Source organism: Janthinobacterium sp. BJB446 (assembly GCF_002735655.1).
In the GTDB taxonomy this organism is placed as follows: domain Bacteria; phylum Pseudomonadota; class Gammaproteobacteria; order Burkholderiales; family Burkholderiaceae_D; genus Janthinobacterium; species Janthinobacterium lividum.
In genome coordinates this window covers 855,140-909,556 of sequence record NZ_PDZK01000001.1, presented here as the reverse complement: position 1 = coordinate 909,556, position 54,417 = coordinate 855,140, and the positions used below count along the sequence as shown (strand labels likewise).

At 62.9% G+C, this 54,417-nt stretch carries 62 protein-coding genes (1 of these 62 running past the window's edge); 41 read left to right on the top strand and 21 right to left on the bottom strand.

The window, feature by feature from the left end:
• The 4 genes from CSQ92_RS04165 to CSQ92_RS04150 all read left to right on the top strand — a co-directional run.
• Nucleotides 1-372, top strand: the 3' portion of a protein-coding gene (locus CSQ92_RS04165; RefSeq protein WP_070253616.1) for a flagellin N-terminal helical domain-containing protein. The gene continues 504 nt to the left of window position 1, outside the view; the window shows 372 of its 876 coding nt (coding positions 505-876); its start codon lies off the left edge, out of view; it ends in the stop codon at nucleotides 370-372.
• Between the two features lie 242 nt (nucleotides 373-614).
• Nucleotides 615-1,487 (top strand): flagellin N-terminal helical domain-containing protein, encoded by an 873-nt coding sequence (locus CSQ92_RS04160; protein ID WP_070253617.1) that lies wholly within the window; start codon nucleotides 615-617, stop codon nucleotides 1,485-1,487.
• 181 nt (nucleotides 1,488-1,668) lie between these two features.
• Nucleotides 1,669-2,544: a flagellin N-terminal helical domain-containing protein gene (locus tag CSQ92_RS04155; protein ID WP_099393303.1), complete on the top strand. Its 876-nt coding sequence runs from the start codon at nucleotides 1,669-1,671 to the stop codon at nucleotides 2,542-2,544.
• A 57-nt stretch (nucleotides 2,545-2,601) separates the two neighbouring features.
• On the top strand, nucleotides 2,602-3,708 hold the full coding sequence (locus CSQ92_RS04150; RefSeq protein ID WP_176375379.1) for a hypothetical protein: 1,107 nt from the start codon (nucleotides 2,602-2,604) through the stop codon (nucleotides 3,706-3,708).
• Nucleotides 3,709-3,774: 66 nt separating this feature from the next.
• Here the strand turns inward: CSQ92_RS04150 and CSQ92_RS04145 are convergent, their stop codons facing one another.
• The 8 genes from CSQ92_RS04145 to CSQ92_RS28565 all read right to left on the bottom strand — a co-directional run bounded on the left by CSQ92_RS04145 (nucleotide 3,775) and on the right by CSQ92_RS28565 (nucleotide 10,609).
• Nucleotides 3,775-5,862: a flagellar biosynthesis protein FlhA gene (locus CSQ92_RS04145; RefSeq protein WP_070253620.1), complete on the bottom strand. Its 2,088-nt coding sequence runs from the start codon at nucleotides 5,860-5,862 to the stop codon at nucleotides 3,775-3,777.
• On the bottom strand, nucleotides 5,859-6,998 hold the full coding sequence (flhB, locus tag CSQ92_RS04140; RefSeq protein WP_034787883.1) for a flagellar type III secretion system protein FlhB: 1,140 nt from the start codon (nucleotides 6,996-6,998) through the stop codon (nucleotides 5,859-5,861). The genes CSQ92_RS04145 and flhB overlap by 4 nt, the downstream gene beginning before the upstream one ends.
• Nucleotides 6,988-7,788, bottom strand: coding sequence for a flagellar biosynthetic protein FliR (locus CSQ92_RS04135; protein WP_070279214.1), 801 nt, complete (start codon nucleotides 7,786-7,788; stop codon nucleotides 6,988-6,990). Before CSQ92_RS04135 ends, flhB begins: the two co-directional genes overlap by 11 nt.
• Before the next feature lie 11 nt (nucleotides 7,789-7,799).
• Nucleotides 7,800-8,072, bottom strand: coding sequence for a flagellar biosynthetic protein FliQ (locus CSQ92_RS04130; RefSeq protein ID WP_034757874.1), 273 nt, complete (start codon nucleotides 8,070-8,072; stop codon nucleotides 7,800-7,802).
• Nucleotides 8,073-8,075: 3 nt separating this feature from the next.
• Nucleotides 8,076-8,846 (bottom strand): flagellar type III secretion system pore protein FliP, encoded by a 771-nt coding sequence (fliP, locus tag CSQ92_RS04125; protein WP_034787879.1) that lies wholly within the window; start codon nucleotides 8,844-8,846, stop codon nucleotides 8,076-8,078.
• Nucleotides 8,843-9,208, bottom strand: a complete 366-nt coding sequence (locus tag CSQ92_RS04120; protein WP_034787877.1) for a FliM/FliN family flagellar motor switch protein — start codon at nucleotides 9,206-9,208, stop codon at nucleotides 8,843-8,845. The genes fliP and CSQ92_RS04120 overlap by 4 nt, the downstream gene beginning before the upstream one ends.
• A 1-nt stretch (nucleotide 9,209) precedes the next feature.
• Nucleotides 9,210-10,010 carry a FliM/FliN family flagellar motor switch protein gene (locus tag CSQ92_RS04115; protein ID WP_034787875.1) on the bottom strand — a complete coding sequence of 267 codons (801 nt, stop codon included), beginning with the start codon at nucleotides 10,008-10,010 and terminating at the stop codon, nucleotides 9,210-9,212.
• 359 nt (nucleotides 10,011-10,369) lie between these two features.
• Nucleotides 10,370-10,609: a hypothetical protein gene (locus tag CSQ92_RS28565; protein ID WP_139144441.1), complete on the bottom strand. Its 240-nt coding sequence runs from the start codon at nucleotides 10,607-10,609 to the stop codon at nucleotides 10,370-10,372.
• Between the two features lie 24 nt (nucleotides 10,610-10,633).
• Between CSQ92_RS28565 and CSQ92_RS04105 the strand changes: the two genes are divergently transcribed.
• From CSQ92_RS04105 to CSQ92_RS04025, 17 genes are all read left to right on the top strand, one after another.
• A complete protein-coding gene (locus tag CSQ92_RS04105; protein ID WP_034787870.1) occupies nucleotides 10,634-10,972 on the top strand; it encodes a flagellar hook-basal body complex protein FliE in 339 nt (112 codons plus the stop codon).
• 60 nt (nucleotides 10,973-11,032) lie between these two features.
• Complete coding sequence (fliF, locus tag CSQ92_RS04100) at nucleotides 11,033-12,763, top strand: flagellar basal-body MS-ring/collar protein FliF (RefSeq protein WP_099393302.1); 1,731 nt, start codon at nucleotides 11,033-11,035, stop codon at nucleotides 12,761-12,763.
• Complete coding sequence (locus CSQ92_RS04095; protein WP_034787864.1) at nucleotides 12,741-13,781, top strand: flagellar motor switch protein FliG; 1,041 nt, start codon at nucleotides 12,741-12,743, stop codon at nucleotides 13,779-13,781. The genes fliF and CSQ92_RS04095 overlap by 23 nt, the downstream gene beginning before the upstream one ends.
• Nucleotides 13,778-14,467, top strand: a complete 690-nt coding sequence (gene fliH / locus CSQ92_RS04090; RefSeq protein WP_034787861.1) for a flagellar assembly protein FliH — start codon at nucleotides 13,778-13,780, stop codon at nucleotides 14,465-14,467. Before CSQ92_RS04095 ends, fliH begins: the two co-directional genes overlap by 4 nt.
• Nucleotides 14,464-15,774, top strand: a complete 1,311-nt coding sequence (gene fliI / locus CSQ92_RS04085; RefSeq protein ID WP_099393301.1) for a flagellar protein export ATPase FliI — start codon at nucleotides 14,464-14,466, stop codon at nucleotides 15,772-15,774. The genes fliH and fliI overlap by 4 nt, the downstream gene beginning before the upstream one ends.
• Before the next feature lie 8 nt (nucleotides 15,775-15,782).
• Entirely contained in the window at nucleotides 15,783-16,220 is a 438-nt protein-coding gene (locus tag CSQ92_RS04080) for a flagellar export protein FliJ (protein WP_046684908.1), read from the top strand.
• A gap of 89 nt (nucleotides 16,221-16,309) precedes the next feature.
• Nucleotides 16,310-17,722, top strand: a complete 1,413-nt coding sequence (gene fliD / locus CSQ92_RS04075) for a flagellar filament capping protein FliD (protein WP_034787851.1) — start codon at nucleotides 16,310-16,312, stop codon at nucleotides 17,720-17,722.
• A 50-nt stretch (nucleotides 17,723-17,772) separates the two neighbouring features.
• Nucleotides 17,773-18,162: a flagellar export chaperone FliS gene (gene fliS / locus CSQ92_RS04070; protein ID WP_034757830.1), complete on the top strand. Its 390-nt coding sequence runs from the start codon at nucleotides 17,773-17,775 to the stop codon at nucleotides 18,160-18,162.
• Complete coding sequence (locus CSQ92_RS04065) at nucleotides 18,155-18,472, top strand: hypothetical protein (RefSeq protein ID WP_034787848.1); 318 nt, start codon at nucleotides 18,155-18,157, stop codon at nucleotides 18,470-18,472. Before fliS ends, CSQ92_RS04065 begins: the two co-directional genes overlap by 8 nt.
• On the top strand, nucleotides 18,469-19,614 hold the full coding sequence (locus CSQ92_RS04060; RefSeq protein ID WP_099393300.1) for a flagellar hook-length control protein FliK: 1,146 nt from the start codon (nucleotides 18,469-18,471) through the stop codon (nucleotides 19,612-19,614). The genes CSQ92_RS04065 and CSQ92_RS04060 overlap by 4 nt, the downstream gene beginning before the upstream one ends.
• The gene (locus CSQ92_RS04055) at nucleotides 19,614-20,090 is read left to right on the top strand and encodes a flagellar basal body-associated FliL family protein (RefSeq protein ID WP_081345405.1); all 477 of its coding nucleotides are present in this window, start codon (nucleotides 19,614-19,616) and stop codon (nucleotides 20,088-20,090) included. Before CSQ92_RS04060 ends, CSQ92_RS04055 begins: the two co-directional genes overlap by 1 nt.
• A 33-nt stretch (nucleotides 20,091-20,123) precedes the next feature.
• Nucleotides 20,124-20,867, top strand: coding sequence for a FliA/WhiG family RNA polymerase sigma factor (locus CSQ92_RS04050; RefSeq protein ID WP_034787845.1), 744 nt, complete (start codon nucleotides 20,124-20,126; stop codon nucleotides 20,865-20,867).
• Between the two features lie 56 nt (nucleotides 20,868-20,923).
• The gene (motA, locus tag CSQ92_RS04045) at nucleotides 20,924-21,838 is read left to right on the top strand and encodes a flagellar motor stator protein MotA (protein WP_034757817.1); all 915 of its coding nucleotides are present in this window, start codon (nucleotides 20,924-20,926) and stop codon (nucleotides 21,836-21,838) included.
• Nucleotides 21,822-22,826: a flagellar motor protein MotB gene (locus CSQ92_RS04040; protein WP_034787914.1), complete on the top strand. Its 1,005-nt coding sequence runs from the start codon at nucleotides 21,822-21,824 to the stop codon at nucleotides 22,824-22,826. The genes motA and CSQ92_RS04040 overlap by 17 nt, the downstream gene beginning before the upstream one ends.
• A gap of 16 nt (nucleotides 22,827-22,842) precedes the next feature.
• Complete coding sequence (gene flgM / locus CSQ92_RS04035) at nucleotides 22,843-23,133, top strand: flagellar biosynthesis anti-sigma factor FlgM (RefSeq protein ID WP_034757812.1); 291 nt, start codon at nucleotides 22,843-22,845, stop codon at nucleotides 23,131-23,133.
• Entirely contained in the window at nucleotides 23,130-23,570 is a 441-nt protein-coding gene (flgN, locus tag CSQ92_RS04030) for a flagellar export chaperone FlgN (protein ID WP_099393299.1), read from the top strand. The genes flgM and flgN overlap by 4 nt, the downstream gene beginning before the upstream one ends.
• Nucleotides 23,557-24,309: a glycoside hydrolase family 73 protein gene (locus tag CSQ92_RS04025; protein WP_070253630.1), complete on the top strand. Its 753-nt coding sequence runs from the start codon at nucleotides 23,557-23,559 to the stop codon at nucleotides 24,307-24,309. The genes flgN and CSQ92_RS04025 overlap by 14 nt, the downstream gene beginning before the upstream one ends.
• Nucleotides 24,310-24,315: 6 nt before the next feature.
• Here the strand turns inward: CSQ92_RS04025 and flgA are convergent, their stop codons facing one another.
• Nucleotides 24,316-24,963, bottom strand: coding sequence for a flagellar basal body P-ring formation chaperone FlgA (gene flgA, locus CSQ92_RS04020; protein WP_052140608.1), 648 nt, complete (start codon nucleotides 24,961-24,963; stop codon nucleotides 24,316-24,318).
• Between the two features lie 254 nt (nucleotides 24,964-25,217).
• On the opposite strand from flgA, the gene flgB reads away from it, so the two are divergent.
• The 13 genes from flgB to CSQ92_RS03955 all read left to right on the top strand — a co-directional run bounded on the left by flgB (nucleotide 25,218) and on the right by CSQ92_RS03955 (nucleotide 36,440).
• Nucleotides 25,218-25,580 (top strand): flagellar basal body rod protein FlgB, encoded by a 363-nt coding sequence (flgB, locus tag CSQ92_RS04015; protein ID WP_034758109.1) that lies wholly within the window; start codon nucleotides 25,218-25,220, stop codon nucleotides 25,578-25,580.
• 8 nt (nucleotides 25,581-25,588) lie between these two features.
• Nucleotides 25,589-26,005 (top strand): flagellar basal body rod protein FlgC, encoded by a 417-nt coding sequence (flgC, locus tag CSQ92_RS04010; protein ID WP_034757795.1) that lies wholly within the window; start codon nucleotides 25,589-25,591, stop codon nucleotides 26,003-26,005.
• A gap of 3 nt (nucleotides 26,006-26,008) precedes the next feature.
• Entirely contained in the window at nucleotides 26,009-26,662 is a 654-nt protein-coding gene (locus CSQ92_RS04005) for a flagellar hook capping FlgD N-terminal domain-containing protein (protein WP_070253631.1), read from the top strand.
• A 58-nt stretch (nucleotides 26,663-26,720) separates the two neighbouring features.
• Nucleotides 26,721-27,899, top strand: coding sequence for a flagellar hook protein FlgE (locus CSQ92_RS04000; protein ID WP_034787837.1), 1,179 nt, complete (start codon nucleotides 26,721-26,723; stop codon nucleotides 27,897-27,899).
• 26 nt (nucleotides 27,900-27,925) lie between these two features.
• The gene (locus tag CSQ92_RS03995; RefSeq protein WP_034787834.1) at nucleotides 27,926-28,654 is read left to right on the top strand and encodes a flagellar basal body rod protein FlgF; all 729 of its coding nucleotides are present in this window, start codon (nucleotides 27,926-27,928) and stop codon (nucleotides 28,652-28,654) included.
• A 32-nt stretch (nucleotides 28,655-28,686) separates the two neighbouring features.
• Nucleotides 28,687-29,475 (top strand): flagellar basal-body rod protein FlgG, encoded by a 789-nt coding sequence (gene flgG, locus CSQ92_RS03990; protein WP_170846442.1) that lies wholly within the window; start codon nucleotides 28,687-28,689, stop codon nucleotides 29,473-29,475.
• A complete protein-coding gene (flgH, locus tag CSQ92_RS03985; protein WP_034787828.1) occupies nucleotides 29,475-30,149 on the top strand; it encodes a flagellar basal body L-ring protein FlgH in 675 nt (224 codons plus the stop codon). Before flgG ends, flgH begins: the two co-directional genes overlap by 1 nt.
• Nucleotides 30,150-30,158: 9 nt before the next feature.
• Entirely contained in the window at nucleotides 30,159-31,271 is a 1,113-nt protein-coding gene (locus CSQ92_RS03980; RefSeq protein ID WP_034787825.1) for a flagellar basal body P-ring protein FlgI, read from the top strand.
• A gap of 108 nt (nucleotides 31,272-31,379) precedes the next feature.
• Nucleotides 31,380-31,775 (top strand): flagellar biosynthesis protein FlgJ, encoded by a 396-nt coding sequence (locus CSQ92_RS03975; RefSeq protein WP_373606014.1) that lies wholly within the window; start codon nucleotides 31,380-31,382, stop codon nucleotides 31,773-31,775.
• A gap of 81 nt (nucleotides 31,776-31,856) precedes the next feature.
• Complete coding sequence (gene flgK / locus CSQ92_RS03970; RefSeq protein WP_070253634.1) at nucleotides 31,857-33,218, top strand: flagellar hook-associated protein FlgK; 1,362 nt, start codon at nucleotides 31,857-31,859, stop codon at nucleotides 33,216-33,218.
• A gap of 10 nt (nucleotides 33,219-33,228) precedes the next feature.
• Nucleotides 33,229-34,140 carry a flagellar hook-associated protein FlgL gene (gene flgL / locus CSQ92_RS03965; protein WP_034787818.1) on the top strand — a complete coding sequence of 304 codons (912 nt, stop codon included), beginning with the start codon at nucleotides 33,229-33,231 and terminating at the stop codon, nucleotides 34,138-34,140.
• Nucleotides 34,141-34,145: 5 nt separating this feature from the next.
• Complete coding sequence (locus tag CSQ92_RS03960; protein WP_257219119.1) at nucleotides 34,146-35,192, top strand: hypothetical protein; 1,047 nt, start codon at nucleotides 34,146-34,148, stop codon at nucleotides 35,190-35,192.
• Between the two features lie 147 nt (nucleotides 35,193-35,339).
• On the top strand, nucleotides 35,340-36,440 hold the full coding sequence (locus tag CSQ92_RS03955; protein ID WP_180276926.1) for a glycosyltransferase family 9 protein: 1,101 nt from the start codon (nucleotides 35,340-35,342) through the stop codon (nucleotides 36,438-36,440).
• On the opposite strand, the gene CSQ92_RS03950 is transcribed toward CSQ92_RS03955, so the two are convergent.
• Both CSQ92_RS03950 and CSQ92_RS03945 read right to left on the bottom strand, forming a co-directional pair.
• Nucleotides 36,425-38,590: a putative bifunctional diguanylate cyclase/phosphodiesterase gene (locus CSQ92_RS03950; protein WP_170846440.1), complete on the bottom strand. Its 2,166-nt coding sequence runs from the start codon at nucleotides 38,588-38,590 to the stop codon at nucleotides 36,425-36,427. The two genes, CSQ92_RS03955 and CSQ92_RS03950, sit on opposite strands and share 16 nt — an antisense overlap.
• A gap of 117 nt (nucleotides 38,591-38,707) precedes the next feature.
• Nucleotides 38,708-39,160 (bottom strand): hypothetical protein, encoded by a 453-nt coding sequence (locus CSQ92_RS03945; protein WP_034787797.1) that lies wholly within the window; start codon nucleotides 39,158-39,160, stop codon nucleotides 38,708-38,710.
• A 182-nt stretch (nucleotides 39,161-39,342) separates the two neighbouring features.
• Between CSQ92_RS03945 and CSQ92_RS03940 the strand changes: the two genes are divergently transcribed.
• Nucleotides 39,343-39,810 carry a PACE efflux transporter gene (locus CSQ92_RS03940; protein WP_070253636.1) on the top strand — a complete coding sequence of 156 codons (468 nt, stop codon included), beginning with the start codon at nucleotides 39,343-39,345 and terminating at the stop codon, nucleotides 39,808-39,810.
• Here CSQ92_RS03940 and CSQ92_RS03935 read toward each other — a convergent pair.
• A complete protein-coding gene (locus CSQ92_RS03935; protein WP_092610827.1) occupies nucleotides 39,786-40,667 on the bottom strand; it encodes a LysR family transcriptional regulator in 882 nt (293 codons plus the stop codon). The genes CSQ92_RS03940 and CSQ92_RS03935 overlap by 25 nt on opposite strands.
• A 77-nt stretch (nucleotides 40,668-40,744) precedes the next feature.
• On the opposite strand from CSQ92_RS03935, the gene CSQ92_RS03930 reads away from it, so the two are divergent.
• Nucleotides 40,745-40,948 (top strand): DUF3460 family protein, encoded by a 204-nt coding sequence (locus tag CSQ92_RS03930; protein WP_034787227.1) that lies wholly within the window; start codon nucleotides 40,745-40,747, stop codon nucleotides 40,946-40,948.
• Nucleotides 40,949-40,954: 6 nt separating this feature from the next.
• Here CSQ92_RS03930 and CSQ92_RS03925 read toward each other — a convergent pair whose 3' ends face one another.
• Together CSQ92_RS03925 and CSQ92_RS03920 are read right to left on the bottom strand one after the other, a co-directional pair.
• Nucleotides 40,955-41,704, bottom strand: coding sequence for a YcbK family protein (locus CSQ92_RS03925; RefSeq protein ID WP_371933510.1), 750 nt, complete (start codon nucleotides 41,702-41,704; stop codon nucleotides 40,955-40,957).
• A 99-nt stretch (nucleotides 41,705-41,803) separates the two neighbouring features.
• Nucleotides 41,804-42,640, bottom strand: a complete 837-nt coding sequence (locus CSQ92_RS03920) for an EAL domain-containing protein (protein ID WP_070279203.1) — start codon at nucleotides 42,638-42,640, stop codon at nucleotides 41,804-41,806.
• Between the two features lie 234 nt (nucleotides 42,641-42,874).
• On the opposite strand from CSQ92_RS03920, the gene CSQ92_RS03915 reads away from it, so the two are divergent.
• Nucleotides 42,875-43,687 carry a class II glutamine amidotransferase gene (locus CSQ92_RS03915; RefSeq protein WP_099387430.1) on the top strand — a complete coding sequence of 271 codons (813 nt, stop codon included), beginning with the start codon at nucleotides 42,875-42,877 and terminating at the stop codon, nucleotides 43,685-43,687.
• 65 nt (nucleotides 43,688-43,752) lie between these two features.
• Here CSQ92_RS03915 and CSQ92_RS03910 read toward each other — a convergent pair whose 3' ends face one another.
• Entirely contained in the window at nucleotides 43,753-44,283 is a 531-nt protein-coding gene (locus CSQ92_RS03910; RefSeq protein ID WP_070253641.1) for a GNAT family N-acetyltransferase, read from the bottom strand.
• A 400-nt stretch (nucleotides 44,284-44,683) separates the two neighbouring features.
• On the opposite strand from CSQ92_RS03910, the gene CSQ92_RS03905 reads away from it, so the two are divergent.
• Nucleotides 44,684-45,640 (top strand): sulfate ABC transporter substrate-binding protein, encoded by a 957-nt coding sequence (locus tag CSQ92_RS03905; RefSeq protein WP_046685513.1) that lies wholly within the window; start codon nucleotides 44,684-44,686, stop codon nucleotides 45,638-45,640.
• A 56-nt stretch (nucleotides 45,641-45,696) separates the two neighbouring features.
• On the opposite strand, the gene CSQ92_RS03900 is transcribed toward CSQ92_RS03905, so the two are convergent.
• Nucleotides 45,697-46,197, bottom strand: a complete 501-nt coding sequence (locus CSQ92_RS03900) for a hypothetical protein (RefSeq protein WP_099393297.1) — start codon at nucleotides 46,195-46,197, stop codon at nucleotides 45,697-45,699.
• A 170-nt stretch (nucleotides 46,198-46,367) separates the two neighbouring features.
• Between CSQ92_RS03900 and CSQ92_RS03895 the strand changes: the two genes are divergently transcribed.
• Nucleotides 46,368-46,586, top strand: a complete 219-nt coding sequence (locus CSQ92_RS03895) for a TOBE domain-containing protein (protein WP_034757699.1) — start codon at nucleotides 46,368-46,370, stop codon at nucleotides 46,584-46,586.
• A 54-nt stretch (nucleotides 46,587-46,640) separates the two neighbouring features.
• Here CSQ92_RS03895 and CSQ92_RS03890 read toward each other — a convergent pair whose 3' ends face one another.
• From CSQ92_RS03890 to CSQ92_RS03880, 3 genes are read right to left on the bottom strand one after another with little or no spacing between them, the layout of a single operon-like run.
• Nucleotides 46,641-47,069 carry a DsrE family protein gene (locus CSQ92_RS03890; protein WP_081345408.1) on the bottom strand — a complete coding sequence of 143 codons (429 nt, stop codon included), beginning with the start codon at nucleotides 47,067-47,069 and terminating at the stop codon, nucleotides 46,641-46,643.
• A gap of 43 nt (nucleotides 47,070-47,112) precedes the next feature.
• Nucleotides 47,113-47,862, bottom strand: a complete 750-nt coding sequence (locus CSQ92_RS03885) for a LytR/AlgR family response regulator transcription factor (RefSeq protein WP_099393296.1) — start codon at nucleotides 47,860-47,862, stop codon at nucleotides 47,113-47,115.
• The gene (locus tag CSQ92_RS03880) at nucleotides 47,859-49,118 is read right to left on the bottom strand and encodes a sensor histidine kinase (protein ID WP_180276925.1); all 1,260 of its coding nucleotides are present in this window, start codon (nucleotides 49,116-49,118) and stop codon (nucleotides 47,859-47,861) included. The genes CSQ92_RS03885 and CSQ92_RS03880 overlap by 4 nt, the downstream gene beginning before the upstream one ends.
• A gap of 415 nt (nucleotides 49,119-49,533) precedes the next feature.
• Here CSQ92_RS03880 and CSQ92_RS03875 point away from each other — a divergent pair, with 415 nt between their 5' ends.
• Nucleotides 49,534-50,412, top strand: a complete 879-nt coding sequence (locus CSQ92_RS03875; protein ID WP_034778183.1) for a serine hydrolase — start codon at nucleotides 49,534-49,536, stop codon at nucleotides 50,410-50,412.
• Here CSQ92_RS03875 and CSQ92_RS03870 read toward each other — a convergent pair whose 3' ends face one another.
• Nucleotides 50,413-51,345: a DMT family transporter gene (locus CSQ92_RS03870; protein ID WP_099393294.1), complete on the bottom strand. Its 933-nt coding sequence runs from the start codon at nucleotides 51,343-51,345 to the stop codon at nucleotides 50,413-50,415.
• A gap of 109 nt (nucleotides 51,346-51,454) precedes the next feature.
• Here CSQ92_RS03870 and CSQ92_RS03865 point away from each other — a divergent pair, with 109 nt between their 5' ends.
• On the top strand, nucleotides 51,455-52,354 hold the full coding sequence (locus CSQ92_RS03865) for a LysR family transcriptional regulator (protein ID WP_099393293.1): 900 nt from the start codon (nucleotides 51,455-51,457) through the stop codon (nucleotides 52,352-52,354).
• Here the strand turns inward: CSQ92_RS03865 and CSQ92_RS03860 are convergent.
• Complete coding sequence (locus CSQ92_RS03860; RefSeq protein WP_099393292.1) at nucleotides 52,351-54,279, bottom strand: methyl-accepting chemotaxis protein; 1,929 nt, start codon at nucleotides 54,277-54,279, stop codon at nucleotides 52,351-52,353. The genes CSQ92_RS03865 and CSQ92_RS03860 overlap by 4 nt on opposite strands.
• Nucleotides 54,280-54,417: the final 138 nt, after the last annotated feature.

The following is a 54,417-nucleotide window of genomic DNA, read 5'->3' as shown; positions in this document are numbered from 1 at the left end:
TCCGGCAACCTGACCTCGCTGAACGCAGCTCTGACGGGCCTGAGCACCAACTTCGCCGCTGCCGCATCGACCGGCGCCACGGAACTGACCGCCACCGCCAACGCCACCATCGGCAAGCTGGCCGCCGCCATCGACAGCGTCAGCACCGTGCGTTCGGCACTGGGCGCGACGGCTAACCGTCTGGACCACGTCAACACCAACTTGTCGAACATCGCCACCAACACCAAAGCCGCTACCGGCCGCATCATGGACACCGACTTCGCTACCGAAAGCTCGAACATGACGTCGTCGCAAATGCTGCTGCAAGCTGGCACCGCGATGCTGAAACAAAGCAACAGCATGTCCTCGATGGTCATGTCCCTGCTGCAATAATATGGACTTGGCCGCTCGCGGCCAGACTCTCGAAGCCAGACTCCGGTCTGGCTTTTTTTTCGTGCGCAGCTGGCGCAAGCATGCCGCAACACGGGCGAAACAGGGCGGCGGAGCAAGAAATGGCATTTATTTCAAAAAATTTCCTTAAAGCATTTAATTAAGGTGGCGGCACGGTCGTCTTGTACTGATAGGAGCAGCTAAAAGTCGCTCCTCACCGCAACCACCCAATTAGGAATGACACCATGCTGAGCCTTCACACCAACGCTGCCTCCCTGTCGGCACAAAATTCGATCACGAACACCCAATCCAAACTGTCGACTTCGATGACGCGCCTGAGCACCGGCTTCCGCATCAACTCGGCAATGGACGATGCTGCCGGCCTGCAGATCGCAACCCGCCTGAAAGCACAAACCAGCGGCATGACCGTTGCAATGAACAACACGCAAAACAGCACCTCGCTGCTGCAAACGGCTGAAGGCGCGTTCGCCGAAGTGACCAACATGCTGGTACGCATGAAAGACTTGGCCACCCAGGCAGCCGATGCCTCGTCGACCGCCAACGACAAGACCGCCATGCAAGCTGAATACAATGCATTGGGCCAGGAACTGTACAACGTCATGACCAACACCACGTTCGGCGGCACCAAGCTGCTGGGCAACGGCGCAGCCGGCAATGGCACGCTGTCGGCTTCGATGACGTTCCAGATCGGCGCCAGCTCGACCGAAAAAATGAGCTTTGACGTCTCCGCCAATCTGAGCGCGCTGAATACCGCCCTGAGCGGCTTGAGCACGAACTTCTCGTCGGCAGGCACGACGACTTCCACGGAACTGACCGCTTCCGCCAATGCCACCATCGGCCTGCTGGCTACCGCCATCGACAGCGTCAGCACCGTGCGTTCGGCACTGGGCGCGACGGCTAACCGTCTGGACCACGTCAACACCAACTTGTCGAACATCGCCACCAACACCAAAGCCGCTACCGGCCGCATCATGGACACCGACTTCGCTACCGAAAGCTCGAACATGACGTCGTCGCAAATGCTGCTGCAAGCTGGCACCGCGATGCTGAAACAAAGCAACAGCATGTCCTCGATGGTCATGTCCCTGCTGCAATAATAGTGACTTGGCCGCTCGCGGCCAGTCTCTCGAAGCCAGACTCCGGTCTGGCTTTTTTTTCGCCTGCCGTGTCTGGCATTTCCCGCATATTGAACTAAATTGCCATCACGTTTAACGATGTTGCCGGCATAGTCGCCTATACAAGGTAGAACACCGAACAATCGCCTACTGGAGCCGCCGCGTGCTGAGCATTCATACCAATACTGCCGCACTGTCAGCCCAGCGGGCCATGGGCTGGGCCCAGCAAATGCTGTCGACGTCGATGACGCGCCTCTCCACCGGTTTTCGCATCAACTCGGCCATGGACGATGCGGCAGGCTTGCAGATCGCCACCAGGCTGAGCGCCCAGACCAGCGGCATGGCCGTGGCCATGCGCAACACGCAAAACAGTACTTCCCTGCTGCAGACGGCCGAAGGCGCGTTTGGCGAAGTCACCAGCATGCTGGTGCGCATGAAGGATCTGGCCACCCAGGCAGCGGACGCCTCGTCGAACCAGAAGGACCGCGAGGCCATGCAAGGCGAATACGATGCGCTGGGCGCCGAGCTGTACAACGTGATGACGAACACGCGCTACGGCGGCACTTTATTGCTGGGCAACGGCAGCGCCGGCAAGGGCGCCCTGTCGCAAGCCATGACGTTCCAGATCGGCGCCACCGGCAGCGAGACCATGCAGTTCAACGTGTCGGGCGACATGGCCGGCCTGGATGCGGCCCTGCAGGCGATCTCCGTCAATTTCGCGCCAGGCGCCACAGCCGGCAGCGAATTTGCCAGCAACAGCAGCGCCAACGGCATGATCGACATGCTGGCGGCGGCCGTCGACAAGGTCGGCAGCGTGCGCTCGGCGCTGGGCGCCACCGCGAACCGGCTCGGACACGTCTACAACAACCTATCGAACATGATCACCAATACCAGGGCCGCCATCGGCCGCATCATGGATGTCGACTACGCGGCCGAAAGCGCCAACATGACCTCGGCGCAAATGCTGCTGCAAGCGAGCACGGCCATGCTCAAGCAAAGCCAGAGCATGAGCAAGCTGATTCTTTCTTTACTACAATAGTGACTGGCAGGGCGAGATGGCGGATCGGATGAATATGTATCAGCAGGAAGCAATGGCATGGCGATAGACCGCATCTCATCGGGCAACCCGGTGCCCCTGATTACCCAGCGCTTCGACGTCAGCCCCGCGACGCCGATGGTGCCGGGCGTGGTCCAGCCGCTGGTGCCCATCGGCCCCTACATGGCGCCAGCGCCCGACGCCGGCACCCTGCCCGCCCAGCTGCAACAGAAGGGACAGGACAGCCTGGCATCCCTCATCAAGCCCAATGCCGATGGCACGGGCGGCGCCATGCCGCGCGACAGCAGCGCCATGCAGGTCAATCAACTGTTCTTCACGCGCCAGCTGGTCTGGCAACCGCCCGACGCGGCGCAGCTGGCCGCCTCGTGGCGCGTGATGGTCAAGACGTATGGCGAGCAATATGCGGCCCTGCAGGAGCAGGCGCGCGGCCAGCACGTGCCGGGCAACCTGTTCATGGCCGAGCAGCAACCGGCCCTGCTGCGCGAAGGCGCCCGCCCGCCCTTGAGCGTCGACAGCGAAGCATGGCGCTTCGCCGTATATGGCTGGGGCGGCCAGCGCCTGCTGCTGCGCGTGCTGGCCAGCGACGAAGACGAAGATGCAACGCCCAGGCGGCGCGGCAAGGTGGCGCTGCGCGTCGAACTGATCATCATCGGCATCGGCCGGGTCGTGATCCAGATGGAGCCGGCCGGCGACGGCGTACTGCTGGAACTGGCCGCCGACGAGGAAGCCGCATTGCGCCATTTGCGCCTGGCCCTGCCCGAGATCGCCGACGCCGTGCGGCGCGCGGGCCTGCGCGTGGTGCGCTGCCGCCTGAACCGCCAGCTGCATGCGCAGCGCGTGCACGGCAACTACCCGATGCAGGCGGGCGCCGCCTCGCTGTCGCTGGCACTGTTCCGCGCCATGGCCGAAGTGGCGCTGCTGCTGACGCAGCCGGAAGCGGAAGCGGCGGCCAATCCCGATGCGCCCGCCGCCAGCGAAGCCGCGGCGGCGGCCGAAGAGGAAACCATCGCCGTCTCGAAGGAAGTGGCGGCGCCGCTCGGTTACGACTATGGCGACGACGAAGAGACGGCGCAAGGCGGCACCGTACTGCTGCTGGCCGACGGCCAGGAGCACGACCTGCTGCCGCCCATCGACGAACAGGATTGACGCAACAGAATTGATACAGCAAAAAAACGGCGCCCGAAGCGCCGTTTTTCTTTTCATTTCACCGTCCTATCCCACCGTGCCGATGATGCTCACTTCGCGGTTTTCCGGGATTTCGTTGTATGACAGCACATGCAGGCCAGGCGCGAACAGGCGCGCATAGCGGGCCAGCAGCGGACGGATCTGCGGCAGCACCAGCAGCAGCGGCGGCGTGGCCTGCTGCTTCATCTGTTCGCGCGCCACCGGCATGTTCACTTGCAGCTGCGACAGCAGATGCGGGTCGATCGGATAGTTATCCAGGGTCACCTTGCCCGACTGGCGTGCCTGGTTCAGGGAGCCCAGCAGCATGTTTTCCAGCTCGCCGCCCAGGTTAAAAGCCTGCATTTCCATCTTCTGGCCAAACAGCCCGCTGACGATCTGGCGCCGCAGCGCGCAGCGCACTTCGGCCGCCAGCAGGATCGGGTCCTTGGTCGTTTCCGAGCTGTCGAGCAAGGTGGTGGCGATGGGCACGATATCTTTCAGCGACACATTTTCCGCCAGCAAGACGCGGAACACGCGCAGCAGCTGCGTGTGCGTCAGCGCCTTGTCCAGCGCGCCAGCCAGTTTCGGCGACAGGGCCGTCAGGCGCTCCATCATATTCGAGACGTCTTCGTGGCGGAACAGTTCAGGCAGGTATTCGCGCACCATCTTCGACAAGTGCGTGGCGATCACGCTGGGCGCCTCGATGACCTGGTAGCCGAGGCCCAGCGCATGCGCCTTCTCACCCGGTTCGATCCACGTGACGGGCATGCCGTAGGCCGGCTCGATGCCGGGAATGCCGTCCAGCTGGCCATACACATTCGGCGACGGGATCGCCATCAGGCGGTCGGCCTGCACTTCCGCCTGCGCCACCACGGTGCCCGACAGCACGATGGCGTATTGCGACGGCTTCAGGGCCAGGTCGTCGCGCACGCCGATATTCGGCAGCAGCAAGCCCATCGCCTCGGACAGGCTCTGGCGCACGCCCTTGACGCGCTTGTTCAGCGGTTCGCCTTGCGTTTTATCCACCATGCCAACCAGCTTGTAGCCGAGCATCACCATCAAGGGCTGCACGGCAGGCAGTTGCTGCCACTCCAGTTCGGCCGGACGCTCGTCGCGCAAGGCTGCCTCGATGGCGGCCATGCCGGCCGCGTCGGGTCCTTTCACGCGCTTGGTCAGGCGCCAGGCAACAAAAGCCAGCACGCCGGCAAAGGTCATGAACATAAACCATGGCATGCCCGGAATCAGGGCCAGCGCCACCATCATGCCGGCCGCGCTGTAGATTACCGTTGGCGACGTCAGCACCTGGCCTGCCACTTGCTGTTCGAAGTCGCCCGAATCGCTGATGCGGGTCACCAGGATGGCGGCCGCGGCCGACAGCAGCAGCGCCGGAATCTGCGCCACCAGGCCATCACCGATGGTCAAGAGTGCGTATTGACGGAAGGCATCGCCAAACGACAGGTCGTGCATCAGCGAGCCGATGGCCACGCCACCCACCATGTTGATGATCAGAATCAGGATACTGGCGACGGCATCACCGCGCACGAACTTCGACGCACCGTCCATGGCGCCATAGAAATCCGCTTCGGCGGCCACGTCCTTGCGGCGGATCTGGGCTTTTTCCTGGTTGATCAAGCCGGCGTTCAGGTCGGCGTCGATGGCCATCTGCTTGCCGGGCAAGGCATCGAGGGTAAAGCGCGCGGACACTTCGGAGATACGCTCGGCGCCCTTGGTGACGACGGCGAAGTTGATGATCATCAAGATCACGAAGACCACGATACCGACGACGAAGTTACCGCCGATCACGACGTTACCAAATGCCTCGATCACCTTACCGGCCGCATCCGCGCCCGTATGGCCGTGCAGCAGCACCACGCGCGTCGACGCCACATTCAAGGTCAGCCTGAGCATGGTGGTGGCCAGGATCACCGTCGGGAAGACGGAGAAATCGAGCGGCCGCTTGGCCGACACGCTGACGAGGATGACGATCAGTGCCAGCACGATATTGAAAGTGAACAAGATATCGAGCAGCACCGGCGGCAGCGGCAAGATGATCATTGCCAGGATCACCAGCAGGAACAGCGGCGTGGCGAACTTGTGGCGGCGCATTTCAGCAACCACTCGGTTCAGGAAATTCATGGCGGTACGACCTCGCTCAGATGAGATGGCACGGCCATCTCGGTGGGTAATACGGGCTGGGCAGCACGCTGCCCGGACCGGAATGCTTTCAATTGCAGGATGTAGTTCAGCACCTGCGACACGGCCTGGTACAGCTGCACGGGAATCTGCTGCTGCACCTGGCTGGTGTTGTAGATGGCGCGCGCCAGCGGCGGCAACTCCAGCGTTTCAATATGGTGCTCCTTCGCCACTTGCCGGATATACAGCGCCATCTCGTCGACGCCCTTGGCCACGACGAACGGCGCCTCGGCGCGGTCCTGGTCATACTTCAGCGCGACGGCGTAATGCTCGGGATTGACGATCACCACGTCGGCGTCGGGCACGGTCTTGCGCACGCTGCGCCGGCCGATCTGCTGCTGCAGCTGGCGGATGCGCTGGCGCACTTCGGGGCGGCCTTCGCTGCTTTTATGTTCTTCCTTGACATCCTGCTTGCTCATGCGCTGGTTGCGGGCAAAGAAAAACGCCTGCGCCGGCACGTCGATGATGGCAAACAGCACGAAGACGGAAATGAGCGCCATCAAGCCGTCGAGCATCAGCGCGGAACCATCGAGCATGGCCTGCTGCAGGGGCCGGTGCTGCAAGTCCACGTACTGCGTCAGGCTGGAGCGGCTCACATGCACCAGCACCATGCCCAGCACGACGGCCTTGGCGATGGACAAGCCGAATTCGAAAGCATGCTTGGGCGCAAACAGACGGCCCAGGTTCTTGGCGGGGCTCAGGCGCTCCATCTTCGGCATCCAGTTCTTCGTGCTGATGACCCAGCCGCCAGGAATCAATGAGCCAAGCACAACAAACAGGGGCACGCAAAACAGCGGCACGATCATCTTGATCAGCAAGCCCACCGATGTCGTAAACGCCATCGACATGGCATTTTCCAGCGCGCCCTTGCTGTCGAGCGGCATGAAGGCCATGGCGAACAGCTCGCGAAAGCTCAGCAGATAGCCCGGCAGCAGGTAAATGAAGACCTTCATGCTGATCAGGATGCCCAGCGCCGTCGACAGGTCGCGCGAACGCACCACCTGCCCTTCCTGGCGCGATTTCTTCAGCTTCTGCGCTGACGCCTTTTCTGTCTTGTCGCCCGTGCTGCTATCCGCCATGGGCCACCCGCATCTGTTCCTGGATCATGTCGAGCACGCGGTTGGTCATGGCGATGTAGTGCTCAGGAATAAAGCGCACGATCTGTATCAGCATCAGCAGGCCGAACATGGTGATCATGGAAAACCCCAGCGAAAACAGGTTCAGCGACGGCGCCACCCGGTTCAGGAAGCCAAAGCCCAGTTGCACCACCATGGTGGAAAAGACGATGGGCAAGGCCAGCAGCATGGCGGCGGCGAAGATCCACGCCACGTTATACGCCACCGTCTGCAGCAGCAGCGGCCCGTAGCCCTGCCCCACGGGCCAGGCCGTGAAACTGGCGCCGATCACGCCCGTCAGCACCAGGTGGCCGTCGATGGCGAAAAATACGATCATGCACATGATGGTGAGCAAACCCGTGATCACGTCCGACGAAGTGCCGTTAAGCGGATCGTTCATCACCGCCATGGAAAAGCCCACCTGGCTCGACACCAGGTAGCCGAGCACCGACATGACGGACATGGCGAAGTGGAAGGCCAGACCGAGGACGAAGCCGATGATGGCCTGCTCCAGGGTGGCGACGACGGCGTGCAGGGAAAACGGATCGATCTTCAGCAAGTCCTGCGACACGCCCGACGCCTGCATCACGGGCAGCATCAGGATCGCCAGCACCAGCGACAGCAGCACCCGCACGGGGACGGGCACCATGGCGTCGCCGATCACGGGCGAGGCGCTGAGCATGGCCAGGATGCGGCAGAACGGCCACCACACGGCCAGCAGAAACGGCAGCACCTGATTGAAAATCTGATCCATGGCGCGCGGCGCTATCCGACCAGGGTGGCGGCGCGCTGAAAAATGGACACGCAATAATCCATCAGGTAACCGGCCATCCAGCGTCCGGCCAGGATCAGGGCCAGCAAGGTGACCAGCAGGCGCGGCAGGAAACTCATGGTCTGTTCATTGATCGAGGTGGCCGCCTGCACCAGCGCGACCAGCAAGCCCATGAGCAAACCCGGTACGACCAGGATCACCACCAGCAGCATGACGACATGCAACGCTTCGATGATCAGGTCGACGGCGACTTCAGGGGTAAACATGGATCAATAGCCCTGTATGCTGGTAACTAAGGTGTTGACGGTCAGGGTCCAGCCATCGACCAGGACGAACAGCAGCAGCTTGAACGGCAGCGAAATGACCAGCGGCGACAGCATCATCATGCCCATCGCCATCAGCACGGACGCCACCACCAGATCGATGATGAGGAACGGGATGAACAGCATGCAGCCGATCTGGAACGCCGTCTTGAGTTCGGACAACACAAACGCGGCCAGCTTCACCGTGAAACTGTGGTCTTGCGGACGCATGCTCGACGGTTCGCCGGCCAGGTGGGCGATCTGCGCCAGCGCGGCCTTGCTCGTCTGCGCCAGCATGAAGCGCGAAATCGGCACTTCGGCGATCTTCAGGGCTTCCTGCATGCCGATCTGGTCGCGGTCGTACGGCACGAACGCTTCCTTCCACACCTGGTCGCCGATGGGGCGCATGACCAGCAGGGTGAGAATCAGGGCGATGCCGGTGACGATACGGTTGGGCAAGCCCTGCTGCAGGCCCAGGGCCTGGCGCAGCAGGGACAGCACGATGACGAAACGGGTAAAGCTGGTCATCATCATGACCATCACGGGCAGCAGCCCGAGCAGGGTCATGACGACCAGGATCTGCATCTTGACCGACAGGTCGGTCTTCGCGCCCGGCACCACGCCGGACAATAAATCCTGCGCCCCGGCGGCGGCGCAGCACAGCATCAGAACGGGAACAGCCAGCGCGGCAGCCAGCGCGCCGCGGCGCCGGCTCAAACCGGGTACCGCCAGCTTCATGCTGTCATCAGGTCGAGATTGAGGCCGTCGAGGTCGATGACTTTCAGGCCATAGTTCTCGCCGGCCACCACCACTTCGGCACGGCCGATCGGCGTGCCGTTGACCTTGATCACCAGCGGTTCGCCGGCCAGCATGTCGAGTTCGATCACGCTTTCAGGGCCGATGGCCATCAGCTCTTCGAGCGAGATGCGGGCCGAGCCCACTTCCAGGGTCAGGGTCACGGGAATCTTGCGCATCATCTGCGGAATGTCGCGCCGCGCGCGGCCGCTGGCCACGTCGGACACGTCGCTCTGGTCGATGATCATGTCATCGCCCAGGTCTTCCAGCAGGGTTTCGCTCTGGTTGGTATCGTTCAGATTCATATTATTCGACATCTTCAAATGAGGTTAAACAGAGCTTGCCCTTGTGTTCGGAAACAGCAGCTGTAAATAAACGGGAGTCGTCGAGCATGACGTCGGTACGGCTCAGGCTGACGGGAATCACGTCGCCCACGCGCAGGTCGAACAAGGCGCCCAGTTGCACCTGTTTGCTGACGAGCCGGCCTTCCAGCGTCACTTGCAGGCGCGAAGCGAGCGGGCGCACGCTGCCACGCAAGGCTTTCTTCGCTTGCGCGCGCTCGGGCAGCAAGCCGCGCAGCACGTCGGCCATCAGGCGCTTGTCCAGCGAGAACCAGAACTGGCCGCTCTGCCCCGCCTCGACGTCGCTGAGCGCCACGGTGACGATCCAGCTGCCGCGCGCCGGATGCACGCCAGACTGTACGGCGACCTCGGCACTGGTGTCGATGTCGCTGCTCTTGCCCAGGGTTTGCAGGTTCTTGTGGACGCGGGAAAACAAGCTGTTCACCAACTGTTGTCCCAGCACCACAGCGAGGCGCTCCTCCGTGGCCGTCACGCGCACCTGCGCCGGATCGGGCAGCGCACCCTTGGCGCCGGCACTACCATAGCGATAGTTCAGCACGCTCAAGAGTATCTGCCGTTCAAGGGCAAAGCCCGTCTGGCTGGCCGCCGTGGAAAAACTCAGCCAGCGGTTCACGCTGTCCTCGTTTTCCACGCGCGACAAGCTCACGCCATCGATCTGGAAGTTGCCCCAGTAGCGACGGCTCATCGGCTGGCGCAGGGCCACGGCCAGGTCGTCGCGCAGCTGGGCGCCGAATACATGCAGCAAATGGACAGGACGTCCAAGCAGACAAGAATCGAGGACTTGATGGCGCACAGTTTGATCTGTCTTAGTGGTTATCATGAGGGTCATGTCGTATTGCGGTGGCAGAACAAATTATACGGATCACCCGAAATTAAATACAGCATCATCTTGACCTTGCAAACCGATCCGCAAGCAAACGATTGCGCATCGTATCGCATGCTAGATGACTACGGTGCTGAACAATACATGAAAATGCTAAATATTGCCATGTATCAATATTCCTTGAGGCAATCCTCTCTTTACTTTATAGTTGCCCCGAGGTAAGCTTATAGCGACAAAATAGTGATTTGCAGTGCGCCATTCCGCTTACCTGATTCCGGTTTTTATGGCAGTTTCCAGTCCTTCTTATTGCCACCAGCAGAAACTTTTATCAGATAAATATTAGTTATCATGGCCATGTAAATCATGTTGGCGTGGGTTTGCTGGGTTTGTTTGAGTCTGCTTGAGCGGATGGTGTGGCAACTGATAAAACTGATGGGTCCTGAAATCGGGCCGGGCAAGATGGCATTGGATGTAATGCCTGCCGGAATGGCAACACCAGTAATTTCTGATTGATACGTCACCGCATATTGAAAGTAGAGGGCAAGATGAGCAACGAACTCGCAGGTCTGATCAAGGCCGATCTGGCAGCACTGAGCAATGACGCGCGCGCCCTGGGCGCCAGCATCGCGCCTGCCGCCCAGTTCGGCGCGCCGGAACAATCCGGCTTCTCCTTTGCGCAAAGCATGAAAGACGCCATCGGCAAGGTCAACGGCGATGACCGCATGGCCGCGCAAAAAATGAGCGACGTCGACAGCGGCAAGAGCGACGACATGGTCGGCGCCATGCTGGCCAGCCAGGAAGCGAGCCTGTCCTTCTCCATGTTGATGCAAGTGCGCAACAAGGTCATGGGCGCCGTCGACGAACTCATCAAACTGCCTCTGTAATCTTCACGTCCTGATCCACGCCCAGCCTCCCAGCGAAAGTTACCCCAAGTGATTACCCCCATGAAGTCCGCATTTGCGCGCTGGCGCCTTGGCGCCCAGCCCGCCATTCCGCCCGCCCTGCTGAAAAACCTGGTTCCCATCGTCGTGCTGGCCATCGGCATCACCGCCATGGTGACCATGTATGCCTGGCGCGACCAGGCCAACTACAAGCCGGTGTTTGGCGCGCGCGAAAAAGTGGCCGTGACGGACATGATGGCCACCCTGGACGCGGAACACATCCCTTACCGCCTGCATCCGGACAGCGGCCAGGTGCTGGTGCCCGACGCCATGCTGGGCAAGGTGCGCATGCTGCTCGCCTCGAAAGGCGTGACGGCGCAGCTGCCGGCCGGCCTGGAGCTGATGGACAAGAACGACCCGCTGGGCGTCTCCCAATTCGTGCAGGACGTGCGCTTCCGCCGCGGCCTGGAAGGCGAACTGGCGCAAAGCATCATGACGATGGACGCGATCGCTTCGGCGCGCGTCCATCTGTCGATTGCCAAATCGACTTCGTTTGTCGCCAGCGACGGCGACAAATCCTCCGCTTCCGTCGTGGTGGCGCTGAAACCGGGCCGCACCCTGGCGCAGGAACAGATCGCCGCCGTCATCAACATGGTGGCCGGCAGTGTCGCCAGCCTGGCGCCCACGCGCGTGAGCCTGGTCGACCAGAGCGGCAACCTGCTGTCCTCGCACATCGACCTGACGGATGGCTTCGATGCCTCGGCCGCCGGCAACGAAGGCGCGAAACGCTTCCAGGATGAAATCCGCCGCAACGTCACGGGCTTGCTGGGCCCGGTCATCGGCGAAGACAACTTCAAGCTCAGCGTAACGGCCGCCGTGAACAACGACCGCGTGGACGAAACGCTGGAAAAATACGGCGAAGCCCCGAAAGTGACGAGCGAAGCGATGCGCGAAGAGCAGGAACGCAACCGCACCGTGGCCGGCATTCCCGGCAGCCTGTCGAACCGTCCGCCAGCGGCCGCCGTGCCGGCACCGGCCGACGCCGCCGGCGCCGCCCCCGCCGATGGTGCGCCGAAGCCATCCGACGATGGCACGGCCCGCAAGAACGCCACCACGCGCCAGTACGCCTACGACCGCAGCATCACGCAGATCAAGCGCAGCCGTGGCCGCCTGGAAAAACTCAGCGTCGCCGTCGTCCTCAACAGCGCCGCCGCACCGAATCCGAAAACCGGCTGGACCCCTGCCGAACTGGGCAATATTGAAAAAATGCTGAGCAGCGGCCTGGGCATCAACGCCCAGCGCGGCGACAGCCTGAGCCTGACGGCGCTGGCCTTCCCGACCAAGCCGCCCGTGGCGCAGTGGTGGGAAGAGCGCGATACCGTCGTCGATTTCAGCAGCTGGCTGCTGTACGCCCTGGGCGCCATCCTCGGCTACTTCCTGATCCTGCGTCCGCTGCTGCGCCTGCTGACCACGCGCCTGGCGCCGCCGCCATTGAAACAACTCGATCCCGCCCTGGCACTGGGCGGCAACAGCGCCGCCGGCGCGAATGGCGTGGCCGCAGCCGGCGCGCCTGCCCTGGGCGTGAATGGCAGCCCGCTGGCGCTCGAAGGCGAGGCCGCCGCCGGCAACATGCCGGTCGTGCCGCTGCTGGAAAACTATGACTTGCCGCCACCTGGCTCGGCGGTCGACGTGATGGTCGACCACTTGAAAGTGCTGGCTGAAAAAGAACCCGAGCGTGTCGCCGAAGTCGTCAAACAATGGATGCAGAAAAATGGCCGAACTCAACAACAATAATCCCTCCGACGGCGCAGAATACGAAAGCGTCAGCCTGAACCCCGTGGAACAGGCGGCCATCGTGCTGCTGAGCATCGGCGAAGAACAGGCCGCCAATGTGCTGCGCTGCCTGTCGCGTGAAGAATTGCTGGAAGTCACGCAAGTGATGTCGCGCATGAGCGGCATCAAGGTCGAATCCGTGAAAACGGCCATGCAGACCTTCTTCGACGACTACCGCCAGCAAAGCGGCGTGCACGGCGCCTCACGCAGCTACCTGAAGCGCTCGCTGGACATGGCGCTGGGCAGCGATATCGCAAATAGCGTGCTGAACAATATTTACGGCGACGCGATCCGCCCCAAGATGGCGCGCCTGCAGTGGGCTTCGCCGAAATGGCTGGCCGAATACATCGTCAACGAACACGTGCAGATGCAAGCCGTGTTCCTGGCCTTCCTGCCGCCCGCGCTGGCCGGCCAGATTCTCGATGCCCTGCCCGTCGAAGGCCGCGACCTGGTCTTGCTGAACCTGGCACGCCTGGACGAGATCGACCGCGACCTGCTGGTCGAGCTCGACGAACTGGTGGGCCGCTGCCTGGGCACGCTCGACACGCAAAGCACCAGCGTGGAAGGCATCCGCCAGGCGGCCGAGATTCTCAACCGCATGCCGGGCAACCGCGCCGCGCTGGTCGAACTGCTGCGCGCGCACGACCCGGAAGTGGTGTCGGAAATCGAGCTGAGCATGTACGACTTCCTGATCCTGGCCACGCAAAGCGATGTCACGCTCACGCGCATCCTGGAAGACGTGCCGATGGAACAGTGGGCCATCGCCCTCAAGGGCGCGGAACCGTCGATCCGCGACGCCGTGCTGAAAACCATGCCGCGCCGCCAGGCGCAGAGCTTCGAAGACATGATGCGCCGTTCCGGCCCCGTACCGCTGTCGCGCATCGAACAGACGCGCCAGGAAATCATGGCCACCGTCAAGGGCCTCGCCGATGCGGGCGAGATCGAAGTGCAACTGTTTGCCGAAGCGGTGATCGAATGAAACACTTCCGCTCGTATCGTTTCCCGCCCCTGTCGCAATTCATCGCCGCCGGCCAGCGCGCCTCCAACGAGGACACGGATGGCCAGTGGCAGGCGTCCGTCTCGGAAGGCTTCGAGCAGGGCCAGCGCGACGGCTACGAAGTGGGCCTGGTGCAAGGCCAGCAGGACGGCTACGACACCGGACGCAACGATGGCATGGCGCAGGGCCGCGAAGAAGGCCGCAATGAAACCCTGGTGGCCCTGGACCGCCTGGCCCGTCCTGTCGACGCCATCTTGCGCGATCTGAAAAAAGTGCGCGCCGATTACCGCGAAGCGCAGCGCAAGGAAGTGGTCGACCTGGTGGCCAAGGTGGCGCGCCAGGTGATCCGCGCGGAACTGGCGCTGCAGCCGGTGCAATTGCTGGCCCTGGTCGACGAGACCCTGGCCTCGATGCCGCCCACGCGCGAAGAAATCGACGTCTTCCTCAATCCGGAAGAATTGAAACGCATCAGCGAACTCGATCCGAAGCGCGCCAAGCGCTGGAACCTGATCGCCGACGCGCGCCTCGACGCGGGCGAATGCCGCATCAAGGCGGGCGACAATGAAGTCGACGCGGGCTGCCATCAGCGCCTGTCCGCCTGCATGGAACAGGTCAGCAGCCACCTGGCGCTGGCCGCCGAACACGCGGACCAGGGCGCGCCTGCATGATCGCCGACACGCTGCGCAGTTTCGAGATCGGCGATATCCCGGTCGCGACACCGACCGGCCGCCTGGTCGGCGCCTCCGGCCTGCTGCTGGAAAGCGCCGGCTGCCGCCTGCACACGGGCCAGCGTTGTCAAATTGAAACTGTGAACGGTGAGTGGCTCGATGCGCAAGTCGTCGGTTTTCGCGAAAAACTGTCTTACCTGATGCCGTTCAAGAAGGCGACAGGACTGACCACCGGCGCCAGAGTTCTCCCGTTGCCCGACAAGGCCAGCCTGCAGATCGGCCCGTCCTGGCTGGGCCGCATGGTAAATGGCCTGGGCGAGCCGATCGATGACCTGGGCCGCCTCGGTGGCGAACACATCCTGGAAGTCACGCCACCGAAGATCAATCCCCTGAAGAAACAACCGGTGGTAGAACCGCTGGACGTGGGCGTGCGGGCGATCAACAGCATGCTGACCCTGGGCAAGGGCCAGCGCGTGGGCCTGATGGCCGGTTCCGGCGTGGGCAAGAGCGTGCTGCTGGGCCTGATCACGCGCCAGACGGTGGCCGATGTCGTCGTCGTCGGCCTGATCGGCGAACGGGGCCGCGAAGTGCGCGAATTCGTGGAAAAGTCGCTCGGCGCCGAAGGCTTGAAAAAGGCCGTGCTGGTGATCGCACCGGCCGATGAGTCGCCCCTGATGCGCATCATGGCCACCGAGCTGTGCCATTCGATCGCCGCCCATTACCGCGACCAGGGCAAGCACGTACTGCTGCTGGTCGATTCGCTGACGCGCTATGCCATGGCCTTGCGCGAAGTGGCGCTGGCACTGGGCGAGCCGCCGGCCACGCGCGGCTACCCGCCGTCCGTCTTCTCGAACCTGCCGCAACTGGTGGAAAGCGCCGGCAACGGCGCCCACCCGGAAGGCAGCATGAGCGCCATCTATACGGTGCTGGCCGAAGGCGACGACCAGCAGGATCCCGTGGTCGACACGGCGCGCGCGATTCTCGACGGCCACATCGTGCTCACGCGCGAACTGGCCGAGCGGGGCCACTACCCCGCCATCGACATCGCCGCCTCGATCAGCCGTTGCATGGCGCAGGTGATCACGCCCAGCCACATGCAGGCGTCGCGCGCGCTGAAAGCGTCGATGGCGCGCCATGCGCGCGTGCGCGACCTGATCCCGCTGGGCGCCTACGTGCCCGGCGCCGACCCGATCACCGACCGCGCCGTCCAGCTGCACGCGCCCATCGAAGCCTTCCTGTGCCAGGGCACCAAGGAAGAGGCGCCGATGGGACCGTGCATCGAACAACTTGAACAGATCATGGCCTAGGAGCATACGTGAGCGACGCGCATACCATCCGCAACCTGACCACCCTGGTCGGCCTGCGCAGCACCGAAGTGGAACGCCTGCAAGGCGAAATGGCGGCGCAGACGGCCGTGCGCGAGCGCTACCAGAAAAACCTGGAGCGCCTGACGGGCCTGTACACGGATAGCGGCCCCAGCGGCGCCCTGCCCCTGGCCCTGTCCGTCAACTGCGGCAACTTCAAGCAAGCCGTGATGCAGATGGCCGACCAGCACCGTACCGATCTGCACCTGCACGAAGCCAACATGGCCGTTTCGCAACGCGCGCTGAATACGGCCTGGGCCAAGCGCGAAGTGCTGGACCAGGTGCTGACGCAAAAGCAAAAGCATGTTGCAAATGAGCAACACCGAGTTGATGCCAAGCGGCAAGACGAGCTGGCGACGCAATTCTGGTTCCGCGGGCAGGTAAAATGAGGTTTGTGTAAGTTTCTTTCAGGAAAACTTCACGAAACGGGAATGGGGGTCGCCTTGTACCGGTATATCCCTTTATTCAGGAGTCTGGCATGGCAAACGTAATTACCGCACCACGATACGATCCGATCGTCACAGCAGAACAATTGGCTACCAAATCGGTGGCGGCGCAAAAGGCAGCCCTGGCGAATCAGACCACGCTGGCCAACAACACCAGCAGCGCGCTGGGCAACCTGAAATCGGCCATCTCGGCATTCCAGCTGGCGATGACGACCATGACGTCCAGCAAATCGGTGCTGAGCCAGTCCGCCACCTTCAGCAATACCGCGTATGGCACGGGCACGGCCGGCATCAAGGCGGCGCCTGGCAGCTACGCGTTCTTTGTCGAACAACTGGCCACGGCCAGCCAGACCTCGTATGGCGGCTTGAGCAGCACCACGCCAGCCAACGGCGGCAACATGACCATCCGCCTCGGCGATCCGCTGGCTGCCGTCACCGCCGACAACGCCTTCGACATCGACCTGGCCGCCGCCAACAAGGATGGCGACGCCTACCTGACGCCGCAGGAAATCGCCGCCGCCATCAATGGCAACAGCAAGAATAATGCGCGCGTCACCGCTTCCGTCATCAATATCGGCAACCAGGCGCAACTGGTGCTGACGTCGAATCTCACCGGCGTGGCCAATGCCGTCTCGATCGACACCAACAGCGTGACGGATGCGGGCCTGAAGTCAGCGCTGCAGAGCGACATAAAAGCCATCGCGGCACCGAAGGACGCCATCGTCTGGCTGGGCGCGCAGGGTTCCGGCACCAAGATCACGCAGGCCTCGAATACCTTCACCAACGTACCTGACGTGAAAATGACGTTCACCAAGGCCATGACGGCAGGCGAGAGCCCCGTGACCGTGACCGTCGGCACCGACAGCGCCGGCACCATTGCCAATGTGCAAGCTTTCGTCGATGCCTACAACAAGCTGAAAAGCGTAATGGATGGCCTGGCCAGCCCCGGCAATCCGGAAAAAAATATCGCTGCCGGCATCTTTGCCCACGACTCCGGCCTGAACGCCCTGCGCACCAGCATGGGCGATGCCCTGCGCCTGAACGTCGATGGCGTATCGCTGGTAGCGTATGGCATTACCGCCCAGCGCGACGGCACGATCAGCCTGAATACGGCCAAGCTGACGGCCAAGCTGGCGGACAATCCTGGCGGCCTGGACAAACTGTTCGGCAATAACAGCCTGTCGGCCCCAGCCGGCGTGCTCGGCGGCCTGGACAAGGTGCTGGGACAGTGGAGCAATGTCACCAAAGGCCAGATCACCCAGCGCATGGCAGCGACGGACAAGTTGCAGAAAAGCCTGGCCAAGAGCGCCGAGCGCCTGACCAACCAGTACAACACTGCCTACACCCGTTTCCTGGACCAATATTCCCGCCTGCAAGTATTGCAGGAGCAAATGACGCGGAATTCGGACATGTTCGATGCCATGTTTAGTAACGATAAATCCTAAGGCGGACGTGCCTGCCGCGCCGCCACAGTTAACATAGCGAGAAGAGAATAATGTTGAACAATGAAGCTTACGGCAGCTACCATGCCGTCAACCTGGATTCCCAGACCGCCCGCGCCACACCGGTCGAACTGGTACTGGTGCTGACGGACGGCCTGCTGGAAGAACTGGCGCGCGCGCGCGGGCACATCGTGGGCAAGCGCTACGAGCAAAAGGCCATCAGCCTGGATAAATGCACGCAGATCATCAACGGTCTGTCGAGCTCGCTCGATTTCGACAATGGCGGCGAAGTGGTGGTCAACCTGGCGCGCCTGTACGACTATTGCGTGGCGCGCCTGTACACGGCCGGCATCAAGCTCGACCCGACGCTGATCGATGAAGTGACTACCTTGATGACCACCATCAAGCGTGGCTGGGTGGGCGTCCAGGCGAATAATGCCTAGGCGCGCTGCGCTGCAGCAGCTGAGCCGGCATTTGAGCGCGGCGGTCGCCCAGGCGGACTGGGAGGCGATGGAAAAACTCTCGGCCAGCCTGGCGAAAAACATTCCGCTGCTGGCCGAACGTGGCGCATGGAATGCGCTGGAACAAACAGAATTGTTGCAATTGCGCAAAATTCACGCGCAAGCGGTTAAAATTTGCTCTGCGGAAAAAGAACGCCTGGGTCAACACCTGGGTGCATTACAGGCAAATAAGGAAGGTTGGGTCGCCTACGCCGCGCTCGGCGAATACGACTCGGACGGGAATCAAGCATGATCATGAACTTCAACAAGGCGCCGGCCGCTCCGGCAGCGGCGGCCAATGCGGCACCGACACCAGCGTCGGCGCCAGCGCCGGCACAGACGGCCACCTTGCCTGGCACGCCAGGCTATGGCAGCAACGGCGCCGCGCCCTCCGCACTGCCCCTGTTTGCGCAGGTGCTCGATGTGACAGGCGGGGAGTCGGCCGATGCCGGCACGCCCGCGCCCGCCCCCGTCAAGGATGGCGACAGCGACAGCCAGGCCGACAGCGGCTTGCCTGCCATGGCAGCGCCCGTCATCGGCCTGCCTGTGACGCTGCTGCCGCCAACGGACCCGGCCGCAGCCGAGGCGCGCGCCGCCGCGCAGGCACAGACACCAGCCCAGGCGAATGTGGCGCAAGCCAACCCGGCACTCAACATCAGCCTGCATCCGGCGGCAATCACCCTCACCGCACAGGGAACGGCGCAGCCGGCAGGCCGCGATACGCGCGAACCGCTGGCAGCAGCCATCCCGGCGAGCGCCGCCAAGGGCAGCGCGCCCGCACAGCCGTTCGAATCGCTGCTGCAGCAAGCCGCTCCGGCAAGCGCCGTCGCCGCCCCTGCCGCGCGCGATGGCGAACGCAGCGCCGCGACGCCCGCGCCAGCCGCGCCCAACCTGGGCTTGACGGGCGCCATGGGCAATACGGCTACGGCGGCCCCGGCCGGCGATACCATCAAGCTCAACGGCCCTGCCCAGCAATGGCAGGAACCGCTGCGCGAAGCGCTGGGCGAACGCCTGCAGACGCAGATCGGCCGCAACAGCGAACACGCGACGATCCGCCTCGACCCGCCCATGCTGGGCCGCATTGAAATTTCCATCCGCCACACGGCCGGTGCGCTGCAGGTAAACGTCACGGCGTCGAACTCGGAAGTGTTACGCCAGCTGCAAGGCATCGGCGAAAACATGCGCAGCGACCTGGCACAGCGCCAGTACACCGAGGTGGCCGTGAATATCAGCGCCACCCCGCGCAGCCCGGCCGCCCAGGCGTTTGCCGAAGGCGATGCACGCGGCCAGCGTCAACCGGGCCGCCAGCAGGATGATGCCGAACCGGGCCGCGCCCTGTCCGACGGCAGCACTGCCAGTACCACTTACGCCATGCACGAGCGAGAGAGCGCCTGATGAATATGAAAATGAAACTGATCGGCGGCTTTGTCGCCGTGGCAGTGCTGGCCGCCGGCGCGGCTGGCGGCGCCATGTGGTACCTGGCCAAGCCGGTTGCCGGCCATGCCGATGCCACCGAAGCGAAAGCCCCGCCACCGCCCGCCACGGGCAAGAAGGCACGCAAGTTCATTACCCTGGACAAGGTTATCGTGATGCTGCGCCGCGGTCCCGGCGACGGTGAAACGCATTACCTGTCGGCCGACCTGGTGATCGCCACCACCGAGGAAAAGGAAAAGCTGACCAAGGACCACTTGCCGTTGATGCGCTCGATCGCCGTCAGCACCCTGTCGAGCTTTCCGATGGAAAAGGCACAGACCATGACAGTGGAGCAGTATGCCGAACAGATCAACAAGGCCTTCAATGTCAGCTATGAACGCGAGCAGATGGAAAAACCCTTCACCGAAGTCATGGTCGGCAAGCTGATCATTGAATAAGCCAACACGCCAGCCGACCTAGTGGGAGATCCCTTGGCCTATGTAGAGCAATACCAGGAAGCGTATGGCGCCGGCGAATATGCGGCCGCCAGCGCTTGCGCGGCCGTGCTCAGCGTTGCTGAAGAGCAACAACATCTGGTCGCGTACTCCCCTTTGGTGAAACGCATCGTGCGCCAGCTCAATTCGCAGGTGTCGGGCGCCATCGACCGCGACGACATGGAACAGATTGGCCTGATGGGCCTGCTGGAAGCCCTGCGCCGCTACGGCGTGCCGGATCAGTCTTTCGGCAGCTATGCCAGCCTGCGCATCCGTGGCGCCATCCTCGATGAACTGCGGCGCCAGGACTGGCGCCCGCGCGCCGTGCGCCAGGAAAGCCACCGCCTGCGCGACAGCGTGCGCGCCCTGACCCGGCGCCTGGGGCGCGAGCCGCTGGAAGCGGAAATCATGGCGGCCCTGAAACTGACGCCGGAAGCCTTCCAGGAATATCAATTGGCGGAAAACGCCGAGCTGATCGCCAGTTTCGACGAAGTGCTGCAGGAAAGCCTGGGCCAAGCCGACAGCGCACCGAGCCCGGAAGAGCAATTGATGGTGCGGCGCAGCCTGGAACAGGCGCTGCGCACGCTGGACGAACGGGAACAGCGCGTGGTGCAGATGTATTACGAATTCGAACTGAGCTATAAAGAAATTGCCGCCGTACTGGACCTGAGCGACGCCCGCGTCTGCCAGCTCAACAAGACGGCGCTGGGCAAGATGAAAGCCATGCTGCAAGACGCATAAGAGTAAGCAAGATCCATCAAATTGACGCAGCACAATGACGCAGAAAGGCAGTTGACATGGTAATTATCGGTATCTTAATCGTGATGGGGTGTGTATTCGGAGGCTTCGCCCTGATGGGCGGCACCGTCCACGCGATCTGGCAACCGGTCGAGTTGATCATCATCATCGGCGCCGCCGTTGGCGCCCTGGTGCTGGGCAACCCCAAGCATGTACTCGGTGAAATGCTGCACCAGATGCGCAAGATCGTCACGCACAAGAAGCAAGGCTCGGAATTCCAGCGCCAGTTGCTGCTGCTGATGTATGAACTGCTGCAAACGGCCGCCGGAGGCCTGAAGGCGCTCGACGCCCACGTCGAGGCACCGCGCGAAAGCGCCCTGTTCCAGCGCTATCCGCTGGTACTGGAAGAGCCGAAGCTGCTGGCCTTCATCGTCGACAACTTCCGTTTGATGGCGATGGGCAAGATCAACGCGCATGAGCTCGAAGGCGTGCTGGAGCAGGAACTGGAAGCCATCCACGACGAATTGCTGCAACCGTCGAAGTCCCTGCACAAGATCGCCGAAGCCATGCCAGGTTTCGGTATCCTGGCTGCCGTTCTGGGCATCGTGATGGCCATGAATTCCGTGGCCGACGGCGCCGATGCGGCGGAAATTTCGGAAAAAGTGGGTGCCGCCATGGTCGGTACCTTCATCGGCATCTTCTTTTGCTACGGCGTGCTCGATCCGATGTGCAACATGATGAAGCAATTGGTGGGCGAGGAAGGCTCGACCATGGAATGCGTGAAGGTCGTGCTGGTCACGCACGTGGCGGGCAAGCCGCCCCTGCTGGCGATCGATGCGGGCCGCCGCCTGGTGCAGCTGAACATCAAGCCGAGCTTCGCCCAGCTGGAAAGCTGGATCAATGCGCTGGAAGATGGCGGCGCGGAACAAGAGCAGGGCCAAGGCCGGGGAGGCCGCCGTGCTAAAGCCGCATGAGAAACATGAACAGGCCATCATCAAGCGTGCTGGCCGCAAGCATGACGACGATGGTCATGGCGGCGCCTGGAAAGTAGCATTCGCCGACTTTTGCCTGGCCCTGCTGTCGCTGTTCCTCGTGCTGTGGCTGATGGCCGCGCGCGAGCAGCAGGCAATGAAGGAAATCATGATGGATGCGTCGGCCAGCAGCCGCCAGGGCGAAGGCCAGGGCGTCATGCCGGAACAGAGTGGCGGTCCGCGCGGCAGCCTGATCGAGCGCTTCCCCATGCCCCGCAAGGGCTCGGGCGACACGCGCACGGAAGGCAAGCAGATGCAGGACGGCAAAGCCGGCTCCGCGCCGCAAAACCAGACCAAGGTCAGCTACCAGTCGCCGGAAGACTTGATGGCCTTGTCGCGCGCGCTCGACAAGCTCAGCGACGAAGCGGGACTCAAGAGCAACCTGCAATCCGTGATCACGCCGTACGGCTTGCGCGTCATGCTGCACGATACGGACAAGCAAGGCATGTTCGTGCGCGGCAGCGCCGTGCCGACCGACCGCTTCCGCAAGCTGCTGCGCCAGATGGGCCCCGTGTTTGCGCAAATGGAAAACCAGATGCTGATCGTCGGCCACACGGATTCCTTGCAATACGCCAATAACGGCTATGAAGGCTATTCGAACTGGACCCTGTCGGCCAACCGCGCCATGTCGGCGCGAGCGCAATTGCTGATCGGCAGCATGAGTCCGGACAGCGTGCTGCAAGTGGTGGGCATGGCCGACCGCGCGCCGCTGGACGTGAAAAACGCCAGCGCCGGCATCAACCGCCGCATCGAACTGTTAATATTGACGCGTGGCCAGGCAGACAGCATCGCCGCCATGTTCGGCATGGCCGGGCAAAAGCCGCAAGGCGACGAGCTGCAGGTGGGTGAACCGGATGCGGGCACCTTGCAGCGCCTGCGCGAAAAACTGGGCCTGCCCGCAAAGAAGGAGCGGGATGAGCATGCAAATTAAGGGCAAGGGACAACGTATGAAAATCTCCTCCGGCAATACCGGTGCTGCCGTGCGCAGCAGCGCCGTCGCGCCGGCCGAGGCGATCGCCGAGAACGCGGGCGCCGCCGGCGCCATGGGCGGCTCGTCGGCCGGGGCGGAATTGCAATCGGCCGTGCTGCAACCGGCCATGGCCGCCCTGCGCGCCATGCCCGAGATCGACCACGAGCGCGTGGCCATGCTGCGCGATGCGCTGGCCAAGGGCGAATTGCCGTTCGATCCATCAAAACTGGCAGGCTTGATCCAGCGCTTCCACGGCGGTGAATCGTGACCGCAGCGCGCAAGGGCATCACGCGCCAGGAAGCCGTGCGCCGCGTGCTGCAAGGCATGAAAGACGACAGCATCGGCTATGCCGCCCTGCAAACCTTATTGGAAGAGCAATTCCAGGCCACCCTGCACCACCGCAGCGCGCAGCTGACGGCGCTGGCCGACCAGGTCATCGCCGCCGTCGAACCGCTCGATGCGCGCCGCCGCCAGCGGGTCAGCCTCGTCACGGCCCTGCTGGGCCCGCAAGGCGACATGTCCCAATTGTTTGCGCTGTTGCAAGAAGACGCGCGTGCGTGCGCCGAACGCGACTGGGCTGCGCTCGAGCAGATGGTGCTTGAATGCAAGCGCCTGAACGCCCGCAACAGTGATTTATTAACAGAGCAGTACAGCATCATGCAGCGCGTGCTGCATGGCGAGGAAGATACGTATGCGCCAGGCTGATTTCCTGACCACCCGCGCCACGGCGGCAACGCCGTCGACGGCAGCCACGTCCGCCGTGCAGAGCAATATGCGCGCCACCGACGCCACCAGTTCCAGCGGCAACTTCAGCAGCGTGTTCCGGCAAGTACAGGGCGAAGTGGCCCGCTTCATCGAACAGGGCGGCGGCAATGCCACCAGCCTGAACCCGCAAGGCCGCGCCTACCTGGAACAGAGCCAGCCCGTCAATGTGCTGGGCAGCATCAACCAGGGCGGAGAAATCGGCGAAGTACAGCAGCAATTTCTCGCCTCGATCAAGCCGTGGACGCAAGAAACAGGCGCGCGCCTGGGCGTCGCGCCGGAAATCGTCGCCGCCCACGCGGCACTGGAATCGGGCTGGGGCCAGCGTCCGCTGCGCCAGGGCACGGGGGCGGACACGAATAATCTGTTCGGCATCAAGGCCGGCGGCAAATGGCAGGGCGACGTGGCCAGCAATGTCACCACCGAATACGAGGCGGGCAGCGGCACGGCCCTGAAGAAAACGGAACGTTTCCGCAGCTATCCGGACCAGGCCAGCGCCTTCCGCGACTATGCGCAAGTCTTGCTCGACAATCCGCGCTACCGCGCCGCCCTGAACACGGGTGCCGACGCGGGCGCCTTCGCGCAAGGCCTGGCGCGCGGCGGCTATGCCACCGATCCGAATTACGCCGCCAAGCTGACGCAGCTGGCGACGCGTCTGCAGCGCACGGCCGCCGCAGACTGATTTTCCTTAACGGCCGGGAAGTTCGGCCGGTTCCACCACGCCCGCATCGACCACCCTGGCACGTATCACCGTGCCGCTGGTGGCGTTGCGCACGCGAATCACCTCGCCCAGCGCCCCCGGATCCATCGCTTCGCCGGCCATGCTCACTTCCACCTGCTCCTTGCGCGCCACGATATTCACCGCACTGCCCCGCTTGATCAGCACGGGCGATGCCAGTTGTCCCTGACGCAACACTTCGCCGGCACGCAAACTGCGCCGGCTCGACAGGCCAACGGCCCCGGGCAAGGAGGCAATACTGTCGGGCACCATCGTCACGTCGCGCCGCGCCAGGGTCACGTCGCCCGCCTGCAACGGCGTATTGGCCGTGACGGGGACGCTGGTGACGGCCACCTGGGCCGTGATGCTGCCGCGCGCCAGCATTTCATAACGCCAACCGTTGCTCCCAGGACACACTGCGACAAAGCGCATGCGCTGCGCCGAGCGGCTGTCCGCCGTTTCCAGCGCAACGGGCGCCGCGCACGCCGGCACGGGGCGCGTGCTTTTTACCACGGTGACTTGAAACTGCGGTTCCAGCAATCCGGCCGAGGCTGCCTGCTGCGCCAATTGCTCGCGCGCCAATTGTTCCACACGCGAAAATATATTGTCGGCTGGCAATTCTGCGCGTCCTGCACTACTATATAGGCTGGTCAGTAAAAAGAGGCCCGGAAGCAGTATGTGACGACATTGCGCCTTGTTCCACATCACGGAATAGTTCTCAAAGTAAATCATTGCTAACCTTAATCAAAGATACTGAAGCGGCATGACCTTACCATGCGTCAACATGACCAGGCTGGGATTTTACCTCTGCACCACCTATTTTCTAGCCCGAACCGCAAAAAGCACGAACGAATTCAACACAAAGGATGACCATGGGGATTAATTTCAAGGATGCGCTGGGCGTGCACGCCGATGCGCTCGCGCTGCGTGCCGACCGTACACGCGTACTGGCCGCCAACATCGCCAATGAAAACACGCCCGGCTTCCAGGCCATGGACATGGATTTCGGCAGCGCCCTGCAGCAGTTGCAGGACAACGAAGCCGGCCTGCTGTCGACCGATGACGATGCCAGCGCCCTGTACCGCGTCCCCTATCACCCCAGCCGCGACGGCAATACCGTCGAAATCGGCGTCGAGCAGGCGGCGTTCTCGCAGAATGCCACCGACTTCCAGACCAGCCTGACTTTCGTCAACATGAAACTGAAGGGTCTGTCCAAGGCCATTTCCGGACAATAAGGATCAGCATGAGCTTCCAGGATATTTCCAAGATCGCCGGTTCGGCGATGGCGGCGCAAACCGTGCGCCTCAATACCATCGCCAGCAACCTGGCCAATGCCGATTCCGTGGCCGGTTCCGAAGGCGAAACCTACCGCGCGCGCAAGCCCGTATTTGCGGCCGTGATGGATGGCCCCGGTGCCAGCGGCGCCGGTGGAAGAGTGCAGGTGCTCGACGTGGTGCAAAGCGACGAGCCGCTGCGCAAGGTGTATGAACCGGGCCACCCGATGGCCAATGCCGATGGCATGGTGTTCTACCCCAACGTCAATCAGGTGGCCGAAATGACCGACATGATGTCGGCGTCGCGCGCGTTTGAAACCAATGTCGAAGTTCTGGGCCGCATCAAGTCGATGCAGCAATCGCTCCTCAAATTAGGTGAAGCATAATCCATGGAAACCAATCTCTTTACAAACAACACCAGCGGCAGCAACAGCGGCAGCAATGCCGTCAAGTCGCAAAGCAATGCCACCCAGGATATGTTCACCAAATTGCTGGTGGCCCAGATCAAGAACCAGGATCCCCTCGCGCCGACCGATCCGAGCCAGTTCGTCAATCAATTGACGCAGCAGGCGCAGACGGAAGCGATGCAAAATCTGTCGGCGCTGACCAGCGCCAATGCCAGCGTGCTGCAATCGATGCAGGTGCTGGCCCTGGGCGCGCAAGTGGGCTCCGAAGTGATGGTCAACAGCGAAACGGTCCAGCTCGACAAGAGCAAGGTCAGCGGCAGCATCGCGCTCGCGGCCGGCACCACCAAGACCACGGTGACCCTGAAAGGCATCGACGACAAGGAATACAAGATCGAACTGGGCGCCAAAGGTGCCGGCACGGTACCGTTTACCATCGATCCCGTGGCCCTGGGCTTGCCTGCTGGCACCTATACCATGGCGGTGACGACCAGTGGCACCGAAAAACCGACGGTCGACATCGCAGGCAAGCTCAATAGCGTGCGCCTGTCGGCCGGCGGCAGCATGATTCTGAGCGTGTCGAACCTGGGTGAAGTCAACCCTGGCGCGATCACCGGCTTTAACGGTAAGACGGCCTGATCCGCCCTTCCCTTCGTTTCCTGAACACTAATCTCGTCCTTCACTAAAGGAAGTCAACATGAGTTTCGACATCGCCCTGTCCGGTATCCAGTCCATCAACCAACAGTTGAACAGCACCAGTAACAATATCGCCAACGCCGGCACCTACGGCTTCAAGAGCAGCCGCGCCAACTTTTCGGCCATGTACGCCGGTTCGCGCGCCACGGGCACGGAAATCGGCTCGCTGACGCAAAGCATGTCGCTCAATGGCGGCGTGCTGAACACGGGCCGCGCGCTTGACGCGGCCATCGATGGCCGCGGCTATTTCGTCACGCGCGATGCGCAGAACACGATGACCTACAGCCGCGTCGGTATCTTTTCGGCCAGCAATGAAGGCAAGCTGATCGATGCGAATGGCCGCCTGGTGCAGGGCTATGCCGCCGTCAAGGGCAGCACCACGCTGGGCACCATGGGCGACATGCTCATTCCAACGGGCCAGATTCCCGCCGTGGCCTCGACCAAGCTGGCGTATGCCGCCAACATGTCGTCCGAATGGACCGTGAAAACGCCGCCGTTCAACAAGACCAACGAACTGAGCTACAACAGCGCCAAGTCCTCGATCGTCTACGATTCGCTGGGCGCCAAACACTCGCTGGGCCAGTATTTCGTCAAGACGGCAACGGGCGTGGACGTGCACTACACCTTCGACAACGCCGATGTGACGCCGGTGACGAGCATGACCTTCGACACGAACGGCAAGCTGGTGACCGGCACGGGCGCCACGCCAGTGCTGCCGACGCCGCCTGGCGCGGCGGCGCTGTCGGTCGTCATCGACTACACGGGCACCACCCAGTTCGCCGGCGAAGCCACCACCTCGACCGACCGCGCCGACGGCTATGCCTCGGGCACCTACACGGGCGTGGAACTGGCCGATGACGGCTCCGTCGTGGCGAAATACACGAACGGCCAAAAGCAGAGTATCGGCGTGATCGCCCTGGCTACCTTCCCTGACGAAGGCGCATTGACGGCCGTCAACGATACCAGCTGGGTCGCCTCGACCACCTCCGGCACCGCCATGTATGACCGTCCGGGCGTCGGCATGGCCGGCAAACTGGTGACGAGCTCGCTGGAACAGTCGAACGTCGACATCACCTCCGAACTGGTGGGCCTGATGACGTCGCAGCGTAACTACCAGGCCAACTCGAAGGTCATCTCGACCGAGAACGCCATGCTGCAATCGCTGATGCAAGCGCTGTAATCCACGATACGCAAAGGTAAAGAGCAATGGATGCGCTGATTTATACCGCCATGAGCGGGGCCGACCGTGCCCTGCGGGCACAGCAGGTACACGCCAACAACCTGGCCAACATCGAAACGGGCGGCTTCCGCGCCAACCTGGAAGTCTCCACTGCCCAGCCGTTGCAAAACGGCTATGGCTACGACGACCGCCACATGACGCAGACGCAGTCGAGCGCCATCGGCACGCGCACGGGCGCCATCAAGGAAACGGGACGCGAACTCGACGTGGCCGTCACGGGCCCCGGCTTTCTCGCGGTACAGTGGCAAAACGGCGAAGCCTACACGCGCGCCGGCGCCATGGACCTCGATGAAACGGGCGCGCTGACCATCAACGGCCGGCCGGTGCTGGGCGAAGGCGGTCCGATCACGATTCCCGAGCACACCAGCCTGTCGATCGGCGGCGATGGCACGATTTCCATCCAGGTGCCGGGCACTGCGCAGATGCAGACGGTCGACAAGCTCAAGCTGGTCAACGCCGAAGCGGGCGAGCTGACCAAGAACGAAGCGGGCCTGATCGTGGCGCGCGGCGGCGAAGACCTGCAAGCTGATCCGACGGTACGCATCCGCGACCGCCACCTGGAAGGCAGCAACGTCTCGGCCGTCGAGGAAATGGTCGCCACCATGAGCCTGAACCGCAGTTTCGAGATGCAGATGAAAGTTTTCAAGGCCAGCGATTCCATGACCGAGTCCGGCAACCGCCTGCTGGGCGCTTAAGCCCAACGCCAATCTATTATTAGGAGCAATACATGAATCCAGCAATGTGGATCAGCAAGACCGGCGTGCAGGCACAAGATGCCAAACTGCAAGCCATCGCGAATAACCTGGCCAACGTCAACACGGTCGGCTTCAAGCGCGACCGCGTCGTCTTCGAAGACCTGTTTTACCAGGTCGAGCAGCAGCCGGGCACGCAGCGCGCCGACAACACCCTCTCGCCATCGGGCGTGCAGCTGGGTAACGGTACGCACATGGTCGGCACGCAAAAGGTATTTACCACCGGCAGCCTGCAAACGACCAGCCGCGAATTCGACGTCGCCATCACCGGCAACGGCTTCCTGCAAGTGCTGCGCCCGAACGGCGAAGCGGCCTACACGCGCGCCGGCCAGTTGAGCCTGAATGAAAACGGCGTGATGGTCAACGCCCAGGGCTTGCCCCTGGTGCCGCAGATCACCGTGCCGAACAACGCCACGGCCATCACCATCGGTGAAAACGGCATGGTCACGGCCACCGTGCCGGGCAATGTCGCCGGTACCGAACTGGGTCAGCTGAACCTCTCCAGCTTCGTCAACCCGACCGGCCTGCTGGCACTCGGTGAAAACCTGTTCCAGGAAACGGCATCGAGCGGCACGCCGACGGAAGGCCGTCCCGGCGAAGGCGCCCTGGGCAAATTGAAGCAGTTCGCGCTGGAAGGCTCGAACGTGCAAGTGGTCGAAGAGATGGTCGACATGATCGCTGCCCAGCGCACCTATGAAATGAATACCAAGGTGCTGTCGGCCGCCGACAATATGCTGCAATACCTGGCGCAAGCGGCACGTTGATGAAGGCCGCACTGAAAGCCGGAGCGGCCCTGCTGCTGGTCCTGGCGGCCGGTTGCGCCAGCCAGCCGGTGGCCCCTCTGGCGCCCAGCTTTTCCGATACGCCGCTGCCCGTGGCGCCGCGCAGCGCTGCGCGCGGCGGCGTGGCCGGCGGCGTCTTCAATCCCGATGCGGGCCTGGCCCTGACTTCCGACAGCCGCGCTTTCCGCGTCGGCGACGTCGTCACGGTGGCCCTGCAGGAAACCACGCAGGCGAGCAAGAAGGCGGGCACCTCGTTCAACAAGGGTTCGTCCGTCGGCGTGCAGGCGGCCAATATCCTCGGCAAGACCTTCCCCAAGACGGGCATCGACCTGTCTGCCGACCGCAACTTCGCCGGCGACTCGACCAGCACGCAGCAAAACGCGCTGTCCGGCGCCATCACGGTGATCGTGCAGGAAGTGCTGCCGAACGGCTTGCTGCGCGTGCAGGGTGAAAAAACCCTGACCCTGAACCAGGGCGAGGAATTCGTGCGCCTGCGCGGCTACCTGCGCGCGGCCGATATCGATTCCAACAACCAGGTGTCATCGTTGCGCATCGCCAATGCGCAGATCGCCTATTCCGGCCAGGGCACCCTGGCCGAAGCCAACAAACCAGGCTGGCTGACGCGTTTCTTCGTCGGCCCATGGATGCCGTTTTAAGGTGACCTCATGAAATTTCGTTCCGCCCTGCCCCTGGCAGCCATGCTCGCTGCGCTGTCCGGCTTTGCCCTGCCCGCCAGCGCCGCGCAAGTGCTGCGCAACCTGGTCAGCATCGAGGGCGTGCGCGACAACCCGCTGGTCGGCTACGGCCTCGTCGTGGGCCTGAACGGCAGCGGCGACACCACGCAGGTGAAGTTTTCCAGCCAGTCCGTGGTCAACATGCTCAAGCAGTTCGGCGTGAAAATGCCGGACGGCGCCGAATCGAAAAGCAAGAACGTCGCCACCGTCATGGTCAGCGCCGTGTTTCCTCCGGGATACCGCCGTGGCCAGGCCATCGACGTGACCGTATCATCCTTGGGCGATGCGAAAAGCTTGCGCGGCGGCACCTTGCTGCTGACGCAATTGCGCGCGGCCGACAATGAAACGTATGCGCTGGCGCAAGGCAACGTCGTCGTCGGCGGCTTGAACGCCACCGGCAAGAGCGGCTCGTCCGTCACCGTCAACACGCCCACCTCGGGCCGCATTCCCAACGGCGGCAACATCGAGCGCGAAATCCTCAGCGATTTCTCGACCAAGCCGACCGTCACCCTGAATCTGCGCCATCCGCATTTCGAGACGGCCATCAATATCGTCGAAGCCGTCAACCGCCGCTTTGGCGCCGTCGCCACCACCAGCGACGCCACCAGCGTGGAAGTGCTGGCGCCGGAAAACCCGACCCAGCGCGTGGCCTTCATGGCCAAGCTCGAAGCCTTGAGCGTCGATGTCGGTGTCGATACGCCGAAAGTGGTCTTCAATTCGCGCACGGGCACCGTGGTCATCGCCGAAGGCTTGCGCGTGAAAGCGGCCGCCGTCACGCATGGCTCGCTCAAGGTCGTCATTTCCGAAAGCTCGGCCGTCAGCCAGCCGGCGCCGTTCGGCCGCGGCCAGACCACCGTCACGCCGCAATCCAAAGTGTCCGTCGATCAGGGCAACGGCAATATGTTCAAATGGCCGGCCGGCGCCAAGCTGCAATCGATCATCGACGTGGTCAACAGTCTGGGCGCCTCGCCCGATGACATCATGGCAATTCTGCAAGCCCTCGACCAGGCGGGAGCCATCGAAGGCGAACTGGTGGTGATCTAACGTGTCCGTCAAAAAGCCCAGGACTGCGTTGCACTGCCTCGTCGTACAGTCGTACTGCCTTCGGCAATGCGCCTTGCCCTGAACATTTTGACGAACACTGAAAGCTGAATGGAAATGAATGTAAACGACAGCAGCAGCGCCCTGCCCTCGGCGCTCGACGACCGCTCCCCTGCCGCCGCCACGCCGGCCGATCCGCGCTACGCGGCCAAGGCCACCGAGGCGGCCGTCAAGTTCGAAGCGTTCTTCATCTCGCACATGCTGCGCCAGATGCGTTCGGGCACGCGCGAGATGGCGGGCGAAGACAGCGTCTTCAAGGATCCCATCAACAACGATATGCTGGAAATGGCCGACAACCTGGTGGCCGACAAGATGGCCGGCCAGCGCGCCTTCGGCATCGCCGACGCCATCCTGCGCCAGCTGCTGCCGGCGGCCAGCGCCCCCGTGGCAGCCAAAAGCACTGTCAAGACCGACAATATTGCAGCGCCGCTTAATAAATACGTCTGAAGCGTCGCCTGTACAAGGTAACAACGATTCAATGCCTGCCCACCAGCACGCGCCACTCTCTTCACGAAAGAAACTTGCCCAATGAGCATCATCAGCAATGCATTGTCAGGCAGCATCGCCGCCCAGGCCGCACTCAATGCGGCCAGCCAGAACATCGCCAACCTGCAAACGGCGGGCTATACGCGCCAGGGCGTGCTGTTGTCCTCGCTTGGTGCCGGCGCGGGCGTGCGCTCGGCCGGCAATGGGGTGGAAGTGTCCGCCCTGCTGCGCTTTGCCGATGCTTATAAGAGCCAGCAAATGTGGCGCGCCGCGTCCGACCAGGGCGCCCGTTCGCAGACCCAGCCTTACCTGACGCAGCTCGAGCGCGTGATGGGCGACGATGCTTCCAGCATCAGCAACGGCATCGACGGCTTTTTCGCAGCCCTCAATGCCTCGGCCGTCGACCCGACCTCGACGCCGCTGCGCCAGCAGATCGTCACCTCCGCCGACGCCATGGCGCAGCGCTTCAACAGCATCAGCACCGTCATGGGCAACCAGTTGCTGTCGGTGCAGCAGCAACGTGCAGCGATCGTGCCGCAAGTCAATACCACCCTGGCCAATATCGCCGCGCTGAACCAGCGCATCAGCACCTCCACCGCCGCCGGCACGAATGTGTCGTCGCTGATGGATGCGCGCGACCAGCTGATCGACGGCCTGGCCTCGCAAATGGGCATCGAGGTCCTCGACCAGCCGGACGGTTCGCGCAATATCGCGCTGAAGTCGGGCCAGCCGCTGGTGATCGGCAGCCTGGCCGGCACCATGAGCAGCAACATGACGAACACCGGCGAACAGACACTGAGCCTTGATTTCGCCAAGTCCTCGTACAAGCTCGACCCGGTCGCCATCGGCGGGCAGATGGGCGGCCTGGGCGAGTTCGAGCAAAATACCCTGAAACCGCTGCAGCAGTCGCTGCAAGACATGGCCACCCAGTTGACCAACAAGGTCAACGCGCAGCTGGCACTGGGCAAGACCATGGCCGGCACCCCAGGTGGCCCCCTGCTGGCCTACGCGAATGGCAAGCTGAGCATTACCCCCGGCTTCAACGCCAAGGACCTGGCCCTGTCGCTGACGGGCCAGGCCGGCGACAGCGGCAACTTGCAGAAATTAATCGAGATCAAGAATCAGCCGATCACCGTCAGCTGGGTCGGTTCTGTCCTGATGAGCGACGCGGATACGCAACTGGTCGGCAAGCTGGGCATCTACAGCCAGCAGAACCAGGCCTTGCTGAAGACGGCCAACACGGTGCGCGCGCAAGCGATCGACGACTGGAAGTCCACCAGCGGCGTGAACAAGGATGAAGAAGCGATGAGCCTGGTCGAATTCCAGAATATGTATCAAGCAAACATGAAAGTCATTTCCGTGGCGAATAGCTTGTTTGACGCCACTTTGCAAATGATGGGTTAAGGAGAAGATCATGCGTGTCGCCAGTAGCCAGTACCAATCGCTGATCAATATTTCGCTTCAGCAAAATCAGGAACGCATCAACTTCCTGACGCAGCAAATGTCTTCGGGCTTGCGCATCCAGCTGCCATCGGACGATCCGATCGGCAACGTGCGCATTTCGCGCCTGACGCGCGAGCAAGCCATGGTCACGCAGTACCAGGACAATATCGCCACGGTGAAAGTGCGCCTGCTGAAGAATGAAAACTACCTGTCGAGCATGGTCACCGACATGGGCCAGGCGCGCGACTTGCTGGTATGGGCCGCCGACGGCAGCAATACGCCGGGCGACCTGAATGCGATGACGCAATCGCTGACGGCCATGCGCGACAGCGTGCTGTACACGGCCAACCTGAAAGACCAGGAAGGCCGCTACATGTTTTCCGGCACAGCGACCGACCAGCCCGCAATCAAATACGACCCGACGGCAGCCGCCGGCTCGCGCTACAGCTACATCGGCAACACCGACACGCAAACCGTGGTAGTGGGCAACGGCGTGACGCAGGCGGCCAACGTCGACGTGAAGAACCTGGAAGTGTGGCTCAACAAGATCGACCAGGTCATCACCACGCTCGGCACGCCGGGCGTCAACCCCAACGACCCGGCAGTGCGCGCCATCGTCAACGACGGCCTGGGCGGCACCGATGATGGCATGGATTTGCTCTCTGGCAAGATCGCCATCTTCGGCGGCGCGCAAAACATACTCACCACGCTGTCCGGCAACCTGGCCAATGTGTCGCTGTCGAACAATTCAGCCCTGCTGGACCTGAAAAAGACCGATATGGGCGCGGCGGCGATTGAACTGACCGGCTACCAGACGGCCCTGCAGGCAACCTATAAAGCCTACACCAAGGTTGGCACTATTTCCCTGTTTGATCTTCTCTGACCATCATGCAAATCGTTCAGACTTCCTCCTCTTCCGGCGTCAATGCCAAAGCCGCCGGCACAGCCCGCGTCGTCGATGACGCGTCCGCCGCGGTCAAAAGCAGTGCCAGCGCGCGCAGCGAGGCGCCGGCAGCGAGGAGTTCGACGGCGAGCCTGCAGCGTGGCCTGAGCAACTGGGATCACCAGCTGCAGGGGGAAATTTCTAACGCACAACAAACCCTGGACTACCTGGAACGCAGCAGCAGCCAGTTGCAAGCGCTGAAAAGCGAACTGGCGGCCAAGCTGGCCGCGCGCCAGGGACGCGAAGGGCAAGTCGAGGCCAGAGTACGCCAGTTCAGCAATACCTGGCGCCAGCGCGCCAGCGCCTCGGGCGGCACGCTCGATGCACAGCTCAGCTATACCAGCCCGCAGGCGGCACAGCAGAACTTCAGCATCCGCGGCCTGACCATGGCCAGCCTGCAGGAAGGCCCGCAGGAAGTGCTGGCCTTTTCCGTCGGCGGCGCGAGCCAGGCCTTGCGCTCGGTGAATATCGAACCTGGCCTGAGCGAGAACGAAATCGTCTCCCGCTTCGACCGCGCACTGATGCCGTCAGGCATAGGCGTCAAGCTGGGCGAGAATGGCGAACTGGTGTTCAGCACGTCAGAAGCGGCCTGGGCCAGCGTGCGCGACAGCCTGTCCGTGCGCGGCAGCGGCATCCGCTACCCGACCGGCCAGATGAGCCGCGTGCGCACGGATGCGGAACCGGCCGCCATCGCCCCGGAAGAATGGAGTACCGGCGACGTGGAAGCCCTGCGCGCCACCTTGCAGCAAGTGGTGCAGGCGCTGGCGCAGTTGCAGGCGGCGCGCAGCTCCGTCAGCCTGGCCCTGGCGCAAGCGACGGGACGGGTCGCCCGCGCGCAACCGGTGCAGCAAGTCAACGTCAGCATGGATACCTTGGCGGAAAACTTCACGGAAAAAGCCAGCCAGCCCGGCTATGAATCACTGCTGGCGATCAGCTCGGCGCTGGTCGGCATCAGCCGCGAGCGCGTCGTCGCGCTGCTGGGCCTGGAATAACCCCCTGCCGCGTGCGCTGACTTGGCGCACGCGGCAATAATGGGGCACACCCCCTAGCTCAGGACGGTGGAAATCCGTAAGATGCTGCTGTCGCTGGCGCTTTGTCCCATACGCCAGCGCATCCCGTCATCCACCTCCGGAGTTCCCTTGATAAAGACCGCCGCCCGGCTGATCAGCTACGCCCTGCTGGGCAAATCCGGCAAGCACCCCCTCGATATCGCCAAGGTGCGCAAGGTCTTAATTTTGCGCAACGACAAGATCGGCGACATGATCGTCACCACGGCCCTGCTGCGCGAACTGAAGAAAAACTATCCGCACTGGCAGATCGACGTGGCCGCCAGCAGCGCCAACCGGGCCGTGCTCGCCGATAATCCGCATGTCGGCGAAATCCTCATCTGGGACAAGCAGCCGCTGCTGCGCGACTTGCGCACCACCATCGCCGAGCTGCGCCGACGCCGCTATGACGTCATCTTCAACCCCTACAACCGCTTTTCGATTCCCTTGCTGCTGCGCATCAAATGGCTGGGTGCGCGCTATTTGACGGGCTTTGCCATTCCCAAGTACGGCACTTCGACGGCGAATCTGGGCATGTTCGACCATACGGTGCCCTGCGACCGCAGCCGCCACATCCTGCACAGCTATTTCGCCACGTTCGGGCAATTTGAGCTGCGCGACATCGATATGCGCTATGAGCTGTTCGGCGTGGATGCGCACGCGGCACGGGTCGATGCCGCCTGCGACACCCTGCTGCGCACGCATGAAGGCCTGTTTTGCCTGAATTTCCAGGGCAGCAATGCGCAACGCACGGTCAGCGTGGCCGATGCCCAGCGCTGCTGCGCGGCCCTGGCGGCACGCTATCCGCGCCATGCGCTGCTGGTGATCGCCGCGCCGGGCACCGAAGCGCGCGCCGCCGAGATCGTGCGCGGCGCCGGCCATGCCAACGTGATGGCATGGCCGCCCACCGGCCACATCCTGGAGCTGGCGGCCCTGATCCGCCGCTGCGAACTGGTGCTGTCGCCCGACACGTCGGTGATCCACATCGCCTCGGCGTATGACAAGAAGATCGTCGGCTACTACATCCGCACCGACAACTACCGCTGGTTCTATCCGGCCAGCCGCCATTACCGCGTGATCCTGGCGCCCGGCCTGACCCTGGCCACGGTCAGCGCCGCCGAGACCCTGGCTGCCGTGGAACAGCTGATGCAGGACGATGGGCAGGCGCAAGCGACGCTTCAAGCCGCCGGCTGAGCCGCCAGCAGGCCATCCATCTGCCCCGCCAGCAGCGCGCGGGAAAAGAAATATCCTTGCGCATAGTCGCAGCCGGCGGCGCGCAGCAAATCGCGCTGCGACGCCGTCTCCACGCCTTCTGCCACGACTTTCACTCCCAGCCGCTGCGCCAGTGCAATGATCGCCTCGCACAGGCCCAGCCCGGCATCGTCGCGTCCCAGTTCGCCGACCAGCGAACGGTCGATCTTGAGAAAGTCGATATCGGCCTTCTTGATGCATCCGAGCGATACCTGGCCGCTGCCGAAATCGTCGAGCGCCAGCGCCAGGCCCATGGCGCGGAACTGGCGCAGGCGGTCGCCCACCTGGCGCGCCTTGTCGAGCAGCACGGCTTCCGTTGTTTCGATGACGATGGCACCCGGCGCCAGGCCCGCCCGCGCCAGGGCATTGCCCCAGTCCTGGTACAGCGCGGCGTCGCAGCGGAATTCCACGGGCGACTTGTTGATACAGATCGGGAACGGGGCGCCATGCTCGCCCTGCCACTGGCGCGCCTGGCGCACGACCTGCTGAAACACCCATTCGCCGATATCGATGATCAAGCCGTTTGCCTCGGCAAAGGCGATGAAATCGGCGGGCACGAGCAAGCCGCGCAGCGGATGGCGCCAGCGCAGCAGCGCCTCGGCCCGCTCAATCGTGCCATCGCACAGGCGGATGATGGGCTGGTAATGCACTTCGAACTGCTCCTGCGCCAGCGCCAGGCGCATCTCGCGCACCGTGGTGCGGCGCAGGTCGGCCGCCTGCTGCAAGGCCGGCGTGAAATAGCTGTAGCCGTTGCGCCCCGCGCTCTTGGCGGCATACATGGCCTGGTCGGCGTGCCGCAGCAAGGTTTCCGTTGCCTCGGCGTCGGCCGGATACAGCGCCACGCCCACGCTGGCCGACACTTGCGCCGTGTCGCCGTCGAGCACGAAAGGCAGGGCCAGCGCCGTCGTCAATTCCTGCAGCACGCGTTCGATGCCGCCCAGGTGCCCCACGCCGGCCAGGATGACGGTGAACTCGTCGCCGCCCAGGCGCGCCACCGTGTCGGTGGCGCGCACGCGCTCGCTGATGCGCAGCGCCGCCTGGCGCAGCAGCATGTCGCCCTTCTCGTGGCCGAGACGGTCATTCACCTGCTTGAAATGGTCGAGGTCGATGAACAGCAGGGCCAGGCAACCGCCTTCGCGGCTGGCGTGGCGCGCCTCGTGCTGCAAGCGGTCGAGAAACATGTGGCGGTTCGGCAAGCCCGTCAAGGGATCGAAATTGGCTTGCCGCCAGATGCGCTCGGATGCGGCACGCTGGGCCGTGATGTCGCTGACGAGCGCCAGCGCGCCCAGGTAGGTGCCGCTGGAATCGAAGATGGGATTGGTGGCCAGGGTGGCCCACAAGGTGCTGCCATCACGCCGCAGGAACTTGAATTCGTGGCGCTCGGCGATGCCATCCTGGCGCCGCGCAATGTTGCGCTCCAGGATGGCGCGCCCCTCGTCATCCATGAAGGCGGCCAGCGGCTGGCCCAGCATGTCCTCGATCTGGCAACCGAGCATGTGCGCCATCTTCGGATTGACAAAGCTGGTCAGCGCCTGCGCATCGATTTCCCAGATGCCCTCCTCGGCGCCGTGCACGATGCGCCGGAAGCGCTCTTCGCTGCGTTCGAGCGCAGCCAGCTTGCCCTCGGCCTGCTCCAGCACCAGGCGCAGCGCCTGGCCGTTCGGATCTGCGCTGCCCAGCAGGCTGACGGGCAAGCCCGCCTCGCGCGCGCCAGGGCGCAGCCGTACCTGCAGCTGGATGCGCTCGGGCTCGCTGCTATTGAGCACGCGCTGCACGAACTGCTCGAAATCGTGGCGGAACGCCTCGTGCACATACGAACGGAACAGCACGTGGCCAAGGCGCTCGCGCACCAGGCCGAACAATTCGGCCGCCACCAGGTTGACCTGCACGATCGCGCCATCGAGACCGAGCACGAAATAGGCGACAGGCGCCAACAGGTATAAATCGTTGAAATAGGCTTGCTCGCGTTCGGCCTTCACCCGTTCCGGACTGAAGACGCCATCGTCAAGCAGGGGCGCGGCATGCCCCAACACGCCGTCATGGCTGTGCTGGGAGGAATCCGGATCAGGTACCGCGAGCGGTGGTATGTCCATGGCTATCCTTTGCACCGCCGCCCTGGCAACCAGGTGGGTGCAGTTGCAAGACTAGCATGCGCCACGCGCAGTGTCGAGCCAAGCCTGCCATGGATGCCACTTCTGCAACAAGGCCGTTCAGCGCCCCATGCGGCTGCGGCGCAAGCCGAAATCATGGCCCACCACCAGCAAGGTGCTCGCTACCAGGCTCGATAGCCCCACGATCAGCTGGATCAATTTGTCATCAGGCAAGATCCATAGCGACGAGTCCGGCGTCTCGCAGCCCGTGGCCGCGCTGATCAGGGGAGACACCCAGGCCGCGTCCGGCGTCACGTCGAGCACGACGGCGCCGTCGGCGCTGGTCTGCATATAGATGTCGCCGCCTTCGGCCAGGGTAAAGCAGATGCCCACGCCCGTTTCCGTGGCGCGAATATTGTCCTGCATGCTGCGGTTATGTTCTTCGATCCACACTTCCACATCGTATGGCGTTTCCAGGTGCTCCCACGGACGGGGGCGAAAACGGGGACGTTCGTCCGCACTGGCGGGGGTGTCGGGAACCTCGGGGATGTTGCTGTCTGCTGCGCCTTGCATGCTCGTTGACCTTTTCTGCGGTGATGCGGCGGGACCGGTTGCCTGCCAGCCGCCATTATCCACCGTTCAGGGCAAGCATGGTATTCCTACGCCGAATCAATCAGAAAAACTGACAGCTATCGACTTTAAAGATCAGCATGCCTGACTTAAAATATGCGCCATCTCTTCTTTACAGGCTTTACATGCAAGGCATTAAACGCAAAATCGTCTACGTCACCGCTTTTGAAATCATCGGCATGGCCATTTCCACGCTCTGGCTGACTCTGCTTTCGGGCGAATCGCCCACCAGCACGGGGCCGCTGGCCATCATGATCACCACCATCGCCGTGATCTGGAACCTGCTCTACAACACCGCGTTCGAATACTGGGAAATCCGGCAAGTGTCGCGCACGCGCACGGTCTGGCGCCGCATCCTGCATGCGATCGGCTTCCAGATCACGCTGGTCATCTACCTGATCCCGCTGATCGCCTGGTGGCTGAACATCAGCCTGTGGCAAGCCTTCGTGCTCGATTTCGCGCTGATGCTGATCATCCCGTGCTACAGCTTCATTTTTAACTATTTCTTCGACGGCCTGTTTGGCGTGCCCCTGTCGGCGCAGCAGCCGAAGGAAGAAGCCACTGACGTTCAGGCTGCTTCGCTCAGCAACTGAAGAAAGGACCGCGCCGCCATGCCCAGCGGCCGGTCCTTCATCCACACCAGGTGGATGGGCACGACCAGGCCATTGCCCGTATTCTTGAACGCCACGCAGCGCACCCGCCCCGCCGCCAGAGAATGGGCGATGGCCGAGGCGGCAAAGTTGCCCCAGCCCAGTCCCGCTTCCACCATGGCCAGCGCCATCGGCAAGCTGTCCGTGCGCCAATAGGACAGCCCCACCACGGGGCGCGCATCGGCCAGGTCGAGTTCGCGGCTGGCCACGATGATCTGGCGCAAGTTCACCAATTCCTCGATATACAAGGGCTGGCCCGCCGCGCTGGGCGGATGCTGGGTGGAAATAATCGCCAGCAAGGCATCGCTGCCGACCAGCTGGAACTGTTCTTCGTGATTGATGCGTCCGCCTGCGAAAGCCATGCAGGCGCTGATGCGGCCCCGGTGCAGCATGTCGAGCACATCGTCCTGCGGCGCCGTCAGCACCTCGATATCGAGCAAGGGATGGCGCTGCGACAGCGCGCGCACGGCGGCCAGGAAGGGAGTATGGTCGAGCTCGGCCGCGATGCCCAGCGAAATGCGGCTTTCCAGTCCCTGCGACAATTCCTGCACGTGCAAGTGCAACTGTTTCAACTGCTCGGCGATCAGGCGCGCGTGCGGTATCAGGGCCAGCGCGGCCGGCGTGGGCACGGCTTCGCGCGCGCCGCGGTCGAACAGGGTGATGCCCAGTTCCGCCTCGATATTGGCCATCGCCATGCTGACGGCCGACGGCGCCCGCCGCAAGGCGCGCGCGGCAGCCGAGAACGAGCCGCCATCGACGACGGCCAGGAACAGTTCGATGTTATGGCTGGACAGTTTCATGAAAAAGTGGAAAGTGCGGCACTTTCGGGCGCGCGGGCGGTCAAAACGGGGAACGACAGCAACACTCGGGAGTACACATGCGCCATCGATTAACTTACCGCCGCAGCGGCTACATTTCCGACTTTACCCGCTTTATCGACGGCTACCTGCAGGCGCACCCGGAAGTGCAAGCCAGCCAGCGCCAGGGCTGGCGCATTTTCTGGGAGCGCCCGGCCAGCATGCGCGAACTGGAACTGGCTCACGCGGACAGCGTACCGGAACCACCCTACCATTACGACTAAAAACTCTTAGCCTTTCCAGACGCGCTGCAATCCGGTGTCCGCATGGATCCAGCCACCACGCGGGCCGTTGCGGTAATAGAAGCCCACGCCGCCCTGCTTGAAGCTGCGCACCAGCGAACCGAGCACTTCCGCGTTCAGATTCGCCACGCGGATGTCGGCGGCGCGGCCCGAGATGTGCAGCGACTGGCGCGCGGCCGGCACGCCCGCTTCGCGCAGCCTGCTGTTCGACTCGGCCGTGCGGTAGCCCGACAAAATCTCCAGCGGCTGCTCGATGCCGTAGCGGGCCACGAACGCTTGCGTGCCCCACAGGGTTTCCAGCAGTTTCGGATCGATGGGCGCCGTCTTCTTGCCGTTCACGTCGCGCAGCAAGTGACAAAGTTCCTGGTAGGCCGAATCGATGACTTCGCCATCTTTCCAGTACAGCAGCTTGGCCTTTTCATTGCTGGCCGGGCGCACCACTTCCAGGGTGCGGGGCTTGAGCCAGAATTCCAGGTCCAGCGCCTGCGCATCGAAAATGTCGGGTGGCGGTTCCATCTCGGTGATGGCCTGGCGCGACTGCGACGTGATCGAGCGGTCGATGCTGGCCAGTTGCGTCGGCTGCGGCGGCACGGCCGTGCGCGGCGCGCGCGGCTTGGCGCTGGCCGAAGCCGAGGCGGGAGCGGCCGTGCGCGAGGCGCAGCCGATGAGAGGAGTGGCAACCAGGCCCAGCGCGGCCAGGCCCATACCGTGGTGTAGAAAATTTCTGCGCGATGCCATAGTCAGTCCAATTTAACGATGGGAATACTATAGCGTATTGTGCCGCGAAGAAAAACCCTCAATGCCTATCGTGTCACCCTCATTTCAAGGCATTTTGCGTCAGGCGGCAGCCGCGACGGAGACGCCGGCGCCTTTCGCCTGCGCCAGCGCCGTCAATGGCTTGTCGAGCAGATAACCCTGGGCCACGATGGGCAAGCCCGTGATGGCGGCGATGCGCTGCAGCGCGGCCAGCGCGGCCGGCGTGTCGAGGCGCTTGAAAATGACGCGGATTTTCGCCGCATGGCACACAGTGACGAAGCTGGCGACGGCTTGCTCGTCGCTGAGGTTGCCCGCGTCGAGCTTGAACGCATGCGGGTGCAGGCGCTCCAGCATGCCCGTTGCCTCATGCACGCTGGCCACGTTGATGGCCAGGCGGAAACCGTTGCGGCGGTAATTGTCGGCCACGTAATTGAGCAGCCAGCCCTGGTTCGGCGTGACCGTCGGCAATTGCAGCACGATGCGCTCGATGGGCAAGCCCAGCGCGTCGAGGATGCGCTGGAAAGCGTGGCCGTGATTGCTGCTGACGGCGCTCAGCAGGCGGTCATGCACATTCAGGTACAGGTCGGCCTGCTCCGCTTCCGCCTGCCGGAAAAAATTAATGGCGTGCAGCATGCGGCACAGCCGGTCCAGTTCCACGGATTCATCGTCGCTGGCCGCGTGATCGAGCAAGCGCCACAGCGACAAGCCCTCGTCCGCCTTCGACACGCTGCGCGCCAGTCCTTCGAACGCCACCAGCTTGCCGCTTTCCAGTTCGCGCAGCGGCTGGAAAGCGCTGGTCATGGTGCAATTGAAAAAGCGCCCCAGCGCCCGGCCCTCCCCGTCGAGCCAGACGCTGGTGCCGGCCTGGGTTTGATGCGACAGGCGGGCCAGGTAATTTTTCAGGACGGGAAATGGCATACGTGCTCCTTCGTAAGGCTGCGCCAGCTGCCCTCATGGGGAAGACGGCGCCAAAGTGTGCAGAGTAAGGCAGCGCAAACCAAAGGAGAACGAATGGTTTCGCCATTTGATATGCACCCAGCAAATATGGACGCAACAACGGACAGCGCATAACGATAGTCGGAAACATTCCTTCCCGCCCCCTGGTCCAGCCTTTACTGTGGGCATGTACCGATACCATCAGGAAGGGCCGCCATGTGCCAGTTACTCGCAATGAACAGCAGCAAGCCTGCGGCGCTGGGATTTTCCTTTGCCGGCTTTGCCGAACGGGGCGGACGCACGGACGAGCACCGCGACGGCTGGGGCATTGCCTATCATTCCAGCAGCGGCTGCACCCTGCTGACGGATCACCTGGCGGCCATCGATTCGCCGCTGGCGGCCCAGGTGCAGCAGCATCCCGTGAAGGCGAAAAACATCGTCGCGCACATCCGCAAGGCCACGCAAGGCCGCATCGCTCAGGAAAATACCCACCCGTTCGCCCGCGACCTGTGGGGCAAGACCTGGTCCTTCGCCCACAATGGGGACTTGAAAACGTGGCGTGCGCCCGTCAATGCGCACTACCGCGCCAGCGGCGACACGGACAGCGAACAAGCCTTCTGCCACCTGCTGGCCACCTTGCGCACGCAGTTTCCCCTCGGTGAACCCACGCGCGCCGACTTGCGCGCCGCCATCGCCGAGGTCGCCAAGGACATTGCGGCGCACGGCACCTTCAATTTCATCCTGTCGGACGGCGAACTGCTGTTTGCCCACTGTTCCACGCACTTGCACTATGTAATACGCGAATACCCGTTTTCCGTGGCGCAACTGATCGACTGCGAGCGCAGCATCGACTTTCGCCAGCACAACCACCTGGACGACAGGATCGCCGTCATCGCCACGCATCCGCTGACGCAAAACGAGGATTGGCTGGCATTCGCGCCCGGCGAACTGAAACTGTTTACGGGCGGCACCTTGCTGCCGGCGGATGATGCCGCGCCACAAGGCGTGTATATCCAGATCAGTTACTGAGGGAATTATTGAACGGGAAGAAATGGCCCGCCGCCGGATGGGCGGGCTGAGGGACTGGCGGGGTGTCAGGCCGAATTGCAGTTGCAAAAGCGCTTGCGCTTGGGGTCGCCGCTAGCGATGCCCGTGGGATCAATCTGTTTCCAGCAAAAAATCGTTTCCACGCCATATGGCGAACGCACATTGCCCGCCTCGACATAACCCTGCTTGACGAAAAAGGCCTGGCTGCTGGCCGTGCTGTGCAGTTGCAAGGCCTTGATGCCCCACTCGCGCGCCTGCGCTTCCAGCTGCTCCACCAGCGCCTTGCCGGCGCCGCGGCCTTGCGCCTCGGGCAGCAGGTAGCACAGGGCCAGCTTGCCGGCGCGCGTCAGCAAGCCGACGCCGACAACGGCGCCCGCCTCGACTGCGACCAGCGAAAAATTAGTCGGCGACGCAAACCAGCACGCCACCATCTGCGGTGTTTTATTGCCCAGCCAGGCTTCCAGGATGGCCGGATCGTCCCGGTGATCGAGGCTGCAGCATTCGACGATGGAGCGTCGTAATACGTTGCACGCCTCGAAAGCGTCGGTCGATGTTGCAATACGAATTTCAAGACTCATGTACGCTCACAAAATATTCCAGTTGCCGATGCAGACGGTTTTCCCCCTGTATCGTGCGATTCGACTATACACCAAGCGGCGCTTTCGGGTTTTTTGCCGCACGCCACGGGCCGGTTTTGCCTATGGCGCTATGCCTGCAGACTAAGTGCTGATGCGCATCTTGCCCACGAATGTTTCCAGAAATCGATATATGTTTTTTAGCGCAAACGGGAATCAAGTCTAAGCATATTACGAAAAATTCGTTTCTTTTCCGGCCGGAATTTTAGACTATGTCTATCTATTCTCACAACAAGAGTTCAACATGACCCATTCCAACGCCGTAACGACTGCCGCAGCAACGCTCACCCAACGCTCGCGCCGCTGGTTCCTGGCCAGCGCCCTGGCCGCTTCCGCTGCCGCCATGAGCCTGCCGATGGCCGCCAGCGCCGCCGAACCGGTGGTCTTGCTGAACGCGTCCTACGACGTGATGCGCGAATTGTTCAAGGACGTGAATCCCGCATTTATTGCTGATTGGAAAGCCAAAACGGGCGAAACCATCACCATCAAGCAGTCGCACGGCGGCTCCAGCAAGCAGGCGCGCTCCGTCGCCGATGGCCTGGAAGCATCCGTCGTGACCATGAACCAGGCCAATGACATCGACATCCTCGTCGACCGCGGCCTCGTGGTGGCCGACTGGGCCAAGAAATTCCCGAACAATGCGGCGCCGTTTTACTCGACCATGGTGTACCTGGTGCGCAAAGGCAACCCGAAACACATCAAGGATTGGGACGACCTGGCCAAGCCCGGTATCAAGGTCATCGTGCCGAATCCGAAAACCTCGGGCAATGGCCGCTACACCTACCTGGCGGCCTGGGGCTATGCCGTGAAAAAAGGCGGCAGCGAAGCGCAGGCGCGCGACCTCGTCACCAAACTGTTCAAGAACGTGCCCGTGCTGGACGGCGGCGGCCGCGGCGCCACCACCACCTTCACGCAGCGTGAAATCGGCGACGTGCTGGTCACGTTTGAAAATGAAGTGCAACTGGTGCGCGCCGAATTCGGCGACAACTTCGAAGTCGTGTATCCAAGCATCTCCATCCTGGCCGAGTCGCCGGTGGCCGTCGTTGACAAGGTCGTCGACCGCCGCGGCATCCGCAAGGAAGCCACGGCCTACCTGCAGTACCTGTACTCGGAACCAGGCCAGGAACTGGTTGCCAAGCACTACCTGCGCCCCCGTTCGGCGGCCGTCGCCAAGAAATACGCGGCCAGCTTCAAGCCCATCACCCTGTTCACCATCGACGACGTCTTTGGCGGCTGGAAACAGGCACAAAAGAAACACTTTGACGATGGTGGCGAGTTCGACAAGATTTATCAGAAGTAATCTTCGCCGCATAAAAAAAACCGGGACATGTCCCGGTTTTTTTATGCCGCCACACATCACTGCTTCTTCAGCAGCAGCTTGAATTGCGGCGCCCAGCGCCCGTCCACCAGCATCTCGCTGGCCGCCTCATAGGCATCGCCCGACGGCGTCCAGCGCACGCGATAGGTCAGCGTCTTGCCATTCGCGCCCACGTATTGCGTGGCGGGAAAGTCGAGGCCGCCGTCCGCCTGCAGCATCGTGCCGCGGCTATGGCCGCCGCTGTTTTCCACATACAGGAAGGCTACCTTGCCTGCGGCGGGATCGTGGTAATACGTGGTTTCGCCCACGTAGTCGGGCTTGCCGGGGCTGCGCACCGTGTGCACGTCGCGCAGCATCTGGCCGCCATACAGCCACTGGAAACAGTGCTCATCCGTTTGCTTCCCGCCAGGGAACTCGCCCTTCCAGCAATGCCCGGCCAGGAAAGCCATCGGTTGCAGGGCGGCAATGGGTTGCGCCAGCACGGCCGAGGTGGGCAACAGCAGGGGCAACAGCAAGAGCGACAGCAGGAATGGACGCATGGCACACCTCCGGTAGATGCTCGAGTATAGGCGAATAATATGCTTGCCGCAGCGCTGGCGCACACTTTGCGCATATCGATATGCGCATCGATTCGTGGTCAAAAGCGTGCGCGCGCCGTACTCTGGCCTTGTCGCGCCGCATGGCGTATTACGGGCTCAAAGGAAATATCATGGCTATCTCGGAAGTGAATGTACGCAACCAGTTTCGCGGCAAGATCAAGGAAATCATCTTTGGGCCCGTGGTCTCGGAAGTGGACGTGGAAACGCCGCACGGCATCGTCACCTCGGTGATCACCTCGCGCTCGATCAAGGACCTGGACTTGAAAGTGGGCAGCGAAGTCATCGCGCTGGTGAAATCGACGGAAGTGTCGATCGCCAAGATCCAATAAGGGTTACCCACCCGCTAGCGCCGCGCCCCTTGCCATCCGGCAGCGGCGCGTGCGTCAGGGCTTGATATACGCATACCCTTCCTGCCACTGCAAGCGGCTCAGCTCGGCCACGCCCGAGGGCACGATGACGGCGTCGGGCAGCACGCGCTGGCGGTCGATGTTGCGTCCTTGCAAGGTGTTATTGCAGACACGGAAACTCACGCCGCGCTTGGTCAGCTCGCGCACCACTGCGTCATACGGAGTGCCATTCTTGTCGACGGCGCCATCGAGCAGGAAATCGATGCCGGGACCATGCGCGACGAGCACGATGGTGGCTTGGGGACTGGCGTCCAGGTGATTGCGGATATTTTTCAGCGCAGCCGTGGCATTGCTGGCGTCATTGACGTGATACACCACCTTTTCCTCCTTCTGCGCTGCCGTGGCGGCAGTGCAAGCGAACAAGGAAAGAAGGATGGCGGAGAACCAGCGGCGCAAGATTGTCATGAGATGTCCATTTCAGTGGCAGATTAAAAACATTGCCATCATATCAATCTCTGAACAAATACGTAAACGTGCGGCTGACGGGCAGCTTTTCCGCGCTGCCGCGCAGCAGCACCTGCATGCGCTCGGCGTCGATGCGTTCGGCCGCCTCGATGGCTTTCACGTTGACCATGGTGCCGCGGTGGATTTGCCAGAACTGTTCCGGATCGAGGCCGCCCAATAAATCCTTCAACGGCGTGCGCACCAGCGCTTCCGAGCCGGCCAGCACCACGCGCGTGTACTTGGTGTCGGCCTGGAAGAACAGCACGTCGTCAATATCGATCAGGCGGATCTGCTTGCCCACGCTGGCCCTGATCCATTTCAGTTTTTCGCGCGGCGCGGCCGGCAGCGCCGCGCGCAGCGACTGCAGCAAGTGGGCCATGTCGGCCGGCTGCGCGCCCAGCTTGTCGCTCAGCCGGGACAGCGCGCGCTGCAGGCGCTCGGCCTGCACGGGCTTCAACAGATAATCGACGGCGCCCGCGTCGAAGGCATCGACGGCATACTGGTCATACGCGGTGACAAACACCACGTGCGCCCGCGTGCCGATGCGCTCGGCCACTTCCAGGCCCGACAGGCCAGGCATGCGGATATCGAGGAAGACCACGTCCGGCTCATGCTCGAGGAAACCGTCCCAGGCATCGTTGCCGTTTTCCGCCACCAGCACGATGCGCGCCTCGGGCCAGGCCAGCGCCAGCATCGTTTGCAGGCGTTCGCGCATCAGGGGTTCGTCTTCGGCGATCAGGATGGTGGCATTCATGCGGCAAGTTCTTTCAGGCTGGATGCAATTTTAATGGGAAGCAATATCTCGGCGATCACGCCGCCCTCTTCGCCGTCGCGCAGGGTCAGGCTGGCGGACGGATCGGACAGCGACAGCCGGCTGCGCACGTTTTCCAGGCCCAGGCCGCCTTCCGGCGCGCTGCCCGCAGCGCTTGCCGGCAAGCCCATGCCCGTGTCCTGCACGCGCAAGCGCAGCATGCCGTCCACCCGCAGCGCCGACAGGCTGATCTCGCCGCCGCGCAAGGACGGTTCAATACCGTGCTTGATGGCATTTTCCGCCAGGGTCAGCAAGATCATGCTGGGAATCGTCGCGTGTGCAAATTCAGCCGGCAAGTCCAGCGCATAGCGCAGGCGGGAGCCCATGCGCGCCTGCATCACGCGCAAATACGCGGCCACCATGTCGAACTCGCTTTGCAGCGGTACTTGCTCGCTGCGCATCTCCGCCATGCTGGCACGCAAAAAGGCGATCAGGTCGGCCGTCAATGCCGCGGCACGGCCGGCGCCTTGCGTTCCCTGCTCGGCCAGTTGCTGCACGGCGCCCAGGGTATTGAACAGAAAATGCGGCTCGATCTGCGCGCGCAGCAGCCGCAGCTGCGATTCGCTCAGTTCGCGCGCCAGGCGGTCGCGCTCGGCATCCTGCTGCAGCTGCAGGGCCAGCGCTTCGTATTGGCGGTTGCGCCAGGTGCTCACGACCGCCAGCGGCACCATATAAAACAACCCGGCCACCAGCAAGGCGATGCCGCCCACACGCAGCAAGCGCTCGAAGGCCATTTCCATGGAACCCGTATCGCTCAAGCCGGCCAGCAGCACGCCGGCCGCTACCCCTGCCGCGCAGGTCGACACGATCAACAAAAGCTTCTTGAACTTGTAGCGCACGGAACTGCGGTAATTGAACCAGACGCCCACCAGGCCCCACGCCAGCGCAAAACCCAAGCCGTTGCTGAAGACCAGGGCCTTGAGCAATTCGAACCGGGCCGGCAACAGCAGGTGCAGGGTGACGCCGATGGCGCTGAACAGCAGCATCAGCTTGAACGCGGCGATGTAAAAACCGGCGCCGCGGTACTTGAGCAGGAAATCGTGCAATTGCTGGCGCTCGATCGGCGTCAGCTTGACCAGCTTCATGGCGACGTAGCGGCGCACTCTTCCCTGGATCTGGTCCGCCATCTCGGGATGTTGCAGCACCAGCAGCGATTCTTCGTCGATGCTGCGGTACCAATCCGTATATTTTTTTAACACGATGCGCTCCCTTGGTCTGTGATTCAGGCATGAACGCAGTCTACGGCGCCACCGTGGCAGGGCATAGCGCGGGGCGACGAAGCACGAAGGGACAGGCATCAACGACGAGGTACATGGCGCCTGCCAGACCCTCGCTGCCAATATTGCTGAAATAATACGAAGTTTCCAAGGCGAAATCAATAATTGCGCAACAATTTTCACTACGGCAAGATTAGCCCCATTTATTTGCCAAATTGGCCGCAACACCGCTTGTCGCGGGCCTGTACCGTAGACATCGCTTGATCTTTAATGGTATTGTTTAAGCTTGGCAAATATTGCCTCCGAGATACACTCCGCGTCCCCATGCGGCCCGTTTCCGGATTTGCGCGCAGCGCCCACGATGGCGCCCCAAAACTGCTTTCCCACATACAATCCCATGCTCAAAAAAATGTTCGCCGCGGTGCTGATGACGCTTTCGACAGCGGCCATCGCCGTGCCCTTCGGTTCCCAGTCGATACTGGTGGTCGAAGACGGCACAGGCAAAGTCTTGCTTGAAAAAAATTCCAACGTGGTGGTGCCCATCGCCTCGCTGACCAAACTCATGACGGCCATGGTCGTGCTCGACTCCAAGGCGAATATGCAGGAAGAGATCAGCATCGACCGCGAGGATGTCGACACCTTGAAACACAGCACTTCGCGGGTGCCCGTGGGCGCCACACTGAGCCGTCATGACGTGCTGCAACTGGCGCTGATGTCGTCCGACAACCGCGCCGCCGCCTCGCTGGCGCGCACTTTCCCCGGCGGCCCCACCGCATTTGCCGTGGCCGTCAACGCCAAGATCAAGGCCCTGGGCATGCGCCAGACCGTGATCGAAGAGCCGACGGGCTTGTCGCCGAACAACCAGTCGACGGCAGCAGACCTCGTCAAGATGGCCGTGGCCGCCTCGCGCTACCCGGAAATCAGCCGCATCACGACGGATTCGAAGGACGTGATCCAGATCAAGGGCCGCGACGTGGAATACCACAATACGAACCGCCTGGTGGGTGCCAAGGGCTGGGATATCGGCCTGTCGAAAACGGGCTACACGAATGAAGCGGGCCGTTGCCTGATCATGCGCATCAAGTCGGCCGGCAAGTTCGCCACCATGATCCTGCTTAACGCGCGCGCCAATTCCGTGCGCGCCATGGACGCCGTCAACATCCGCCGCATGCTGGCGGCCGAGAACGGCATCGAAGAGCCGAAAGTGATGCGCGCCTCGGTCAGCCGGCACAAAAAAGCGCCGGCGAAACCAAGTAAACGCCGCCGCGCCCGCTAATTACTTCGCTTGCCGGTTGGTCATCACCACGCCGGCAATCGTCACCGCGCCGCCCACCAGCATCGAGACGAGCACGGGCTCGCCCAGCAACGCCGCCGCCAGCACGATGCCGAACACGGGCACGAGGTTGTTGAAGACGGCCGTGCGCGACGGGCCCAGCGCCTTCACGCCCTCGTAATACCAGACAAAGCCGATCACCGTGCCGAACACGCCCAGGTAGCCGATGGCGGCCCACACTTGCCAGCCAAAGCTGTGCCATGGCACGCTCGGAAATTCCACGGCCGCCCCCACCAGCAAAAAGGCCAGGCCCCACATCGACGCATATGTGGTGGCGGCAATCGGGCTCAAGCCCTTCAGCGCGACCCGGCCGATCAGGGTGTAGGCGGCCCAGCTGGAAATGCCGCAGAACATGAACACCTCGCCCATGCCGATGCCGCCGCCCGTGCCGTGCAGCACGCCGGCGAGATCGCCGCGCGTGATGACGATGGCCGTGCCGCAAAACGCCAGCATGATGCCCAGCCACTTGAAGGAACCGAGCCGTTCGCGGAACAGCATGGCCGAGGCCAGCGCCGTGACGATGGGATTCAGGGCCACGAACAGGGCCGTGCGCCCCGCCGGCATGCGCGACAGGGCCGCCAGGAAGCACAGGTTGTACAGAAAGATGCCCGTCAGGCCCAGCGCGGCCGTCGTTGCCAGCTGCTTGCGGTCCAGGCGCGGCAAGCCCCCTTCCAGTTTCCACGCCAGCATGACCAGCAACAGCACGGCCACGCCGAAGCGCCCGCTGGCGGCCGTCATGGGCGGCATCTGCTGCGCCAGCACGCGCCCCGCGATGAAGGTGCCGCCCCAGAACAGGGCGACAAAGATCAGTTTGATGTAGACGAGCGGCGATTGCACGGAAGGCAAGGCGGCTGATGGTATGGCGGAAGAAGACATGGAATATCCTGTATGGCCGCTTGCGCGGCGGGTGGTGTCCATATATATTAATACTAATATCAACTCATGAAATAATGAGTAAATACTCATAACTCAACAAAACCACACCATGACCTTCACGCAACTGGAAATATTTACCCTGGTGGCCGAATTGCACGGTTTTTCCGCCGCCGCCGCGCAGCTGGGCATCAGCCAGTCGGCCGTCTCGCACGCCTTGAAGGCGCTGGAAAAGGAGATGGGCGTGGACCTGATCGTGCGCCACCAGGCGTCGGCCGAGCTGACGGACGTGGGCCGCCAGCTGCTCGTGCGCGCGCGCGAAATCCTGGGGCTATCCGAAGCCATGCGCCAGGAAGCGGCAGACGTGCTGGGTCAGCGCCAGGGCACCCTGCGCATCGGCTCCTTCGGCCCGACGTCTTCCTTGAATCTGCTGCCCGCCATCACGGCGCAATTCCGCCTGCGCTATCCGGGCATCGACCTGCGCATCGACGAGGGTGCAGACCATGAAGTGGTGCAGTGGATACGCGAACGCAGGGTCGATGTCGGCTTCGTCGTGCTGCCGGACGAGCGCTTCGATACGGCGCCGCTGGTGGAAGACCAGATGATGGCGCTGGTGCCGCGCAGCCATGCGCTGGCCAGCGAAACCGCCATCACCCTGGCCCAATTGTGCGAAGGGCCGTTCATCATGTCCGAGGCGGGATGCGCCTGCCTGATCGAACCGCTGTTCGCCAACGCGGGCTTGCAGCCGAACGTGCCCTATCGCATCAGCCAGGTGATCACCATCCTCGACATGGTCAGCCGCGGCGACGGCCTGTCCATCGTGGCCGAACTGGCCCTGCCGCAGCGCCTGCGGGAACAATATCCGGAGCTGGTCGCCCTGCCGCTCAATCCGCCCGTCAGCCGCAAGGTGGGCCTGGCCGTGCGCGACCGGCGCCAGAACACGCCCGCCACCAACGCCTTTTTCGAGGTGGCCAGGCAGATGGCGCCGACCCTGGCGCCACGGCGCGCCTAGAACGTCTCCCACTCCTCGCTGCGCTCCGGCTTGACGGCGGCCGCCTTTGCCGGAGGGCTGGCGAGGCGCGGCGCCATCGCGGCGCGCACCACGGGCCGAACGGGGTGCTGCTGCGGCGGCGCCTGCCCCTCATCGAGCTTGAACACGCCCACCACCTGCGCCAGCGTGCTGGCCTGATCTTGCAGGCTTTCCGCCGCAGCCGCCGCTTGCTCCACCAGGGCCGCGTTCTGCTGCGTCACCTGGTCCATCTGCGCGATGGCCTGGTTCACCTGCTCGATGCCCGAACTCTGCTCGGCGCTGGCGGCCGTGATCTCGCCCATGATGTCGGTTACGCGGCGCACGCTGTCGACGATTTCCTGCATCGTCGCGCCAGCCTCGTCGACGAGGCGCGCGCCCGAATCGACCTTGCCCACCGAATCGTCGATCAGCAGCTTGATTTCCTTCGCTGCGCCGGCGGAGCGCTGCGCCAGGCTGCGCACCTCCGTCGCCACCACGGCAAAGCCGCGCCCCTGCTCGCCCGCGCGCGCCGCCTCCACGGCCGCATTGAGCGCGAGGATATTCGTCTGGAAGGCGATGCCGTCGATGACGCTGATGATGTCGACGATCTTCTTCGACGAATCGTTGATCGAGGCCATGGTATCGACCACCTGCGCCACCACTTGCCCGCCCTTGCTGGCCACGCTGGACGCCGATTGCGCCATCTGGTTGGCCTGGCGCGCATTGTCCGCATTCTGTTTCACCGTGCTGGTCAGCTCCTCCATCGAGGCGGCCGTTTCTTCCAGCGAACTGGCTTGCTGTTCCGTGCGCGACGACAGGTCCTGGTTGCCGGCGGCGATTTCCGACGATGACACTTTCACCGATTCGCTGGCCGTGCGGATTTTCACGAGAACGGCGGCGATCTTGTCGATGAAGCGGTTGAAGGCGCCGGCGATCTGCGCCAGTTCATCCACGCCGGAAGCGTCGAGGCGGCGCGTCAAATCGCCTTCGCCCGATGCGATGTCGTCGAGCGCATCGCGCACCAGTTCCAGGCGCTTGAGCATTTTGAAGACCAGCAGCGACAGCAGCAGCGCCGCCAGCCCGGTCAGCAGCGCGGCAGTGACGGTGGCCGTCGTCAGCATCGTCTGCAAGGCTTGCATGGCTTCCTGCTGGTCCAGCACCACGGCCAGCAGCCAGTCGGTGCCCGCCACGCGCGTGACGTACAGCATGCCGTCGCGCTCATCGAGGCGCACGGCCTCGCTCGTGCGCGTGCTTTCCAGCCGGTTGACCTGCGCGGCCGACAGCGCCGCATCGAGTTTTGCCACCGGCTGCAGGCTCAGGTCCTTGTTCGCATGGGCGATGATGGTGCCGCTCTGGTCGACAAGGAAGGCAAAACTGTGCGGGGTCGGCTTGATCGCCACCACGTTGGCGATCACCGTATCGAGCAGCACGTCCGCGCCCGCCACGCCCAGCAGCGCCTCTTTCGGGCCGACGGGCGCCGTAAACGACACCACCAGCTTGTGGCTGGCCGCGTCCACGTATGGCGGCGTCAGCATCGGCACGCCCGCCTTGACGGTGTCCGTGTACCAGGCGCGCGCCGTGGGATCGAAATCGGCCGGGCGGCCCGGATGGGTAAACACGGAACGCTTGTCCGCATAGCCGATGAACACTTCCGCAAAATCGCCGGCCTTTTCCGCGATCTGGAAGGCGCGCAGCGGATCGGGCGTCTCGGCGGACATGACAACGGATGCCATGACCTTTTTCTTGCCATCGACCCATTGCGCCAGCACGGCCGACTGGCTTTGCAGCAGTTGCTGCATCTGCTGGTCCGACGACGCCAGCATGCTGCTGCGCGTCGTCACGTAATTGGCGACCGACAAGGCCAGCATGGACAGTACGACAATGGCCACGCAAATGAGCACCAGCCGCGTGCGAAGGGAAGACAACATGATGGACTCCTCGTTTCGATTTTAATGGCGTGAAACAGTGCTGTTGCACCGCTTTCTCTATGCAAGCATTTTCACACAAAAATCGGAACAATTTTCATCAATATTCGGAATACAACACATATATTTCCGTGCAGAAAC

Excerpts from the sequence above, each read along its gene's own strand:
- flgL (WP_034787818.1), top strand. The coding sequence starts at position 33,229 with ATGCGTGTCGCCAGTAGCCAGTACCAATCGCTGATCAATATTTCGCTT.
- CSQ92_RS03910 (WP_070253641.1), bottom strand. The coding sequence starts at position 44,283 with ATGAGTCTTGAAATTCGTATTGCAACATCGACCGACGCTTTCGAGGCG.
- CSQ92_RS03870 (WP_099393294.1), bottom strand. The coding sequence starts at position 51,345 with ATGTCTTCTTCCGCCATACCATCAGCCGCCTTGCCTTCCGTGCAATCG.
- CSQ92_RS03930 (WP_034787227.1), top strand. The coding sequence starts at position 40,745 with ATGCGCCATCGATTAACTTACCGCCGCAGCGGCTACATTTCCGACTTT.
- CSQ92_RS03925 (WP_371933510.1), bottom strand. The coding sequence starts at position 41,704 with ATGGCATCGCGCAGAAATTTTCTACACCACGGTATGGGCCTGGCCGCG.
- CSQ92_RS03895 (WP_034757699.1), top strand. The coding sequence starts at position 46,368 with ATGGCTATCTCGGAAGTGAATGTACGCAACCAGTTTCGCGGCAAGATC.
- CSQ92_RS03940 (WP_070253636.1), top strand. The coding sequence starts at position 39,343 with ATGCAAGGCATTAAACGCAAAATCGTCTACGTCACCGCTTTTGAAATC.
- flgK (WP_070253634.1), top strand. The coding sequence starts at position 31,857 with ATGAGCATCATCAGCAATGCATTGTCAGGCAGCATCGCCGCCCAGGCC.
- CSQ92_RS03885 (WP_099393296.1), bottom strand. The coding sequence starts at position 47,862 with ATGAATGCCACCATCCTGATCGCCGAAGACGAACCCCTGATGCGCGAA.
- CSQ92_RS04000 (WP_034787837.1), top strand. The coding sequence starts at position 26,721 with ATGAGTTTCGACATCGCCCTGTCCGGTATCCAGTCCATCAACCAACAG.
- fliI (WP_099393301.1), top strand. The coding sequence starts at position 14,464 with ATGATCGCCGACACGCTGCGCAGTTTCGAGATCGGCGATATCCCGGTC.
- flgG (WP_170846442.1), top strand. The coding sequence starts at position 28,687 with ATGAATCCAGCAATGTGGATCAGCAAGACCGGCGTGCAGGCACAAGAT.
- flgC (WP_034757795.1), top strand. The coding sequence starts at position 25,589 with ATGAGCTTCCAGGATATTTCCAAGATCGCCGGTTCGGCGATGGCGGCG.
- fliH (WP_034787861.1), top strand. The coding sequence starts at position 13,778 with ATGAAACACTTCCGCTCGTATCGTTTCCCGCCCCTGTCGCAATTCATC.
- CSQ92_RS04160 (WP_070253617.1), top strand. The coding sequence starts at position 615 with ATGCTGAGCCTTCACACCAACGCTGCCTCCCTGTCGGCACAAAATTCG.
- CSQ92_RS04150 (WP_176375379.1), top strand. The coding sequence starts at position 2,602 with ATGGCGATAGACCGCATCTCATCGGGCAACCCGGTGCCCCTGATTACC.
- CSQ92_RS03995 (WP_034787834.1), top strand. The coding sequence starts at position 27,926 with ATGGATGCGCTGATTTATACCGCCATGAGCGGGGCCGACCGTGCCCTG.
- CSQ92_RS03980 (WP_034787825.1), top strand. The coding sequence starts at position 30,159 with ATGAAATTTCGTTCCGCCCTGCCCCTGGCAGCCATGCTCGCTGCGCTG.
- fliS (WP_034757830.1), top strand. The coding sequence starts at position 17,773 with ATGTTGAACAATGAAGCTTACGGCAGCTACCATGCCGTCAACCTGGAT.
- CSQ92_RS04135 (WP_070279214.1), bottom strand. The coding sequence starts at position 7,788 with ATGGATCAGATTTTCAATCAGGTGCTGCCGTTTCTGCTGGCCGTGTGG.
- CSQ92_RS03875 (WP_034778183.1), top strand. The coding sequence starts at position 49,534 with ATGCTCAAAAAAATGTTCGCCGCGGTGCTGATGACGCTTTCGACAGCG.
- flgM (WP_034757812.1), top strand. The coding sequence starts at position 22,843 with ATGAAAATCTCCTCCGGCAATACCGGTGCTGCCGTGCGCAGCAGCGCC.
- flgB (WP_034758109.1), top strand. The coding sequence starts at position 25,218 with ATGGGGATTAATTTCAAGGATGCGCTGGGCGTGCACGCCGATGCGCTC.
- CSQ92_RS03950 (WP_170846440.1), bottom strand. The coding sequence starts at position 38,590 with ATGGACATACCACCGCTCGCGGTACCTGATCCGGATTCCTCCCAGCAC.
- CSQ92_RS04120 (WP_034787877.1), bottom strand. The coding sequence starts at position 9,208 with ATGAATCTGAACGATACCAACCAGAGCGAAACCCTGCTGGAAGACCTG.
- CSQ92_RS03915 (WP_099387430.1), top strand. The coding sequence starts at position 42,875 with ATGTGCCAGTTACTCGCAATGAACAGCAGCAAGCCTGCGGCGCTGGGA.
- CSQ92_RS03905 (WP_046685513.1), top strand. The coding sequence starts at position 44,684 with ATGAGCCTGCCGATGGCCGCCAGCGCCGCCGAACCGGTGGTCTTGCTG.
- CSQ92_RS04025 (WP_070253630.1), top strand. The coding sequence starts at position 23,557 with ATGCGCCAGGCTGATTTCCTGACCACCCGCGCCACGGCGGCAACGCCG.
- fliP (WP_034787879.1), bottom strand. The coding sequence starts at position 8,846 with ATGAAGCTGGCGGTACCCGGTTTGAGCCGGCGCCGCGGCGCGCTGGCT.
- CSQ92_RS04145 (WP_070253620.1), bottom strand. The coding sequence starts at position 5,862 with ATGAATTTCCTGAACCGAGTGGTTGCTGAAATGCGCCGCCACAAGTTC.
- CSQ92_RS03935 (WP_092610827.1), bottom strand. The coding sequence starts at position 40,667 with ATGAAACTGTCCAGCCATAACATCGAACTGTTCCTGGCCGTCGTCGAT.
- CSQ92_RS04130 (WP_034757874.1), bottom strand. The coding sequence starts at position 8,072 with ATGTTTACCCCTGAAGTCGCCGTCGACCTGATCATCGAAGCGTTGCAT.
- CSQ92_RS04005 (WP_070253631.1), top strand. The coding sequence starts at position 26,009 with ATGGAAACCAATCTCTTTACAAACAACACCAGCGGCAGCAACAGCGGC.
- CSQ92_RS03920 (WP_070279203.1), bottom strand. The coding sequence starts at position 42,640 with ATGCCATTTCCCGTCCTGAAAAATTACCTGGCCCGCCTGTCGCATCAA.
- CSQ92_RS03865 (WP_099393293.1), top strand. The coding sequence starts at position 51,455 with ATGACCTTCACGCAACTGGAAATATTTACCCTGGTGGCCGAATTGCAC.
- flhB (WP_034787883.1), bottom strand. The coding sequence starts at position 6,998 with ATGGCGGATAGCAGCACGGGCGACAAGACAGAAAAGGCGTCAGCGCAG.
- CSQ92_RS03960 (WP_257219119.1), top strand. The coding sequence starts at position 34,146 with ATGCAAATCGTTCAGACTTCCTCCTCTTCCGGCGTCAATGCCAAAGCC.
- CSQ92_RS04095 (WP_034787864.1), top strand. The coding sequence starts at position 12,741 with ATGGCCGAACTCAACAACAATAATCCCTCCGACGGCGCAGAATACGAA.
- CSQ92_RS03860 (WP_099393292.1), bottom strand. The coding sequence starts at position 54,279 with ATGTTGTCTTCCCTTCGCACGCGGCTGGTGCTCATTTGCGTGGCCATT.
- CSQ92_RS03975 (WP_373606014.1), top strand. The coding sequence starts at position 31,380 with ATGGAAATGAATGTAAACGACAGCAGCAGCGCCCTGCCCTCGGCGCTC.
- CSQ92_RS04060 (WP_099393300.1), top strand. The coding sequence starts at position 18,469 with ATGATCATGAACTTCAACAAGGCGCCGGCCGCTCCGGCAGCGGCGGCC.
- CSQ92_RS04065 (WP_034787848.1), top strand. The coding sequence starts at position 18,155 with ATGCCTAGGCGCGCTGCGCTGCAGCAGCTGAGCCGGCATTTGAGCGCG.
- CSQ92_RS04055 (WP_081345405.1), top strand. The coding sequence starts at position 19,614 with ATGAATATGAAAATGAAACTGATCGGCGGCTTTGTCGCCGTGGCAGTG.
- CSQ92_RS04105 (WP_034787870.1), top strand. The coding sequence starts at position 10,634 with ATGAGCAACGAACTCGCAGGTCTGATCAAGGCCGATCTGGCAGCACTG.
- motA (WP_034757817.1), top strand. The coding sequence starts at position 20,924 with ATGGTAATTATCGGTATCTTAATCGTGATGGGGTGTGTATTCGGAGGC.
- fliD (WP_034787851.1), top strand. The coding sequence starts at position 16,310 with ATGGCAAACGTAATTACCGCACCACGATACGATCCGATCGTCACAGCA.
- flgH (WP_034787828.1), top strand. The coding sequence starts at position 29,475 with ATGAAGGCCGCACTGAAAGCCGGAGCGGCCCTGCTGCTGGTCCTGGCG.
- CSQ92_RS03900 (WP_099393297.1), bottom strand. The coding sequence starts at position 46,197 with ATGCGTCCATTCCTGCTGTCGCTCTTGCTGTTGCCCCTGCTGTTGCCC.
- CSQ92_RS03890 (WP_081345408.1), bottom strand. The coding sequence starts at position 47,069 with ATGACAATCTTGCGCCGCTGGTTCTCCGCCATCCTTCTTTCCTTGTTC.
- CSQ92_RS03945 (WP_034787797.1), bottom strand. The coding sequence starts at position 39,160 with ATGCAAGGCGCAGCAGACAGCAACATCCCCGAGGTTCCCGACACCCCC.
- fliF (WP_099393302.1), top strand. The coding sequence starts at position 11,033 with ATGAAGTCCGCATTTGCGCGCTGGCGCCTTGGCGCCCAGCCCGCCATT.